The sequence below is a fragment of the Allobosea sp. AK1 genome (genome assembly GCF_006714945.1).
GTDB classification, from domain to species: Bacteria; Pseudomonadota; Alphaproteobacteria; order Rhizobiales; family Beijerinckiaceae; genus Allobosea; species Allobosea robiniae.
In genome coordinates this window covers 1,943,492-1,998,802 of record NZ_VFMG01000001.1, presented here as the reverse complement: position 1 = coordinate 1,998,802, position 55,311 = coordinate 1,943,492, and the positions used below count along the sequence as shown (strand labels likewise).

Sequence of the window (55,311 nt, the reverse complement as noted above, 5' to 3'; positions counted from 1 at the left end):
AGTTCCGGCGTCTGCTTGCCGGCGGTCGTGTCGTAGACGCTCTTCTGCACGCGGCGGAACAGCGCCGCCACTTCCAGGCCGGGCTGGTCGATCTCGCGCACCAAAGCGGCGGTGAAGGGGCTGTTGCGGCCGGCCCCGTCGGCGGCGACATCGTTCGCCTGCGTGGCATAGGCGATGACCATGCCCTGCGCGCGCTGGACCGGGGCGAGGCCTGAGCCGACGGAGAAGCCGCGGGTCGCCTGCCGCTTGGCGAGCAAGCCGACGAACGGGTTGTTGCGGCAGGCGTCGAGCACCATGATCTTGACGCCCTTGGCATAGTTCAGGGCGGTGACGACATCGTTGAGCCGCGTCGTCTCGTACTGGACGCCGACCTCGTCCTCGATCTTGGCCTCTACGGGCACGAGATAGTTCTCGCCGTTGAACTGGAAGCCGTGGCCGGCGAAATAGAACATCGCGGCGTCGGCATCCTGCGCCAGCCGGGCGAAGCGCGTCAGCGCCGCATCCATGCCGCGCTTGTCGAGATCGATGCCGTCGACCACCTCGAAGCCGACCTTGCGCAGGGCGGTGACCATGTCGCGCGCGTCGTTCACGGTGTTCGGCAGCGCCGGCGCATTGCGATAGCTGGAATTGCCGATGACGAGCGCCACGCGGCGATCGGGCGGCGTCTCGGCCAGGGCAAGGCCGGACCAGAGCATGAGGAGCAGGCCGCAGAGTCTGGCGACGAGGGTCATGGGTGCATCCTGGAGGCTGCTCGCAGCCTCTACGTCATGCTAATGCATGATCCCGGCCATCTCCAGAACAAAGCATAGTCCTCATCGAAAAGGGACGGCGTTTTGCTTGAAGGCTGCAATCGTCGCTGATAGCCTTCGGCCTATCTTCTCGCGAAAGGAAGACGCTGATGCTTCGCCTCGCGCCGGCGCTTCTGCTGTTGGGGTTGGCCGTGGCGCTCCCATTCGCGGGCGCATCGGCGCAGGATCGCGCCCGGCAGCGCAGCCCGGCCCCTGCAGCCGCCCGTCTCTCCTTCGTCGGTCTCGCCGACAAGGCGCAGGTTCCAGCCAAGCTCACGGTGCGGTTCGCGATCTCAGGCATGGAGGTCGTGCCGGCCGGGCAGGCGATGCGCAATGCCGGGCATCACCACCTGCTGATCGATACCGAATTGCCGCCGCTCGACCAGCCGATCCCCAGCGATTTCAACCATATCCATTTCGGGGGTGGCCAGACCGAGGCCGAGATTGCACTCACGCCTGGCAAGCACACGCTGCAACTGCTCTTCGCCGACCACAACCATGTGCCGCATGATCCGCCGGTGGTGTCGGAGCGCATCACGGTCGAGGTCTCGACGGCGCCTGAGAAACCACGCTCAGTCGCCGCGCCCGGCGCCCGTGTCTTCTTCATCGATCTGCAGGACGGGGCGACGATCCCCAGCCGCGCCAAGATCCGCTTCGGGGCGGAGGGCATATCGGTGACGCCGGCCGGAACCACCAGCGCGAACGGCGGGCACCATCATCTCCTCGTCGATACCGAACTGCCGGCGCTGGACCGCGAGATTCCCAGCGACTTCAACCATCTGCATTTCGGGCGCGGGCAAACCGAGGTCGAACTCTCGCTGCCGCCCGGCGATCACACGCTGCAATTGCTGATGGGCGATCACGAGCATGTGCCACATGATCCGCCGGTGGTGTCCCCGCGCATCCGGGTCCGCGTCGTCGGGGACGCGCAGGCTTCGGTCGCTGCGCCTCCACCGCCGCATGCCCATGGCCCCGACCGCGCCCGCACGGCGTCGCCCAACGATGCCGCGGTCTATTTCGTCTATCCGCGGGATGGCGACCGGATCTACCCGACGTCGACGATCCGCTTCGGCCTGCGCAACATGGGCGTGGCGCCGGCCGGCGTCGCCAAGCCGAATACCGGCCATCACCATCTGCTGGTCGATGCCGGGCCGCCCTCGTTCGACGAGCCGATCCCGGCCGATCTCAACCATATCCATCTCGGCGGCGGCCAGACCGAATACAAGCTGACGCTGCCGAACGGGCGGCACACGCTGCAGCTCCTGCTCGCCGACGAGAACCATCTGCCGCACGACCCGCCGGTGATCTCGGAGCGCATCACGGTGACCGTGGTACCGGGCGGCCCGAACGCGAGGAGGCGCAGGTGATGTCGGGAATCCGCATCGCAGCCGCCGGCCTTGTTGCGCTGATGGCCTGGCAGGGGCTCGTTTCAGAAGTCGCGGCGCAGACCGCCACGCGCCAGCCGGCTCCGCCGGGCGCGCAAGTCTATTTCCACTATCCGATCGATGGCTTGAGCGTTCCCGAGCGCTTCACCGTGCGGATCGGCCTGCGCGGCATGGGCGTCGCGCCGGCAGGCGTCAATCACGCCCGGACCGGGCATCATCATCTGCTGATCGATACCGATCCCGGCCCGCCGGACCAGCCGATCCCGTCCGACTACAACAACATCCATCTCGGCAACGGGCAGACGGAAGTGGTGGTGACGCTGCCCAAGGGCCGGCACACGCTGCAATTGCTGCTCGGCGACTACAATCATACGCCGCATAATCCGCCCGTGATGTCGCCGAAGATCACGGTCAGTGTCCGCTAGCTGAAGGATACCGTCTGCCGATGGCTTGGTTGCGCGTTCTGGTCACTGCGATCGTGCTGCAGGGATTGTCGGGTCTGCCCGGCTTTGCCCAGCAGCCGGGCGAGCCTGCGCGCGTCGCCCTCGTCATTGCCAACGAAGCCTATCCGGAGGCGCCGATCGCCGGCACCGCCCAACTGGGCCGCGCCGTCGCCGAGACCTTGAGCGCCGGCGGCTTCGATGTCGTCGCGGTCGAGAATGCCGACCGCAATGCCTTGCGGCAGGCGATCGCCGGCTTTGCCAGCAAGCTCCGGCGCGGGGCGCAGGTCGTCGTCTTCTACAGCGGCCACGCGATCCAGCAGCGGAACCGCAATTTCCTGGTCTCGACGCAGAACGGCGCTGAGGGGGCGGTCGATCTCGACGAGATCATCGATCCACTGATCGTCGCCCGGCCGGCGAGCGCCCTGGTGTTTCTGAATGCTGGCGGCGACAATCCCTGGCAGGGTAAGGCGAAGGGTCTGCTCCCGCTCGAGCCGATGGAAGGCATCGCCGTGCTGTTCCCGACGGCGCCGGGCAAGACGCTGCCGGGCGGCCCCGACCGCGCGGTCGCCGCCTGGCTGAAGGCGATCCGGACGCCGGGGCTGGACATGACGCAGGCGCTGAAGCAGGTGCGGGACACGGTTTCGCGCGAAACCCGGCGAAGCCAGCAGGTCTGGCTCTCGGCGGAGCCATCCAAAGGGCTCGTGGTCACGCCGGTCACCCGGCCGGTCGCCGTCGCGCAGGGCAGCCGTGCCGTCATTCCGCCGCCCCAGACACCGGGCGCGACCCAGGACTCGGCCTATGATCTCGCTTTCTGGGAATCGATCCGCAACAGCCGCAGCGCAGCCGAGTACCGTGCCTATCTCGATGCCTATCCGAACGGGCGGTTCGCCTCGCTCGCCCGCACGCGCGAGCAGGAATATCGGGCCGGCCCGACTGCGCCTGCTGCCCCTCCCGCCGTTGCTGCAGTGGCGACGCCGCCCGCCGCTTCCCAGCCGGTCGCCGGCGCACCGCAGCGCGATTGCGCGGGCTGTCCCGAACTGGTCGCGATCCCCGCAGGTAGCTTCCAGATGGGCTCGAACGATCTCTACGAATTCGAGAAGCCGGTGCATCCGGTGACTATCCGCGGCTTCCTGCTCGGGGTGCGGGAGGTGACGTTCGAGGAATGGGATCTCTGCATCGACCAGGGCGGCTGCAACTACCGGCCTGACGATCGCGGGCTCGGCCGCGGCAAGCGACCGGTCACCGATATCCACTGGAACGATGCCAATGCCTATCTCGCCTGGCTCTCGGCCCGGAGCGGAAAACCCTATCGCCTGCCGACCGAGAGCGAATGGGAATACGCCGCGCGCGCCGGTACCACGACGACCTATCCCTGGGGCCAGGCCCTGGTGAAGGACCGCGCGAACTGCCTCGGCTGCAACGACCAGAAGCGCGGCAGCGCCGTTGCGGCCGGCCAGTTCCCCGCCAATGCCTTCGGGCTCTACGACATGGCCGGCAATGCCGCCGAATGGGTCGCCGATTGCTGGAGCGAGAATTATCGCAGCGCGCCCCGCGACGGCAGCGCCTATACGGTCGGGGGTTGCCGCGAGCGGGTGTTGCGCGGCGGCTCGTTCAACAACGATCCGCGCTATCTGCGGTCCGCCGCGCGCTTCAAATACGAAGCCGACGTGCGCTTCTACACCAATGGTTTTCGCGTCGCGCGGGACCGATAGACCAATCATTCCTCCCTGAATTGCAGGGGCGGCATGCGTGCCGCCTGCCTTGAAGCGCGTGCCTTTCCGCCGGCAATACAGACCGGGAATCAATCAGGAAGGGGAGGCCCGCATGGCCAAGGAATTCACCGGCAAGCGCGTGATCGTGATGGGCGGCAGCCGCGGCATCGGCCGTTCGATCGCACTCGGCTTCGCCGCGGGCGGGGCGGCCGTCTCGATCTGCGCACGCAGTGCCGGGCCGCTTGAAGCGACGCGCCAGGAGATCGAGGCGCACGGCGTCACCGCCCATGCGGGAAGCGTCGATCTCGCCGATGCCGGCCAGATCGAGGCCTATGTGCCTGAGGCCGTGAAGGCGCTGGGCGGGCTCGACATCCTCGTCAACAATGCGTCGGGCTTCGGCCAGAGCGATGACGAGGACGGCTGGGCGGCCTCGCTCAGCGTCGACATGATGGCCGTGGTGCGCGGCAGCCATGCGGCCATCCCGCATCTCCAGCCGGGTTCGTCGATCGTGAACATCTCGTCGATCTCGGCCCTGCGCGCGTCCTCGCGCTCGGCGCCCTATGGCGCGATCAAGGCTGCGGTGATGCATTACACCGGCAGCCAGGCCAAGATGCTGGCGCGCAAGGGCATCCGCGTGAACTGCGTCGCGCCGGGCTCGATCGAGTTTCCCGGCGGCTCATGGGAAAACCGGAAGACCTCCAATCCCGAGCTCTACAATGCGACGCTGGTGAACATTCCCTTCGGGCGAATGGGCAGGCCTGAGGAGATCGCCGAGGTCGTGCTCTTCCTGGCTTCGGCCAAGGCGAGCTGGGTCACCGGTCAGAGCATCGTCGTCGATGGCGGGCAGCTCGTCGGCCCCTGAGTCCGGTCAGAGCCGCAAGCCGCCATCCACCGCGATTTCGGCGCCGTTGATATAGCTGCCTTCGGGCGAGCAGAGCAGCAGCGCGATGCCCGCACAATCCTCGGGGCTGCCGATCCGGCCCAAGGGGATGCGGGCGAGGACCTGCTGCTCCCGTCCGGGCTGGGCCAGCACGGCGCGGTTGCGCTCGGTCAGGATCGCGCCGGGCTTGACGATATTGAAGGTGACGTCCGGCGCCTGCGTGGTGCGGGCGAGGTTCAGGATCATGTTGGTCTGCGCGGCCTTGGTGGCGGCGTAATAGAGATGCGTCGGATTGGGGCGTGCTTCCTGCACGCTGCCGATCGCGATCACCCGGCCGAAGCCGCGCGACAGCATCCCCGGCAGGAAAGCCTGCAACAGCCTGACGGTGGCGTGGAGATTGATCTGCGTCTGGGCGGCCATCGCTGCTTCCGAGACCGCGTCCCAGGTTTCCAGCATCTCGACTGAGGCGCAGAGCACGAGGATATCGGGCTCGGTGCCCTTTGCCATGAGCTGCCCTGCCATCGTCGCGGGGGCGGCCGGCTCGGCGAGGTCGGCGATCAGGGCCGTGGCCGCGTGGTTTTGCGCCCGCAGGTCGGCGACCGCCGCGTCGGCGGCGGCGGCGTCCCGGTCATGGATGATGGCATGCGCGCCGGCATCCGCGAGGCGCGCCGCGATCGCCAGCCCAATGCCGCGCGCCGCGCCGGTGACGAGCGCGACGCGCCCCGAAAGCGGGCTTGTCATCAGCCGAGCAGTGGTTTCACGCGCGCCGTCGCATCGTCCATCGCCTGCTGCGCCGGCTTGCGGCCGAGCACGGCGGCCTGCGTTTCCTCGATGAAGATGTCATGGGCGCGGGCCTGCTCGTCGAAGGCCGGCAGATGGATGCGCGAAGCCTTGAGCGCGGCCGCCTCGTCGGCGGCATAGGGCATCGCCGCCTTCAGCTTCTCGTCGGCATAGGTCGAGATGCGCACCGGACCGTTGCCGTTCAGCGCCATGGCGGTCGTGCCGGCCTTCGAGGACAGCGCGCGGATGAACTCCCAGCTCAGCGGCTTCTGCCTGGCGTTCTTCGGGATCATCAGCGCCCAGAACTCGGTCGTCGGGGCGAAGGCGACCTTACCCACGAGATCGGCGGCCATCGGCGGCAGCAGCGATTTGAACCGCCCGCCATACTTGCCCTTGGACGGGTCGTTATAGGTGACGAGCCTGGCGAAGGGGTTGATCGTCATCGCCGCCCGGCCCTGCTGCATCCAGGTGGTAATCTCCTCGTTGTTCACCGTTGCGAAATTCCGCGGCAGCACGCCGGCCTTGTAGAAATCGGCGAGCAGGGCGAGCGTCTTCACCATCGGCGGCTCGGCCGCGACGATCTTGCCGTCGGTCGTCATGTAGTCGCCGCCGAGGCAGCGGGCGAGCGTCAGGAAGTTCGAGGCGAAGACGGCGGTGAAGGCGAGGCCGTAGACCTGCGTGCCGTCCTCGCGCTTGAAGGTAAGCTTGCGGGCGAGTTCCGCCAGCTCCTCGAACGTCGTCGGCAGCTTGGTGACGCCGCGCTCTTCCAGCAGGGCCTCGTTATAGATCAGGGCATTGGTCGCGTGGCGAACCGGGATACCGTGCAGGGCATCGCCGACCTTGAGCGGGGCGAGCAGGCCCGGCGCGAAATCGTCGAAGGCCTCGATCGGCGCCTGCTTCATCAGCGCGTCGAGCGGCTCGAAGAGCTGGAGATTGCGCGGCACCGCGCGGCCATTGACGAGATAGGCGACGTCGATCGAGGTCTCCGACAGCGAAGCCTCGCGCAGCAGCCGCTCATGAACCGCGTTGACATCGCCGAACGTGACCCAGTTCACATTGGCGTCGTTCGCCTTGCGGAAGGCTTCGGTGGCGTCGCCGCCGGGACCGGTCGTCGCGGCACTCTGGTGGACGCGGTGACCGAGCGCGGTCAGCGTCTTCGCCTGGGCGAAGGCGGCGCGCGGGAGAAGCGCCGCGGCGGCTGCGGTGCCGGCGAGCGCACCGAACCGGCGGCGCGAGATGCGGGATGTCATCGATTGTCCTCCGGTGCTCGTTTTCGGGCGTGGTGCGCCGCTTTCTCGATCGTCAGGCCGGCAGCAGCGGCTGTACGCGCTTGACCAGCGAGGCCATCGCCTCTTCCGGCGTCTTCATGCCGAGCACGGCGGCTTCGGCTTCTTCCTTGAACAGATCGCCGGCGCGGGCGGCCTCGTCGAAGGCCGGCATCGGGACGCGCGCGACCTTGAGCACCTTCAATTCCTCGGCGGCGTAAGGCACGGACCCGGCGAAGCCCTGATCGGCATAGGTCGAGACGCGGACCGGGCCGTTGCCGTTGAGGGCGGCCTTCAGCGTCGCCTCCTTGGAGGTCATCGCCTTGATGAAGCTCCAGGCGAGGTCCTTGCGCTTGGCATTCTTCGGGATGACCATGCCCCAGAACTCGACCTTGGCCGGGGCTGCAGCGTATTTGCCGGCGAGCGTCTTCGAGGCGGGCACCGCGATCGTCTTGATCTTGCCGGGGAATTTCGACTTCTGCGGGTCGTTGTAGATGCGGTTGCGGCCCATGCTCTGCAGGCTCATCGCGGCGCGGCCCTGCTGCATCCAGACATTGACGTCTTCGGGCGAGAGCGTCGCGAAGTTGCGCGGGAAGGCATTGGCCTGGAAAAGCTCGCGCAAGGTGCGGATCGCGTTCAGCATCGGCGGCTGGTCGGCGACGCATTTGAAGTCCGGCGTGATGAAATCGCCGTCCCAGGCGCGGGCGAGGTCGATCACGTTGGGATAGGTCGCGCCCGGCGTGCACAACCCGACGACCTGTGTGCCATCGGCGCGGCGATAGCTGCAGGCCTTGGCGATCTCGATCATCTCCTCGATCGTCGCGGGCGGCTTGGAGAAGCCCTTCTCGGCCAGAATCTCCTCGTTGTAGTGCAGGCCGGAGGAGGCGTGGCGGAACGGGATCGCGAGCTGCTTGCCACCGACCTTCATGCCCTCGATCAGGCCGGGGAAGATATCGGCGATGTCCTCGACCGGATCCTTCTTCAGATAGTCGTCGAGCGCCTCGAACAGGGTCGCGGCGCGCGGCACGACCTGCGTGTTGACGACGAAACCGACATCGACGGAGGTCTCGCCGAGGCTCGCCTCGCGGAACAGGCGCTCCTGCAGCGGCCCGGTGTCGAACGTCGTCCACTGGACGGTGACGCCGTTCTTCTGCGCCCAGTCCTTGGTGATGTCGCCGCCCTGCGCGCCGGTCGCGACCGTCTGCATGACGCGATGGGTGAAGACGTTGAAAGGCCCGCTCTGCGCCTGCGCCGTGTGGCCCAGCCCGGCGAAGCTCAGTCCGAGGATGCCGGCGCCGAACTGCCTACGGTCGAGTGTCGCCCCTTGACTCATGATGATCCTCCCTATGGCTCGCGAGTTCCGCGATGGCGGCTTCTGCCGCTTCGAAATGCTTGTTCATGGCGGCGGAAGCCGCGGCGGCATCGCCCGCGCGGATGGCGTCCACGACAAGGACATGGCGCTTGAACGTGCGCTGCCAGTCCTCGGGACCGCGCGCCTCGCGCGAGTTGAAAATCTCCATCACCTCGCGGATGACGGGGCGCAGGCCGCGGAGCTGGAAATCGAGCAGGCGGTTGCCAGAGGAGGCTGCGACCGCTTCGTGAAAATCGAGATCGGCCTCGATCCAGAGCGGCACATGACCCAGCGCATCCTCCATCCGGGCGAGGATGAGATCGAGCTTCTCGATATCCTCGTCCGTACGCCGTTCGGCGCTATGCGCCGCGATCGGCGGCTCCAGGATGCGGCGCAGTTCGACGGCTTCGGTCAGGCCGTTGGCACGGCCGCGCACGGCGAAACGATAGAACCGGTCGAGCGGCGCGGCATCGAGCGCCTGCACCCGCGTCGGCTTGCCCTGCTGGATATGGACGACGCCCATGGCCGCGAGCTGGCGGATGGCCTCGCGCGCGATCGGCTTGCTGACGCCGAAGGAGGCGGCGATGCGCGCTTCCGACGGCAGGAAATCGCCCGGCTTCAAACGCCCCTCATGGATCGCCTGCGTGATGCGCTGGATCACGGCATCGCCGAGGCGCATCGGCACGACATCGCCGCCCGCGAACGGGTCGTCGGCATCCAGCACGGAACGGGCGATATCGCTCATCAATTTCCTCCGGCGGGGATCATTGACAGATGCCGCGTTCCTTGGCAACTGTTCAACCTATCAGATAAGCAAGTGTCGTTCAGCCACGCGCCTCGGGAGGGCCATGCCGCATGTCGGCCAGCCGCATCGCCAAAATAGATGTTCATCCGCTGCGGGCGACGCTGCCCAAGGTCCAGCGGACCTCGCAGGGCGACTACCCGGCGATCGAGATCGTCGTCGTGGAGGTCGAGACCGAGGACGGCACGATCGGTTTCGGCGAGGGATTGTGCCGGCGCGGCGCGGCCGGCTATGCGCGCTTCATCGAGGAAGCGCTGGTGTCCCGGCTGATCGGGCGCGATGCCGCCGACCGGCGCGCGCTCTGGAAGGCGATGCGGGCGGCGCTCTCGGGCCGGCCCGGCGGGCAGGTCGTTGAAGCCATCGCGGCCGTCGACATCGCGCTCTGGGACATCGCGGGGAAACAGGCGGGGCAGCCGGTCCACAAGCTGCTCGGCGGCATGGGGCGCACGGAGGTCGCGGCCTATGCCTCCTCGATCAACTGGCTCGACGACGCCACGGTCGAGGCCGAGGTGGCGGCGGCGCTGAAGGCCGGCTTCCGCGAAATCAAGGTCAAGCTCGGCCATCCCCTGCGTGATGCCATCGCCCGCGCGAAGCTGATCCGCCGGCTCGCCGGTGACGAGATCGCGCTCTATGTCGATGCGAACTGGGCCTATGACGTCGACGACGCGATGATCGTCGGCCGCGCGCTGGCTGATCTCGGCTACGGCTTCTTCGAGGAGCCGATCGCGCCGCATGACCGTGAAGGCTATCGCCGTCTTGCGCAGCATCTGCCGATACGGCTTGCGGCCGGCGAGAGCGATTTCGTCGCGGGCGAGGCGCTGACCATGCTGCAGGACCGCTCGCTCGGGCTGATCCAGCCGGACGTGACACGCTCCGGCGGCATCACCGAGACCTGGCGCATCGCCGAGCTCGCTGCGGCCTTCAACACGGCCTATGCGCCGCATGTCGGCTGGTCGGGCGCGATCTGCGTTGCCGCGAGCCTGCAGCTCGCCGCAGCGGCGGAGAGCTTCCGTACCTTCGAATGCATGGTCTACGAGAACCCGCTGCGCGACGCCTTCACGCAGCCGCTCGTCGGCGAGGGCTCGCAGCTCGTCGACGGCAAGCTCGCGATCCCACAGGGGCCGGGCCTTGGCATCGAGATCGACCGCGAGGCGCTGAAGCGCTTCAGGATCGCCTGATGAGCGCCCGTACGCCTTTCTCGGCGATCGCGCTCGTCACCCCGGTTCAGCTCATGATCGGCGGCATCATCTTCGTGCCGGCGCTCTATGTCTTCTGGCTGAGCCTCAACCAGTCCTCCTTCGGACAGGCGGCGACGTTCGTCGGCCTCGCCAATTACGCGAAGGTGCTGAGCGATCCGTATTTCTGGAAGGCGCTGCTCAACACCGTCATCGTCGTCGCCGTCGTGGTGCATGTCGAACTGCTGATCGGGCTCGGCATGGCCCTGTTCTTCGCCTCCGGCGTGCCGTTGCGCGCGCTGCTGCTCGCGATCGTGCTCGCGCCCTATGCCGTCAGCGAAGTCTCGGCGGTGGTTATGTGGCGCTACCTGTTCGAGCCCGATGTCGGGATGATGAGCCGGCTGCTGATGACGCTGGGCCTGCCGCCGATCGAATGGGCGGTGAACCCCAGCCATGGCCTCGCCATGGTCAGCCTGCTCTCGATCTGGCTGCACCTGCCGTTCTCGTTCATCATCCTCTACGCGGCGCGGCTTTCGATCCCCAGCGATCTCTATGAGGCCGCCTCGATCGACGGTGCCTCGGCCTGGACTTCGTTCCGCCGGATCACGCTGCCGCTGCTGATGCCGGCGCTGCTGATCGCCGCCCTGTTCCGCTACATCTTCGCCTTCCGGCTGTTCTCGGAGGTCTGGCTGATGACTGGCGGCGGGCCGGCGCGCTCGACCGAGGTGATGGCGGTCTATCTCTATCTCGAGGCTTTCCGCTACAACGCCTTCGGCTCTGCCGCCGCTACCGGCTGGCTGCTGGTGCTCGCCTCGCTCCTGCTCGCGCTGTTCTACCTGCGCCGGCTCTACAAGGAGATGTTCGCGCGTGCCTAAGCTGCTCCGCCATCTTCTGAAGCTCGTCGGTGTGCTGGCGGTCGTCGCCTGGTCACTGGTGCCGATCGGGCTGATCGCGATGTCCTCCTTCAAGGCCGACCGCGACATCTTCTCGACCACCGGCACCTTCTCCTTCGCGCCAACGCTGGCGAACTACCAGGCGCTATGGAGCCGCTGGGGCGACTTCTTCTTCGGCCTGTGGAACAGCTTCCTCGTCACGGTCGGGGCGACGGTGCTGGCCGTCGGCGTCTCGCTGCTCGCCGGCTTCGCCTATTCGCGCTTCGCCTCGAAGGGCCTGCAGGCCTCGGCCTTCTTCCTGATCTTCATCCGCCTGATCCCGCCGATCGTGATCACGCTGCCGCTCTTCCCGGTGGTGAACTGGCTGGGCTTGAACGACACGCATTTCGTGCTGATCGTGCTCTACGCCACCTTCTTCGTCTCGCTGGGCACGGTGGTGATGCGAACCTTCATCGACCAGATCCCGCGCGAGCTCGACGAGGCCGCGATGATGGACGGTGCCTCGCAGTTCCAGATCATCATGCGCGTGATCCTGCCGATGGCGGCGCAGGGCATGCTCGCGGTCTCAGTCTTCGTCATCGTCTATGCCTGGAACGAGTTCCTCTTCGCCTTCATCTTCACCACGACCAAGGCCAAGACAGCGCCGCTGGTGATCTCCGAGATGATCGGCGCCGTCGAGGGCGTCGAATGGGGCGTGCTTTTCGCAGCCTCCACCGTGCAGCTCGTGCCGGTGCTCGCCTTCGTCATCCTCATGCAGAAGCATCTCGTGGCGGGCCTCACCGCCGGCGCGGTGAAGGGATAAGCCATGACCCAGCTCGACGACCTCAGGCGCGCGATCCGCGAGAGCGACCCTGCCTTAAGCCGCTTCGACCCGCTGCCGCGCATCATCTGCCTCGACGATTTCGACCGCGGCATGTGCGGCTGGACCCAGCTCGTCGGCAATTACGAGGATACGCTGGACGCGATGCTGCCGGGCTATGCCCAGCACAGCCATGCCATGCTCTCGACCCTGCCGAACTGGGATTTCGGCTCGCATGGCGGCGTCGACGGCTCCTATGCGCTGAAGATCGCGACCCGGCCGAAGAAAGGCGCGCAGAATGTCGCGATCAAGCGCCTGACCTTCCGCAAGGCCGGACCGATCCGGCTGGAGGCCTATTTCACCTTCAAGCCGGAGGCGACGGAGCTCGCGCTCTCGGAGACCGATATCCGCTCCTTCGGCTTCCTCTACGATCTCCAGATCGGCGATACCTCGGGGCCGGGCGACCGGGTGATGCCGCATCTGCGCTTCCTCAATGCGCAGGACGGCCAGCACATCCAGAAATGGCAGTTCAAGCGCAAGACGACGCCGATCAAGCCGATCGGCACCGCCGGCAAGACGATCACGCATTACCACCTCGCGCCCGATGACTGGGAGGATCTGCCGGGCGGCGAGCAAAGGCTCTGCTACAACGAGATCCCGACCAAGGTGAACTGGCACTATCTGCGCTTCGATTTCGACCTCGCCGCGATGCAGGCGACACGGTTTCAGGTCAATGACCGGGTCTTCGCCATGGATGGCTATGACTGCATCCGCATCCCCGCGATGAAGAATCTGTGGTGCATGCTGAACCTCGCCTTCTTCGCGGAGACGGATACCGACAAGCGCGCCTTCGCCTATCTCGACTCCGTCTGCCTGTCGGGGGATTTCTGATGCTGCCCGAGAACCTCACCGCCGTCGTTGCCCGCAACGAAAGCTGGACGGCTGAAAGCGCGACCGAGCCTTACGAGGCCGGCTGGGCGAAGGAGGCGATCGTCTTCGTGCGCGCGCTGAAGGCGCCGACAGGCCCGTTGCCGAAGGCGCGGATCGAGATCTCGGCCGATGGCCTGCACTGGTGCGCCGAGGGCTCGGAATTCGACCTGCCGGCCGCGAGGGACGCCGTCACGTTCCAACGGGTCAGCCATTTCGGCAATTTCCTGCGCGTCGCCGCGTCGCTGCCCGATGGCGCCGAGATCACCGTGCTGGTGACGCTTCACCTGAAGGCGTGATCCGCCGATAGGGCCATGGGCACAATCCGACCGGCGTCACGATGAGCCTGGCGCGGCGCAAGCGGCTGCGCGGCCCGTCTTCGGCCGAGCGCGGCGAGATCAACCGGCCGGTGACGATCGGGGTGCGATCGTCTCGCCCGACGATCTCCTGATCGGCGACGATGACGGGCTGGTTGCGCTGACGCCGGCATCGATCCGCGCCCGCATCGCCGATGCCGAAGCCCGGCTGGTGCTGGAGGCGAAATGGGAGGCGGCCCTGACGGCCGGAGAGACGGCGGAGGCCGTCTTCGGCCTGAAAGCGCCGTAGGGCCGGGCCGTCCGACAGGACGCGCGATGACCCAGTGCTTGCTTGATTTTCACGGAAGCGGGTCGTCATCCCGGACAAGTCCCGGGATGACGACGTGGTTCCATATAAAATCAGCAGCCTCTAGGCGACGGCCGCGACCGCTGTTTCATTGGCCTTGTCCTGCCCTTCGAAGCTTGCCATCGCCGCGGCGACGCCGCCGCTGCGATGCGGCACGCCGGCGGCCGACAGGCCGAGCTCGACGCCCGACAGCGCGCCGAGCAGGCTGAGTTCGTTGCATTCGCCGAGATGGCCGATGCGGAAGACCTTGCCGGCGACCTTGCCGAGGCCAGAGCCGAGCGAGATGTTGTATTTCTCCAGCGCGATCTTGCGGAAGCGGTCGGCGTCATGGCTCGGCGGCATGAGCACGGCGGTCAGGACCGGCGAATATTCGTCCGGGTTCTGGCAGAGCACTTCGAGCCCCCACGCCTTGACGGCGGCGCGGCAGGCCGCGGCCAGGCGCTGGTGGCGGGTGAAGACGTTGTCGAGCCCTTCCTCCTGCAGCATCGCGAGCGCTTCCTTCAGGCCGTAGAGCAGGTTCGTCGCGGGCGTGTAGGGGAAGAATCCGCTGGCGTTGATCTTCACCATCTCCTGCCAGTCCCAGTAGGAACGCGGCAGCTTGTTGGTCTTCGACGCCGCGAGGGCCTTTTCGGAGATCGCGTTAAAGCTCAGCCCGGGCGGCAGCATCAAACCCTTCTGCGAGCCGGAGACGGTGACGTCGACCCGCCATTCGTCGTGGCGGTAGTCGACCGAGGCAAGCGACGAGATCGTATCGACCATGAACAGGGCGGGGTGGCCGGCGGCGTCGATGGCCTTGCGGATCTCGGCGACACGACTGGTCGCGCCGGTCGAGGTCTCGTTATGGACGACCATCACCGCCTTGATCGCGTGGGCCTTGTCCTCGGCGAGCCTGGCCTCGATCGCGGCCGGATCGGCGCCATGACGCCAGTCGCCCGGGATGAACTCGACCGTGATGCCGAAGCGCGTGGCGATCTGCTTCCAGAGTGTCGCGAAATGCCCGGTCTCGGCCATCAGCACGGTATCGCCGGGGGAGAGGGTGTTGGTGATCGCCGCCTCCCAGGCACCTGTGCCGGAGGAGGGGTAGATCACAACCGGCTGGCTGGTCTTGAAGACGGCCTTGGAGCCTTCGAGGACCTCCTTGCCGAGCGCGCCGAACTCGGCGCTGCGATGGTCGATGATCGGCATCGCGATCGCACGCAGGATGCGGTCAGGGATCGGGCTCGGGCCGGGAATATGTAGGAAATGACGACCCTGCATGACGTTGTTATCCTCCCTTCGGCGCGCGGTGCGCCGTCACCTCACGTCATTTTGCATTCATTCTTTAGAAGATCAAGCTTGTCATGTAATTCATATGGGCAGATAGCAGGGCTCGACAGTGGGTCTGCGTCAGCTTAGCTGGAGATCATGAGCGAGACATCCATGAATGCAGATGAGGGCCGGAGTCGGGAGGCGGTGGAGGCTGCCAGATCGTCTGGGACGCTTCATGGCGAATTGCTGGCGGCGCTGCGCGATTTTATCGTCGAGGGGCATCTTGAGGATGGTGTGCGTATCCCCGAGCGCGCGCTGTGCGAGCGCTTCAGCATCTCGCGGACGCCATTGCGCGAGGCGCTGAAGGTTCTCGCTGCGGAGGGCTTGATCGAGCTTCTTCCCAACCGCGGCGCGCGCGTGCGCGAGCTGAGCGCCGCCGATCTGCGCGAGCTTTTCGATGTCATGGGCGGACTGGAATCGCTGGCCGGGCGCCTGGCCTGCGAGCGCATAACCGACGCTGAAATCGCCGAGATCGAGCGGGTTCATCATGAAATGTACCATTTCTACCTGCGTCGGGACGTGCACGGCTATTTCCGCTGCAACCAGGCCATCCACCAGATGATCGTGGCGGCCGCGGGCAACACGCTGCTGGCGTCGACCTATGCCGGCTTGGCCGGTCGCATCCGGCGCGTCCGGTACGCCGCCAACCTGGCGAAGGACCGCGACAGGCTGAGCGAGGCGATGCGCGAGCATGAGGCGATCCTGGATGCGCTGCGCCGCCGTGCGGGCAGCGAGTTGAGCGACATCCTGTTCCTGCATCTCAGGAACAAGCTGAAGGCGGCCCAGCCGGCGGCCTGAGCGCAGGCGGCCTCGGAATTGATGATGCCTGCGATCGCGAGGCTGAGGGCGGAGCAGGGAATGTTTCGTTCTCAATTCTACGGGTTCCATCTTTTAGATTGAATGCAAAATTTTTTGGTCTAGGGTCGCTCCCATGGCGCCGTCAGAGCGCGATGAAGGGAGAGAAAGACCATGAAGCAGCATTGGCTCGCCGCTACCCTGTCGCTCGGCGCCATCGCGCCCGCCTCCGCCTGGGAGCCGACGAAACCGGTCGAGATCGTCGTGCCGTTCTCGGCAGGCGGCGCCTCCGACCAGATGGCGCGGACGATCCAGGGCATCATCCAGAAGCATCAGCTCACCAAGCAGCCGATCATCGTTGTCAACAAGCCGGCCGCCGGCGGCGCCGAAGGCATGCTCGACATCCAGAAGTCGGCCGGCGACCCGCACAAGCTGATCACCACTTCGAGCGGCATCTTCATGACGCCGATGGCGACCAAGCTGGCGCTGAACTGGACCGACTACACTCCGGTCGCGATGCTGGCGCAGGATTCCTTCCTGCTCTGGGTCAATGCCAAATCGCCCTACAAGAACGCCGGCGACCTGATGGCGGCTGCCAAAGCGGCGAGCCCACCGATGAAGATCGGCGGTACCTCCTCCAAGCGTGAGGACAACCTTCTCGTCTTCGCCATGGAGAAGCAGGGCGGCACCAAGTTCGCCTATATCCCCTACACCTCCGGCGGCCAGGCCTCGACGCAGTTGTCGGGCGGGCATGTCGAGGCCACCACCAATAATCCGGCCGAGGACCTCGCCAACTGGCGCGGCGGTGCCACCCGCCCGCTCTGCGTCTTCGCCGAGCAGAAGATGGTCTATAGCGAGAAGGTCGCGGACGGGCAGTCCTGGGCCGACATCCCGACCTGCGCTTCGCAGGGGCTGAATGTCAGCTACCAGATGCTGCGCGGCATGTTCATGCCCGGCAAGGTCACGAAGGAACAGCAGGCCTTCTATGTCGACATGTTCAAGAAGGTCTCCGAGACGCCGGAATGGAAAGAGTACCTCGCCCGCAACGCGCTGGCGGCGGATTACCGCGATGGCGATGCCTTCGTCTCCTTCCTGAAGGCGGATGAGGCGAAGCACGAGAAGCTGATGACCGAAGCCGGCTTCATGGCGAAGTGAACGGGTGACCGTTGCCGGGGTGCCTCGTCATCCCGGGCGAGCAAAGGGAAGACCCGGGATCCATTCCGGAACGCTTCAGGAATGGATCCCGGATTGGCGCCGCAGAGCCTGTCCTTGGGCCGACCGAAGGTCGGACCCGAGGGCGGCTTGTCCGGGATGACGCGCGAGGAACGGTGAATGACGCAGCCAGTTGAAGCTGAAGCCCAAGAGCCCGGCATCTCGCGCCGGCCGGTCGAAATCGCCACGGCGCTGCTGCTGATCGGCCTCGCCGGCATCGTGCTCTACGACTCGCATGGCCGTGGCGCCGGCTGGGATGGCGGCCCGCAGAACGGCTTCTTCCCGGCCCGCGTCGGCTGGATCTTCCTCGCCGCCTCGCTCTTCATCCTCTGGCAGTCCTTCCGCCAGCCGGATGCGGTCTTCGTCACCTATGGGCAGCTGCGCCAGGTCGTCAGGGTGCTGGGACCGCTCGTTCTGTTCGTGGCGCTGATCCAGCCGCTTGGAATCTATGTCGCCTCGGCTGTCTTCATCGTCACTTTCATGGCGGTGGTCGGGACGTCGCGCTGGTGGTCGATCGGGCTGACGGCGCTGCTCGTACCGATCGCCTGCTTCTGGATTTTCGAACTGCAGTTCCGCGTGCCCCTGCCAAAGGGCCCGCTGGAAGCCATGCTCGGCTATTGAAGGGTCACCGATGGACGATCTCTCCTCGCTCATCGCCGGCTTCCAGGTCGCGCTCTCCTGGCACAATATCGGTTTCATGGCGGTCGGCGTCATCCTCGGCATCATCGTCGGGGTGCTGCCTGGCCTCGGTGGGCCGAACGGCGTGGCGATTCTCTTGCCGCTGACCTTCGGCATGGACCCGACCTCGGCAATCATCCTCTTGTCGTCGATCTACTGGGGCGCTCTGTTCGGTGGGGCGATCACCTCGATCCTGTTCAACATCCCGGGCGAGGCCTGGTCGGTCGCGACCACCTTCGACGGCTACCCGATGGCGGTGCAGGGCAAGGCTGCGGAAGCGCTGACGGCAGCCTTCACCGCCTCGTTCATCGGGGCGCTTTCCGGCGTGGTGCTGATCACCTTCGTCGCGCCGCTGGTCGCCCAGTTCGCGCTCAGATTCGGCCCGGCCGAGTTCTTCGCTGTCTTCCTTCTGACCTTCTGCTCGTTCATCGGCATGGGCCGGGAGAACCGCGCCAAGATCATCGCCTCGCTCTGCATCGGCTTCCTGCTGGCGGCGGTCGGCCTCGATTCGATCTCGGGCGACCTGCGCATGACCTTCGGCTCGACCGAGCTGATGCGTGGCTTCGACTTCCTGATCGTCGTGATCGGCCTGTTCGGCGTCAGCGAGATCCTGCTGACGGTCGAGGACGGGCTGGTGTTCAAGGGCAAGCAGGCCAAGATCGACCTGATGGTGGTGCTGCGGACCTGGGCCGGCCTGCCACGCTATTGGGCGACGCTGCTGCGCTCCGCGGTCGTCGGCATGTGGATGGGCGTGACGCCGGGCGGCGCCATCGCCGCCTCCTTCATGGGCTATGGCCTGGCCAAGCGCTTCTCGAAGCGCGGCAAGAATTTCGGCAAGGGCGAGATCGAGGGCGTGCTGGCCCCCGAGACCGCCGCGCATGCCGCCGGCACCAGCGCGCTGCTGCCGATGCTGGCGCTCGGCATTCCCGGCTCGGCGACGGCTGCCGTCCTGCTCGGGGGCCTGCTGGTCTGGGGGCTGCAGCCCGGGCCGATGCTGTTCGTCGAGCAGAAGGAATTCGTCTGGGGCCTGATCGCCTCGATGTATCTCGGCAATATCGCCGGACTCGTCATCGTGCTCGCCACGGTGCCGCTCTTCGCAGCGATCATGCGGATTCCGTTCTCCTTCGTCGCGCCGGTGATCCTGATCGTCTGTGCGATCGGCGCCTACACGATCTCGAACTCGATCTTCGACATCTGGCTGATGCTGATCTTCGGCGTCGTCGGCTATCTCTTCAAGAAGCTCGACTATCCGCTCGCTCCGATGATCCTGGCCCTGGTGCTGGGTGATCGCGCCGAGGACGCCTTCCGTCAGGCGCTGCTCGGCTCGGGTGGCTCGCTCGGTATCTTCTGGGCGAACGGGCTGGTCACGACGCTCGTCATCCTCGCCTTGCTGCTGCTCTGCTGGGGACCGGCCAGCGATGCCATCGCCGCACTGCGCGGCCGCGGCCGGACCGATCCCGAGACCGCCGAGGCCACACGATGACGCAGGCTGCGCTGCCGCGCCCGCATAGCCGCAATCTCGGCTTCGAACGCAAATTGTCGCAGGCACTGGAAGGGGAGGTCCGCTTCGACGCCTTCACCCGTGGGCGCTACGCCACCGATGCCTCGATCTACCAGATCGTGCCGCAGGGCGTGGCCTTCCCGAAGAGAGAGGCCGATATCGCGGCGGCGCTGACGATCGCGGCCGAGCACGGCGTGCCGGTGATCGCGCGCGGCGGCGGCACCTCGCAAAACGGCCAGCCGATCGGCGATGCGCTGATCCTCGACATGAGCCGGCACTTCAACGCGATCCGCGACTATGATCCGCAGCAGCGCACGATCTCGGTCGCGCCCGGCCTCGTGCTCGAGGCGCTGAATACGCGGCTGCGCAAGGACGGTCTGTTCTTCCCGGTCGAGCCCTCGACGGCGAGCCGCTGCACGATCGGCGGCATGGCCGGCAACAACTCGTCGGGCGCGCGCTCGCTGCGCTACGGCAAGATGGTCGACAACGTGATCGCGCTCAAGGCGATGTTCCATGACGGCGAGCCCTTCGCGCTCGGCGAGGGCGCTGTGCGCGACAACGCATCCCCGCGGGCCCGCGACCTGATGACGGGGATGCTGGCGCTGGCCGGGCAGCACCGCGAGGCGATCGAGGCGATTTTCCCGAAGGTGCAGCGTCGTGTCGGCGGCTATAATCTCGACGAGCTGATCGTGCCGCGGCCGAACCTGTCGCATCTGCTTGTGGGCTCGGAAGGCACGCTTGCGATCACCACGGAAGCGACGCTCAAACTCTCGCCGCTGCCGCAGCACCGGGTCATGGGCGTCTGCCATTTCCCGAATTTCCGCGCGGCGATGGAGACGACGCAGCATATCGTCGCGCTCGGTCCGGTCGCGGTCGAGCTCGTCGACAACAATGTGCTGGTGCTCGGCGCCGACATCCCGCTCTTCGTGCGCACGCTTGCCGACATCACCAGGGGCCGGCCGAACTGCCTGCTGCTGGTCGAGTTCGCCGGCGACGATCTCGCCGATCTCAAGCGGGACCTGAAGCGGCTCGACCAGTGCATGGCCGATTTCGGCTTCCCCGATGCGGTGGTGGAGGTGGTCGAGCCTGCCCGGCAGAAGCCGGTCTGGGACGTGCGCGAGGCCTGCCTCAACATCATGATGTCGATGAAGGGCGACGGGAAGCCGGTCTCCTTCATCGAGGATTGCGCGGTGCCCCTCGAGCATCTCGCCGATTATACCAATGCGGTGACGGCCCTGTTCGAGAAGCACGGCACGCGCGGCACCTGGTATGCGCATGCCTCGGTCGGCTGCCTGCATGTGCGCCCGATCCTGAACATGAAGACGGAAACGGGCGTGAAGGCGATGCGCGGCATCGCCGAGGAGGCCTGCGAGCTCGTCCGCCGCTTCAAGGGCTCGTTCTCCGGCGAGCATGGCGATGGCATCTCGCGCTCGGATTTCGTCGAGCCGATGTTCGGGGTGCCGCTGACCCGCGCCTTCGAGGCGGTGAAGGACGGGTTCGATCCCGACAACAAGCTGAACCCCGGCAAGATCGTCCGCCCCTATCATATGGACGACCGCAGCCTGATGCGCTTCGCGCCGGGCTATGCCACGCCGGTTTCCGCACAAACGGCGCTCGACTGGTCCGACTGGGGCGGGCTCGGCGGCGCGGTCGAGATGTGCAACAATAATGGCACCTGCCGGAAGATGACCGGTGGCACGATGTGCCCGTCCTGGCGCGCGACGCAGGACGAGCAGCATGTGACGCGCGGCCGGGCCAACACGCTCCGGCTCGCGATTTCCGGCCAGCTCGGCCCCGATGCCTTCACCTCGCCGGAGATGAAGGAGACGCTCGATCTCTGCGTCTCCTGCAAGGGCTGCAAGCGTGATTGCCCGACCGGTGTGGACATGGCCCGGATGAAGGTCGAGTTCCTGCATCACTACCACGCGAAGCACGGCCTGCCGCTGAAGGAGCGCCTGATCGCCTTCCTGCCGCGCTATGCGCCTGTCGCTGCCGCGCTGGCGCCCTTGATGAACCTGCGTGATCGCATCCCGCTCCTGGCGAAGCTGAGCGAACGCTGGCTCGGCTTCTCGGCGCGGCGCTCGCTCCCGGTCTGGCGCAAGCCCTGGCGCGAGGCGGCTGCCGCATCGGATGCCTCGGCGGTCAAAGGCGATGGCCGCGACATCGTGCTCTTCGGCGACACCTTCAACCGCTATTTCGAGCGCGAGAACCTGGAGGCGGCCGAGCGCGTGCTCAAGGTCGGCGGCTATCGGCTGCATCGCGTCGAAGCCGCCGGCGGAGGCCGGCCGCTTTGCTGCGGGCGCACCTTCCTGTCGGCCGGGCTGGTCGAGGAGGCACGGGCCGAGGCGCGCCGGACGCTCGATGCGCTTGCACCCTTCGTGGCGAAGGGCGCGCGCATCGTCGGCCTCGAACCCTCCTGCCTGATGAGCTTCCGCGACGAATTCGCGGCGCTGCTGCCCAAGGCCGAGGTCGAGCCCCTGGCGAAAGCCGCGCTGCTGATCGAGGAATTGCTGGCGGCCGACATGGCGGCGGGCAGGACGAAGCTCCCGCTCAGCGATCAGGGCGGGCGCGTCGCGCATCTGCACGGGCACTGCCACCAGAAGGCCTTCGACGCCATGGGAGCGGTCGAGAAGACCTTGCGGGCGGTGCCGGGGCTCGATGTGCGGCCGATCGAATCGAGCTGCTGCGGCATGTCCGGCGCCTTCGGCTATGGTGCGGCGACGATCGATGTCTCGCTGGCGATGGGCGAGCTTTCGCTCTTGCCGGCTGTGCGCAAGTCCGGCGCCGACGATCTCGTGGTCGCCGACGGCACGAGCTGCCGCCACCAGATCCATGACGGCGCGCAGCGCGAGGCCTTGCATGTCGTGCGGGTGCTGGCCTCGGCGCTTCAGTCATAGAGCACGATGTGGCCCGCCGATCAGCCTGAGCCGGCGGGCATCGCTCGTGCTGAGCTGCTTCAGGCGGCGTTCTGCTTGTGCCAGTCTTCGAGATAGGCCAGCACAGTCTTGAGATCGGAGATATCGACATAGCGGCGGCCGAGATCGCGGAGGTTGTCGCGATGGGGCTGTTCCTCGATATCGCCGACGCAATCCTCGGGAACGATGGTCCGGTAGCGATAGCTGAAGCTGTCAATCGAGGTGGCGCGGATGCAGCCCGAGGTGTTGCAGCCGGTGACGATCACCGTATCGACCCGCTCCTTGTTGAAGTAGTCGCTGACGCCGGTGTTGAAGAAGATCGAGGGTGCCTTCTTGCAGACCGTGAGATCGTAGGCGGGATCGTGGATGCGGGGGTCGAAGGCGGCGCTCGGATGGTCGTGCCGGAAGGTCTCGCGCACGGCGGTGATCTTCCAGTAGGGCATCTCGCGCTCGTTCATATAGGCCGTGTTGCAGTTCGCGACCGGCACGTTGTAGCGGCGCGCCACCTCCAGCAGCCTGGCCGTGTTCTCCACGGCGCGCATGACGAGCGGGGCGCCGCCGAGCGGATATTGGGCGTCGGTGAAGCCTGTCTGGAAATCGACGACAACGATGCCCGGCTTCTTGCCAAAGCCGACCGGAATCTCGCCGTAGCTCCGGTTCTGATAGTCGTCACTCGTCATGGCTTCTTCCCTCCCTGCGCGCATTCGTGTCGCGATCCGGGCACGGTATCCCCTTGAAAAAATCAGGCAAGATTGTTTTTTATGGCATCGACGCGCCGGCCGGGCGAGGCAGCACAGAGGGGAGCGGACAGGTGGGCGCAGAGATGAAGCAGGCTTCGCGTTCCGAGCGCCAGCAGCAGGCGCGCAGCGTCGCGACTTATGAGCGACTGATCGGGGCGACGCTCGATGTGATCCACGATGTCGGCTACCACGCGGCGACGACGCAGGAGATCGCCGAGCGGGCGCAAGTGTCCCGCGGGGCGCTGCTCTACCATTTCCCGGCGCGGGCCGACATCATCCTGGCGGCGATGGAACGACTGCTCGACGACGGCACCGCGGAGATCCGCGCCGTCGCCCGGCGTGTCCAGAACGGCGAATTGTCGCTCGAAGGTTTCGTCGGCTTTCTCTGGGAGCTGTTTTCCGGCCGCTTCTTCTATCTCTCGCTGGAGATGATCACCGAGGCGCGCAACGATGCCGATCTGCGCGAGCGGATGATCCCCGTCGTCAAGCGCTTCCACGAGGCGCTCGATTCGACCTGGGTGGAGTTCTGCAATCCGGAGAAGCGCACGGCCCGGGAGGCTCGCATCATCCTCAACCTGACGGTCTGCCTGGTGCGCGGCATGGGCGTGCAGACCGTGCTGCGCCAGGACCCCAGCTATTTCGCCGATATGATCGAGGCCTGGAAAGCGCTGCTGCCGCAGATCGTCGAGGGCGGAGCGGGGGATGCGATGTTCGGCGGCCCGGCGTTTCGGAGACGCTGAAATCGGCCTGCGCGGCGAACGGAAGCGCGGGCTTAGGACATCTCCGCCAGCAGCCCGTGCCCGCCGGAGGAGCGCAGGAAATGCAGCAGGTCCGACAGCCCTTCGCCCAGCAGGGTCACATGCGAGCGCATCATCTGCGCAGCCTGGACGCCGTCGCCCCGCAGGATCGCATCCATCACGCGCTCGTGCTCGGGGATCGAGGAATACATCCGTCCAGGCTGATAGGTGATGGTGCGGCGATAGGGTGAGATCTTCAGCGTTAGCCGCCGCAACTCGTCCTGCAGGATGCGGTTGTGGCTGGCGGCGGCGATCAGCTCGTGGAAAACGAGATTGGCCGCATAGAAGGCCTCCGCATCCTCGGCCGCCGCGGCTTCGGCACAGGAGCGGTGCGCCGCCTGGAGAAGTGCCCGCTGCTCCGGCTGGATGCGGCGCGCGGCCTGGGAGGAGGCGAAGGCCTCCAGTTCGGCGACGACCCCGAACGCGTCCAGGAGGTCGGCGAGCGACATCTGCGCGACCTGCAGCCCCTGACGGCCGCGCGACACGACGAGACCGCTGGCGGCGAGGCGCTGCAACGCCTCGCGCACGGGCGTGCGCGACATGCCGAACTGCTCGGCGAGCTGGCGCTCGTCCAGTTTGTCGCCCGGCCTCCGGATGCCCTTGAGGATTTCCTCCTCGAGGCGGTTGACCACTCCGGCCGACAGCGATTCAGGCTCTTCTGGCGTCATCGATCCGTTCATTCGCGCCATCAGGTCAGCGCCTCACCGGCTGTCTGCCGAATAAAATCTGTTCGCGACCATCTCCGCGAGCGCCACAAGCCCATAGAGGAGCAGGCCGCAGATGCAAAGCACCACGATGGCCGCCATCGACACCTCGGTATCGGCGCGTGCCGTCGCGAAGATGATGAGATAGCCGAGGCCGGCCTGTGCCGTGATGAACTCACCGATGATCACGCCGATGATCGCCAGCGTGATCGCGATCTTCATGCCGCTGAAGATATGCGGCAGCGCGGTCGGAAAGCGCACGCTGGTGAAGATCTGCCATTCCGTGGCCGTCAGCGAGCGGCACAGCCTCAGGATGCCGCGGTCGACGCTCAGGAAGCCGGCGGTGGTCGCGATGACCATCGGGAAGAAGGCGATGAATATCGAGAACGCGATGCGCGATTGCGAGCCGACTCCGAGCCAGATGATGAAGAGCGGGGCAAGCGCGATCTTCGGGATGAGCTGGAAGAAGATCAGGTTGGGGTAAAGCGCCTCGCGCGCCATGTCCGAATAGGTGATGAGGACGGCGATCGCGACGCCGAGCAGGACCGCAAGCAGAAAGCCGACGGCGGATTCCAAAGTGGTCGGCACCGCATGCATCAGCAGGATGTCGTAGCGGTCGACGATATAGCGCGCGATCGAGATCGGCGAGGGCAGGATGACCGAGGGGACCTGGAAGATCGTGACGTAGAGCTGCCAGGCCGCCAGCACGAAAAAGGCCAGGCCGAGCGGCAGGACGACGCTGCTGATGCCGGCGGAACCCCGGAAGCGGCCGGTATCGGACGCCGGAAGGACGGCGCCGGTCTCGGTGCCGATGGTGAGCTTTGCCATGCTGGACCTCACTCGATGACGCTGACGGCGGCCGGGATCGAAGCGGGCCTGGGCGCATCCTGCTCATGCCCTTCCTGCCCATGCCCATGCGCGGCTTCGATGGTCAGGCGCAGCTCCCGGCAGACCTGGGCAAATTCCTGCGTTTCCTCGATCTCGAAGCGGCGCGGCCGGGGGAACGGCATCTTCTTGTCCAGGATGATCGTCGAGGGCCGCCCGCCCATCACCACCACCCGATCGGACAGGAAGGCGGCTTCGCGGATCGAATGCGTCACGAAGATCACGGTCTTGCGGTAGGTCTCGAGGATCTCCGAGAGGGCGACATTCATCTGGTCGCGGGTGATCGCGTCGAGCGCGCTGAATGGCTCGTCCATCAGCAGGATTTCCGGATCGTGGATCAGCGCCCGGCAGATCGCGACGCGCTGGCGCATGCCGCCCGAGAGCTCGCCCGGCTTCTTGTGCTCGAAGCCGGCGAGGCCGACCATCTTGAGCAGGCCATGGGCCCTGTCGCGATAGGTCTCCATCGGCAATTTCAGGATGCGGATCGGGAAGAGCACGTTCTCGAGCGTGCTCTTCCACGGCAGCAGCGTCGCATCCTGGAAGATGATGCCGATGTCGCGGCGTGGCGATGCGACGGGCTCGCCCGCCAACGTGATCGTGCCCGATGTCGGCCGTTCCAGCCCGGCGATCATCATCAGCAGCGTCGACTTTCCGCAGCCCGACGGGCCGAGCAGCGACACGAATTCGCCCCTGGCGACGTCGAGCGACGCGGAGGCGACCGCATGGATCGGCGACTGCCGCGTGAAATAGGTCTTCTGGACATCCGTGGCCGAGACGAGAGGTGCCTCGGCCGCGGGACGCTCCACCTTGGGTGCCAAACTCAGCATCAGGTTGTCGCCTCGTGCGATGGGCCGGTCAGGAGCCGACATATTTGCGGAACGGCGCAGCGCTCTTTTCGGCTGCGGCGAGCTCTTCCGGCGTCAGCTTGAGCTTGCCGATGAAGTCATTGGTGAACAGCGTGCCGACATCCGGTTTCACTGCTCCCTCGCCGGCTGCATATTTCATCACGAGATCGGCCATCATGGCGACCTTGGCCGGATCGGCCCAGCCAAAGCCGTTCTGCTTCACCTCAGGCACGAGATTGGTGAGGTTCGTCAGCCCGAGCCCGATCCGGGCGTATTCCTTGCCGGTCGAGGAAATGGCGACCTCGCTATTGGCCTTCAGGAAGATGTCCACGGACTCGTCGAAATTCGTCATCGTGAACTTGATCGCGTCCATGGCCCCCTGGACGAAAGCCTCGCACAGCGCCTTGTCCTGCTTTAGTCGGGCCGGTTGGGTCGTCAGGGACTGGCCGTAGAACTCGATGCCGGCCGCGGAAAACAGCATGAACCGGACATCGGTGCCGAGCGGCGCCAGAGACGGAACCGTGCTGGTGGCGAAGGCCGAGACCGCATCGACCTGTTTCTCGACCAGCGTGCGCTCGCGCACCTTGCCGTCGATCTGCAGGATCTGGAGCTTCGAGAGGTCGAGGCCCACCTTCTCGGCATAGAGCGGCAGGAACGGGTATTCGCCGGAGGTCACGCTGGCGCCGAGCTTCTTGCCTTCGAGGTCCTTGGGGCCCTTGATCGGCGAACCCGACAGGACGCCGATGCCCATCAGCGCGTCGTAGTTGATCTGGCCGATGCAGGTGATCGGCAGCTTCTTCGCCGCCTGCACGATCACCGTCGGGGTGGCCGCCATGCCGAAATCGAAGGTGCCGGCGCTGACCGCTTGCGCCGCCGCTCCCGAGCCTGAACCGCGCGCCACCGAGACGTCGAGCCCATGGCGCTTCCAGAAACCCTTGTCGCGCGCGACATAGGCGAAAAGGTTCGGTCCTTCGGGAATCCAGGAGGTCGTGAACGAGACCTTCTTCAGCCCCTGCGCGAGCGCGGGCATGGCGATGGCACTCGTCATGGCTGCCGCTGCAGCGGCACCGAAGCCCTTGAGAGCAGTGCGACGTGAAACACGCATCCGATATCTCCCCTTTTATTGTCGCCTGCCTGCCTGTGGCGACGCTGACACCAGCATCACCGTGATCTCCGCCGCGCGCAAGTGTCATTATGCACAAAATCAATTCCTGCATAATTTTTTGCCGGCGAGCTGCGTTTTTAGGTTGTTTGGTATGCGGGTTCTGTGCAAACACTCGCCACGAAAGAGCTTTAGGTCGCTTTCATTATACCAAAATGGCGATACGCCGCGGAGATGTCATGAAAACCTTCGAGGTTCGCAATGCCCATTTCGACCGGCTGGTGAACACGGCCGGCCTGCGCTGGATGGGGCAGAACACCAATCACGCGACGCCGCATTCTGCCGTGCTGGCGGCGATGGAGAAATGCATCCGCGACGAGGAGTTCCACATCTACGCGCCGCCGGCAGGGCTCGAGGAGCTGCGCCACGGCATCGTCGCCGATCTCGGCCTGGAGGGGCAGGCGGCGCTGGTTTCCGACGGGGCTGTCGCCTCGCTCTACCATGTCTGCCACAGCCTGCTCGGGCCGGGCGACGAGTTCATCACCACCGATCCGACCTGGAACTGGCCGATGGCCTTCGCGCGCGCCGTCGGCGCGAAAGTCACGCAAATTCCGATCTATGGCGAGGAATACGGCTATCGCCTTGCGCCGGAGCGGCTGAAAGCGGCGATCACGCCGAAGACAAAGGTCATCTACATCGTCGATCCGAACAATCCGCTGGGCTCGGCCTGCACGGCGGCCGAGATCGACGGCATCGTGGCAGCCGCGCGCGAGGTCGGTGCCTACCTGATCCACGACTGCACCTATCGCCATTTCGCGCATGAGCACACGCTGGCGGCGACGCGCTATCCCGAGCGGACGCTGACCATCTACAGCTTCTCGAAATGGCTCGGCCTGGCCGGCATGCGGGTGGGCGCGGTCGTCGCCCATCCCGATATCATCGAGAAGCTCTCGGCGGCGCCACCGAACAATCTCGGCTCGAACATCCTGTCCCAGCGTGCGGCGCTCGCCGGCCTCGGCATCAAGGCCGAGTGGTTTCCCGGCGTCCTGTCGCAGCAGCGCGCCAACCAGAAACTGATCAAGGACGCTGCCGACAGGATTCCAGGCCTGTCCCTGCCGGTCTTCCCGTCGAACGGCAATTTCGTCGTGCTCGAATGCGAGCGCGCCGGGGTGAAGCCGGAGGCGCTCGTCGCAGCCTTTCAGAAGCACGACATCATGATCCGCCAGGGCGCCTATCACACGCCCAATTTCGGCGACCGGTTCGTCAAGATCAGCACCACGGTCCCGACCGCCTGGGTCGAGGAGTTCGTCGAGCTGCTGCCGACCATGGTCGAGCAGGTTCGTGGCCAAAACGAAGACGTCAAACTGTTCTGAGCCGGTCTGCCGCACCGCAGCGCTCATCAAAGGGAGAAAGCGACAATGGATCTTAAGCTGAAGGGCAAGACGGTCCTGATCACCGGTGCGTCCCAGGGCATCGGCGAGGGGCTGGCGCGCTCATTCGCCGAGGAGGGCTGCAATCTTCATGTCGTGGCGCGCTCCGGCGACAGGCTCGAGGCGCTCAAGCGCGAGCTGGAGGCCGGCCATGGCGTGACGGTGACGGCGCATGCGGTCGACCTGACGATTGCGGGCGCGGTGGAACGCCTCGTCGCGGCCGTCGGCGATATCGATATTCTCGTCAACAATGCCGGCGTCATCCCCAGCGGTACATTGTGGGACGTCGACGAGGCGAAATGGCGTGCCGGCTGGGAGCTCAAGGTTTTCGGCTATATCAACCTCACGCGTGCGCTCTATCCGCTGATGAAGGCGCGCGGCGGCGGCGTCATCATCAACAATATCGGCAATGGCGGCGAGGTTTTCGACCCCGCCTATGTCGCGGGCACGACCGGCAATGCCAGCCTCATGGCCTTCACCCGCGCCATCGGCGGCCACTCGCTCGACGACAATATCCGGGTGGTGGGCGTCAACCCGGGGCCGGTCGATACGGACCGCATCTACAACATGCTGAAGAAGCGCGCGGCCGACTGGCTCGGCGATGCCGGCCGCTACGAGGAGTTGCAGCAGCGCTATCCGCTGAAGCGCCCGGCCCATATCCACGAGGTCACCGACCTGATCGTGTTCCTCGCCTCCTACCGGTCCGGCTACACGTCCGGCGCGATCTTCACCGTCGATGGCGGCATCGCCTCGCGCCGTTCCGTGATCTGAGGGGAGCCGCGACATGGCTTTTGCCACGGCCAGCGACGGCGTGAAGCTGTTCTACGAGGAGGCCGGCACCGGCACGCCGATCATCTTCGTGCACGAGTTCGGCGGCAGCCACTGGAGCTGGGAGCCGCAGCTCAATTTCTTCGCACGCCGGCACCGCTGCATCACCTTCGCGGCGCGCGGCTACCGGCCCTCCGACGTGCCGGAGAGCGCGGAAAGCTATTCCCAGGCGCGCGCGGCCGACGACATCGTCGACGTGCTGAGCGCGGCCGGCATCGAGAAGGCCCATGTCGTCGGGCTCTCGATGGGCGGCTTTGCGGCACTGCATGCGGGGCTGCGCCATCCCGGCCGCGTGCTGTCGATCGTTGCGGCTGGCGCCGGCTACGGCGCCGAGAAGGCCCATGAGGACTATTTCAAGGGCATTTCCGAGCAGGTGGCCCGGAATTTTCAGGAGCGCGGAGCCAAAGACTTCGCGCCGACCTATGCCGAGGGCGCCTCGCGCGTGCAGTTCCAGGACAAGGACCCGCGCGGCTGGGCGCTGTTCGCGGAGCGGCTCGGCCAGCACGATTCGCTTGGCGCGGCGAACACCATGCGCGGCGTGCAGATGCGCCGGCCCTCGCTCTATGATCTCGAGGCCGGGTTCCGCGCCATGCAGGCGCCTCTGCTGGTCATGACCGGCGACGAGGATGATCATTGCATCGAACCGGGGCTCTATCTGAAGCGGGTGGTGCCGCGCTGCGGCCTCGCCGTCTTTCCGAAATCCGGCCATACGCTGAATCTCGAGGAGCCCGAGCTGTTCAATCGCCTGCTCGCCGAGTTCATCGCACAGGTCGAGGCCGGGCGCTGGGGCGAGCGCGACCCCCGCGCCAACCCGGCGCAGATCATGCGGGTCGATTGAGCATGGCGGCCCCGCAGCGCCTCTCCGATTTCGTCGATGGCGAGCGTCTCTGGGCCCGCCACATGGCGCTGGCCGCGTTCGGCGCTCGCGCCGATGGCGGCGTCGATCGCCCGACCCTGTCGCCGCAGGAGGCGCAGGCCCGCGCGCAGGTGATCGCCTGGGGGCGTGCGATCGGCCTGGAGCCCTTCACCGACAAGGCGGCGAACCTGTTCCTGCGCCTCGAGGGGCGCGATCCTTCGCTCGCGCCGGTCGTGGCGGGATCGCATATCGACTCGCAGCCGACCGGTGGCAAGTTCGATGGGGTTTTCGGTGTGCTCGCGGCCCTGGAAACCGCGACGGCCATCGTGGCGCGCGGCGAGCGGCCGCTTCGCCCATTCGAAATCGTGGCCTGGACCAACGAGGAAGGCTCGCGTTTCGCGCCGGGCATGACGGGCTCCGACCTCTTCACCGGAACCAAGGCTCTCGAGGCCGTGCTGCCCATCCGCGACGCGGACGGCATCAGCATCGGCGAAGCGGTGGCGTCGATCCTGGCGGCCGACGACAAGGTGCCGCTTCGGGCGTTCGGCCTGCCGATCGCCGCCTATGTCGAGCCCCATATCGAGCAGGCCTCCGTGCTCGAAGAGGCGGGCATCCCGATCGGCGTCGTGACGGGTATTCAGGGGACGCGGCGTTATCGGGTCCGCGTGATGGGCGAGGCCGCCCATGCCGGAACTGCCTTGCGCAAGGATCGGCGCGATGCGCTGATGGCGGCTGTCCGCATGATCCGCGCCATCGACGAAGCGGCGATGGAGCCGGCCGATACGCTGCTGACGGTCGGCATGTTGCAGGTGACGCCGAACGCTCCGTCCGTCGTGCCGGCGGAGGTCTTCTTCTCCATCGATCTCCGGCACCCGGACAATGCCGTGGTCGACCGGGTCGATGCCGCGATCCGCCGCATTGTCGAGGAGATGAAGGGGAATTGCAGCGTCGAGCTGAAGCAGATCCAGCATTCGCCCTCGCTGAACTTCGCGCCCGCGATTCGCAGCGCCATTGCCGAAGCGGCTGCGGCGCGCGGCATTCCCGCCATGGACGTCTATTCGGCAGCCGGCCATGACGCGCGCCAACTGCACTATATCTGCCCTGCCGGGATGATCTTCGTGCCATGCCGGGGCGGGGTGTCCCACAACCCCGACGAATGGGCTGAACCGGAGCACCTGACCGCGGGCGCGCAGGTCCTTGCAGACGTCGTCTGGCACCTCGCCAATTCAGCCTGATCAGCGCTGCACGCTCCAGATCTCGCCGGCCTGTGCGACACGTCCCTCCGCATGCAGTTTCTCAAGATGGGCTATCACATTGCGTTCAGCCGCCCGCCGAAGCCAGGGATCGGTCTTGGAGTAGAGCCGATCCATCAGGTCCCAGGCGTTGGATGGCCCGGAGCGCAACGCTTCGAAAATCGCCTCCTCCCGCTCGACCCGCCGATTGAGCAGGTCTGCGACATAGGGTGTGGGATTGGGTAGCGGAGGGCCGTGGCCCGGCAGGTAAAGACTGTCGTTGCGTGACAGCATCAGGCGGAGGCTCGCGCAGTAAGCGGCCATGTTGCCATCGGGCGGGGAGACGATGCTGCTCGACCACGACATCACGTGATCGGCGCTAAAGACGACCCCGTCCCGGGCTGCGAAGCAGAGATGGTCGCTGGCGTGCCCCGGCGTGTGGATCGCGAGCATGCCGGCCACCATGTCGCGGTCGTGGACGAGGACATCCGGCTCGAAGGATGGATCGGCCACCCGATGAAAGGCGAAGGTCGGCGCTCCCGTCCTGGCCTTGAGGGAAGAGGTGGCGCCCAGATGATCCGAATGGGTGTGGCTGAGAAGGATGGCGCAGACCTTGCCTCCCGTTGCCGCGATGATGTCGTCGAGGTGGCCGGCATCCTCCGGGCCAGGATCGAGCACGATGAACCCTTGATCCGACTCGATGAGGTACGTGTTCGTGCCGTGGTAGGTCATCAGGCTCGGATTATTCGCGACGATGCGTCTGACGCCTGGCAGAACGGGCAGGGCGACGCCCCGCTGAGGCTCAGGTTCCTCGAGAAAAGCCAATCTTCAGTCCTTCCGGGGCAAGTTCAGGGCTCTCGCCCCGACGCAACGCGCGGGACGGTCTTGTCGATCACGCTGATGATGTCGAGCCGACAGATCGGTCAAGAGCCGCTGTCAGCACGCAGCCGGGGCGAATGCCGGGATATAGCGAGGACGGTACCTGCCTATCCATGGGCCCGGAAGCCCTGTTCGCGGATGAGCGCGAACTCCGAACCGGTGAACAGTTCCAGTTGGGCTTCCATCTCCCGGCCCAACGCCTGGCGGAGGAGGACAGGCGCTGCCGCGTCGATCAGCTCCGATTGCTTCCGGAGCGCTGCCGGCGGCCGGCGCGCCAATCTGGCAGCTTTCTCGAACGCAGCGTCGGCGAGCTCCGTGGTTTCGACGACCCATTCGACGAGATGCCAATCCGCGGCCTGCCGCGCGTCCATGATTTCGCCGCTTGCCAGGAGCCATTTCGCGCGGGCGGGGCCCAGGAGCCGCGTCAGCAGCGCGGATGATCCGGTGTCGGAGACGACGCCGAAGCCGACTTCGGGAAAGCTGTATTTCAGGTCGGCACCGGCGATGCGGAAGTCGCATCCCAGCGCCAGCTCCGCCCCGGCGCCGATCGCGTGGCCGTGCAGCGCGCAGATCGAGGGCTTTCCCAACTCGCATTGCAGCAGCCGCAATTCCTGTGCCGCGAGGATGAGCTCGCGATGCGAGGCATGCTTCCCGGTTTCGAGAAAGCCATTGCGGTCCCGTCCGGAACAGAAGGAACGCCCGGCGCCCTGCAGCAGCACGGCGCGCACTGCGTCGTCATCCCGCGCCCAGATCAGCGCTTCCTTCAGCGCAGCGCGTGCGGCGTCGTTGAGCGCGTTGTGCAGGCGGGGACGGTTCAGGGTGATGATGCCGACGCCATCCTGGAGATCATGCAGGACCGGATGAGCTTCATCTGCGGGTATCGCGACCTTCTCTGACATGCCGGAACTCCTCCCGCCTTTCACCGCACCCGGAATTTCGGATCGAACCAATCCCGCAGGCTGTCGCCGACGAGGCTGAAGGCGAGCACGGTGACCGTGATTGAAAGCCCCGGGAAAACGATCATCCAGGGCGCCTCGCGATAGAAGTCCGAGGTATTCCCGGACAGCATCAGCCCCCACGAGGGCTGGGGTTCCGTTACGCCCAGTCCCAGAAAGGAGAGGGCCGCCTCGAGCAGGATCGACTGCGCGATATAGGCGCTGACGAGGATCAGGAAGGGTGCGGCGACGTTGGGCGCGATATGGCGAAGGATGATCCGGGCACTGCGCAGCCCGGAGGCGCGCGCAGCCTCGACATAGGGCATCGTCACGATGGTGAGCGCCGAGGAGCGGATCACGCGCGCGGCGTTCGGGATGATCGCGATGGCGATCGCGAAGATGACGTTCAGATCGATGCCTTCGCTGGTGCTGCGACCGAAAATTGCGACGATGACGATCGCCAGCACGATGATGGGCAGGGCCAGCATGAGGTCGGTCAGGCGCTGGATGATCAGATCGACCAGCCCGCCGTAATAGGCGGATGCGATGCCGATCAGCGCGCCGATCGAGCAGCCGACCAGCGAGGCGGAAACGCCGATCGTCAACGCCGTCCGGGCGCCGAAGATCACGCGGGAGAAGATGTCTCGCCCCAGCGAATCCGTGCCGAAGAGATGCTCGATGGACGGCGGCTGAAGCGCTGTGTCGAACCCCAGGGCGAGCGGATCGTAAGGCGCCAGCCAATCCGCGAAGGCAGCCGCGGCAGCCATCAGGACGACCACGCACAGGCCGATCGTGCCGACCGGCTGCGAGGCCAGGAAGCGCCGCACCGCGCCCCGGCGCTGCGGCGGGATCGAAAGCTCGTCGCCCCCGCTCATCGCGACCACTCGATGCGCGGGTCGAGCCAGACATAGAGAATATCGAGCACCAGATTGGTCAGCACGAAGACCAAGGCGAGCACCATCACGATGCCCTGGATCATGACGTAGTCGTAATGGGCGACGGATTGCACCAGAAGCTTGCCGATGCCGTTGAGGTTGAAGACCTGCTCGGTCACGACGAGGCCGCCCACCAGGAACGCGAATTCGAGCCCGACGATGGTGATGGTCGGCAGCAAGCCATTGCGGATGGCGTGGCGCCAGATCAGGTCGCGCTCCGGCGTGCCCTTCGCCCGCGCGGTGCGGATATAGTCCTCCTGCAGGACTTCGAGCAGCGAGGAGCGGACCATGCGGGCCGCGACCGCCGCATAGCGGTAGCCCACCGCCAGAGCTGGCCAGATCAGCTGGTTGAGGTTGGCGAGCGGGTCCTGCCAGAACGGCGTGTAGGTGATCGGTGGCGCCCAGTTGAACAGATAGAGCAGCATGAGGATAAGCATCATGCCGAACCAGAAGGACGGGACGGCCATGCCCGAGGCCGCGACGAGACGGATCACGTAATCCAGCGGCGTTCCCGGATAGATCGCGGAGAGCGTGCCGAGCGGCAGCGCGATCAGCGTGGCGATCAGCGCCGCCATCACCGCCACCTGCAGCGACAGCCCGATCCTCAGGCCGATCTCGCTGGTCACCGGCTGCCCGGTCCACATCGAGACGCCGAGATCGCCCCTTGCCGCGCGGGAGACCCATTCGACGAACTGGATCGGGAGGGAGCGGTCGAGCCCGAGCCGTGCGCGCTCGGTGGCGATGAGTTCCGCGCTCACCGCCGCGCCGTCGCCGCGCAGCTTCGCCTCGACGATGTCCCCCGGCAGGACGCGCAGCATCAGAAAGATCAGGACGGCAACGCCCAGCAAGGTGGGGATCATCAGGGCGATCCGCCGCAAAAGAAAACCCGTCATCGCGCGTCTCTCGTCCCGATCTCCATCCGGCCCCTATTTGTCGAGCCAGATGTCGGCCAGATCCAGGTTCAGGAACTGGCTGGGCGCGAGCTTCCAGTTCTTGAGCTTGGCGTTGCTGACGATGATGCGGTTCGCCCAGAAGAGCGGCGCGTAATAAGCCTGATCCAGGACGCGGCGGGAGATCTGGGCGAGGATTTCCTTGCGCTTCGCCGGGTCGAGCTCGGCGCGCTGCTTCTCGTAGAGCGCGTCGATCTCGCGATCCTCGTATTTCGCCGTATTGAACGGCGTCTTGTCGCGTGACTGATATTTGGAGAAGATCACCGTCGGTTCGTCGGTCGCCTCGGCGATCGCGTCCATCAGCACGTCGAACTGGCCGTTGGCCCGCGAAGCGACCCAGACCGGATTCTCGAGCATGTCCTGGCGCGCATTGACGCCGATGCGCCGCCACTGGTCGATGACCCAGGTGCCGATGGTCACATAGGGTTCGCCGACATTGCGGTTGCCGAAGGCGAAGGAGAGATTGGCCACGCCGGCTTCCTTCAGGAGCCGCCGCGCCTCGGCCCGCCGCGCTTCGATATCGCCGCCGTAGCCAGGGAGCTTCGCCAGTTCGGCGGGGGTCTCGGCCAGATCGTAGCCGGGGCGCTGCAGGGCGCCGACGCCGCCCATGAAGGTGACGCGCGAAATCACCTCGGAGCCGCCGGTCCGGTCGATCGCGAGGTTGAGCGCGCGGCGCACCCGCACATCGTCGAACGGCTTGCGCTGCGTGTTGAAGGCGATCTTGATCATGGTCGTCATCGTGCCGCTCTGCACGGAGACGGTATCCTTGCGGGCGGCCACCAGCCGATCGCGCTGCTGCGGCGTCAGGGAGCGGAACTCGGTGTCGACCTGGTCCGATTGCAGGGCGTTGAGGATCGCCGGGCCGCTCATGAAGAACAGCTTGAAGCCGTCGAGATAGGGCTGCCCCTTGCGATGGAAATCCGCGTAGCGCTCCCCTTCCCAGGTCGAGCCGGAGACGCGCTCCTTGAACTTGAAGGGGCCCGAGCCGAGAACCTGCTTCTCGGGAAAGTGCGGGTCCGTCTCCAGCTTGGCGGCGCTGTAGACGCAGTTCAGCGGGTTGGCCAGGAGCTCGAGCAGCGCCACTTCCGGCTGCGAGAGGCGCAGGACCACCGTCAGGTCGTCGACCGCCTCGATCGAGGCGATGCGCTGGAAGAGCGGTCCCCGTGCCGAGACGATGCCCTTCGGCGGCTTGCGGATTCGCTCCAGCGAAACCGCGACGTCCCGTGCCGTGAGCGGCGAGCCGTCGTGGAATTTCACGCCCGGGACCAGCTTGAAGGTATAGGTCAGGCCGTCTTCCGAGACGGTCCAGTTCTCGGCCAGGTCGCCGATCACCTTCGGGTAATTCTGCGGGTCGTAGCGCACCAGAGTGGAATAGTGCGGCGCGAGCGCGCTGGTCACATAGACCGTCGTCGCGGCATGGCAATCGAGCGTATAGGGCTCGGCAAGGACGGCCTGGCGCAGCGTGCCGCCCCGGACCGGTTCCTGCGCGGTGGCGGATTGGCTGAATAGCGCCAGCACAATGGCTGCCGCTGCTGTAAGTCCACGCATTGTTTCCTCCCTGTGCGTAAGACCCCGGGCATCTTTGATGCTTCTCGGGGGGACGGTCCCTAAGGCTGCTGGTTCGACATGATCACCGTTCCACTGGCCGCGAACATGCCGCCGACGCCGTGGCAGACCGAGACCTTCGCGCCCTCGACCTGTGCAGGGGCGATGCCGCGCATCTGCCGGACGCTCTCCTGCAGCGCGTACATGCCGTACATGCCGGAATGCATGTAGCTGAGGCCGCCGCCATTGGTGTTGACGGGCAGCTTGCCGCCGGGCGCCGTGTTCCGCTCCCAGATGAAGCGCGCTGCCTCGCCGCGGGGCACGAAGCCGAGATCTTCCAGGCCGAAGATCGGAAGATGCGCGAAGGCGTCGTAGAACATGGCATGGTCGACATCCGCATGGGTGATGCCGGCCTCGGCGAAGGCGGTGGCGCCGGCGACACGGAAGGCGCGCGACGAGGTGAAGTCGGCCATCTGGCTGATCATCGGCGTTTCCGTGCTTTCGCCGGTTCCGAGGATGTAGACGGGCTTCTGCGGGAAGTCCTTCGCGCGATCGGCCGAAGTCAGGATCAGGGCGCCGCCGCCATCGGTGACCAGGCAGCACTGCAGGATCCGGAACGGGTAGGCGATCATCTTCGAGTTCAGGACGTCGTCGACGGTGATCGGGTCCCTGAAGCTGGCGCGCGGGTTGCGGGCTGCCCATTCGCGCTGCACGACCGCGACCATGGCCAGCTGCTCATGCGTCAGGCCGTATTTCTTCATGTAGCGCAGTACGGGAATGGTGAAGAGCGTCGGCGGCCCGCTGGGGCCATAGGGCAGTTCGAACTGCCCGGCATAGCCCTCGGGCTGCGTCGTCGGCCGCACCAATCCGATCCGGGAACGCCCGCTTTCGCCATGGGTGATCAGCACCGTCGAGCACAGCCCGGCCGTGATCGCCGCCGCGGCATGGCGCACATGCAGCATGAAGGAGCAGCCGCCGACATAGGTGCCGTCCACCCATTTGGGCGTCAGGCCGAGATAATGCGCCACATTGGTCGGGATTTCCCCGGCACAGGCATAGCCGTCGATGTCGGAGGGCTTCAGCCCGGCATCGCGTATGGCGTTGCGCGCGGCATCGGCATGGAGCTGGATTTGCGAGGCGTTGGGGATATGTCCCATCCGCGTCGTCTCGGCGGCGCCGACGATGGCGATCGATCCGGGTCTCATCCGCGCCCCCCCACCGGGCGGAAGAGCGGCAGCGTGATCTCGTCGTCCAGCTTCTGGAAAACGACCTCCACGGCCATGTCGAGCTGCAGCGCCTCAGGCGTCTGCGGGCAGTCGATGATGTTGGACATCAGCCGCGGCCCTTCCTGCGTTTCTACCACGGCGATCGCATAGGGCGGCGTGAAGCCGGGCGCCGGGCGGTGGCTGATGACGTAGCTGTAGAGCGTGCCCCGGCCGGAGGCCGCATAGACCGTGACGTCATCGGCGTTGCAATGCGGACAGAACGGGCGTGGCGGAAAATAGGAGCGCTCGCAGGCGTTGCAGCGCTGCAGTCGGAGCTCTCCTTCACGCGTCCCCTCCCAGAAGTGCCGGGTCTCGGGGGTCGGCTTCGGCCGCGGTCGTTCGGATGGTGTCGCCATGTCGGGATGCTCATTCGTGCGAATTTATGATCGATGACATTTATTCGAATGAATGTCCAGCCGCGCAGGCCGGATCAGGCACGCCTCTCCCATCGCGACAGAATGGTCGAGACGTCGTCCAGCACGACGGGCGGTAGCGGGGCCGCTGGGCGGGTCCGGCTGAAGCGCGGCGCTGGCGCCGGCTGCGTGATGCCGTCGACGGCGACAAAGGCACCGCGGGCCTGCATGTGAGGGTGGTGCGGGGCTTCGGCGAGCGACAGCACCGGCGCGAAGCAGGCGTCGGTGCCTTCGAGAAGCGCGCACCATTCGGCCTGGGTCTTTTCGGCGAAGCGCGCCGCCAGGATCGCGCGCCCTTCCGGCCAGCGCGCCTTGTCATGCTGGGGCGGTAGCGTCTCGGCCTCGATCTCCAGCGCATCGATCAGGAGCGCGTAGAATTTCGGTTCGAGCGCGGCGACGCTGACCCATTTGCCGTCGCTGCATTCGTAGCAATCGTAGAAGAAGGCGCCGGAATCGAGAATGTTGGCACCGCGATCGAGCTCCCAGCGTCCGGCGGCGTAAAGGCCGTGGAACACGGCCATCATCGAACTCGCGCCTTCGGTCATGGCCGCATCGACGACCTGCCCTGCGCCGGAACGCTGCGCCTCGAGAAGCGCGCAGGCCAGACCGAATGCCAGATAGAGCGCGCCACCGCCGAAATCGCCGACGAGATTGAGCGGCGGTGTCGGCGGCTGGCCCTGCCGGCCCATCGCATGGAGGGCACCCGTGATCGCGATGTAGTTGAGGTCATGGCCCGCAGCCTGGGCGAGCGGCCCGTCCTGGCCCCAGCCCGTCATCCGGCCGTAGACCAGGCGAGGATTGGCGGCCAGGCAGGCTTCAGGCCCGAGGCCGAGGCGTTCCATGACGCCGGGGCGCGAGCCCTCGATCAGGGCGTCGGCGCGGGCGACGAGCGTCCGGGCGGCCATAAGGCCGGCTTCAGTCTTGAGGTCCAGCGTCACGCATTGCCGATTGCGGCGCAGCACGTCATGGGCCGGTGATTTCGGTACGCCGAGTTCGCTGCCCTGCCGCTCGATGCGGACGACATCTGCCCCCAGATCGGCAAGCAGCATGGCACACATGGGCCCTGGCCCGATCCCGGCGAATTCTACGACTTTAATCCCCGACAGCGGTCCCAATCGTGCCTCCCGTCACCTGTCGACGCACGGGGCGTGGCATCGCCGCGCCGGCGACTTGTCTATTAATACGAACAAATATTGTCCATCCTAAAAATCTGTGTTTTGAAGGGGCGGAGCGCGCGGCCTCGATGCCGCCGCCGACGCATAAGACCGGAGGAAATGCGCGATGACCGCAAAGGGGCCCCTTTCGGGCATAACCGTCGTTGACCTGACCCGCGTGCTGGCCGGGCCATACTGCACGATGATGCTCGCCGACATGGGCGCTCGGGTGATCAAGGTCGAACCGCCGGGGCTCGGGGACGATTCACGCCAGTTCGGGCCCTTCATCCAGGGCCGGCCCTGCTATTTCGGCTCGGTCAACCGCGGCAAGGAATCGATCGCGCTCGATCTCAAGTCCGAGGCGGACCGGGCGGTGTTCGAGAAGCTGCTGGAGCGCGCCGATATCCTGACCGAGAATTTCCGGCCCGGCGTGCTCGAAAGGCTGGGCTACGGCTGGGAGCATCTTCACGAGCGCTATCCGCGCCTGATCTATGCGTCCACATCCGGGTTCGGCCATGCCGGCCCGGCGCGCGACCGCCCATCCTACGACATGGTCATCCAGGGCATGTCCGGGATGATGAGCGTGACCGGCCCGAGCGAGGGCGAACCCTGCCGCGTCGGTATCTCGATCGCGGATGTCGGCTCGGGCATCTTCACCGCTGCCGCCGTCAACGCCGCGCTGCTGCATCGCGAGCGCACCGGCGAGGCCTCGCGCGTCGATATCGCGATGTATGACTGCCTGCTGGCGATGCTGGAAAGCACGATCTCGCGCTACACCATGGCTGGCGAGGTCGGCGGACGCATGGGCTCCCGCCATCCAGCGATCATGCCGTTCGAGGCCTTCGCAACGGCGGATGGGCACATCGTGCTGGCCTGCGGGAATGACAAGATGTTCGGGCTGCTCGCCCGGGCGCTCGGCCTGCCGGAGCTGATCGAGGACGGGCGCTTCCGCCGCAACGAGCTGCGCGTCGCGAACCGGGAAATCCTCCACGAGCTGATCGAGGAGCGCCTACGGGGAGACCGCACGGCGAACTGGCTCGCGCATTTCGACGCTGCTGGCGTTCCCGCCGGGCCGATCAATTCCATCGACGAGGCGCTGAGCCACCCCCAGGTGGCAGCACGCAACATGCTGATCTCGGTCACCGACCCGGTTCTCGGCCCGGTCCGGATCGCGGGGACGCCGCTCAAATTCTCGACTTTCGAGGATCCGCCGACGCGCCGCGTCGCGCCGGATCTCGATCAGGACCGCACGGCAATCCTGGCGGAGCTGGGCCTCGCCTGACGCCATCTGAACAATAGGGAGAGACGCATGTCGAAACGATCGATCTTTCAGGAAGAACACGACCAGTTCCGGCGGACCGTGCGCCGCTTCGTCGAGGCCGAGATCCTGCCCCACCGGGTCGCGTGGGAGAAGGCGGGGACGGTGCCGCCGGAGGTGTGGCGCAAGGCGGGCGAGGCCGGCCTGCTCTGCTGCGACCAGCCCATCGAGCATGGCGGTGGCGGCGGTGACTTCCTCCACAACGTCATCGTCAACGAGGAGATGACCGCTGCGGGCGGATCCGGCCCGGCCTTCAGCGGCCATTCCGATATCGTCGTGCCCTATCTCAGCGTGTACGGGACGCCCGAGCAGAAGGAGCGCTGGCTGCCTGCGATGGCGCGCGGCGAGGTGATCACCGCGATCGGCATGACAGAGCCGTCGGCCGGGAGCGACCTGCAGGCGATGCGGACGAGCGCGGTCCGCGATGGCGACGATTACGTCATCAACGGCCAGAAGGTCTTCATCAGCAACGGCCATCAGGCGCATCTGCTGCTGCTGGCCTGCAAGACCGACCCGACCGCACGCGGCAAGGGCATCAGCATGGTCCTGGTCGAGACGGACCGGCCCGGCTTCACGCGCGGCCGGATGCTCGAAAAGATCGGCCGCAAGGCGCAGGATACCTCGGAATTGTTCTTCGCGGATCTGCGGGTCCCGGTCTCCAACCTGCTTGGCCAGGAAGGCGCCGGATTCGGGATGATGATGAACCTGCTGGCGCAGGAGCGGCTGAGTTCGGCCGTGCGGGCGATGGCCGCGACGGAGCGTGCTCTGCAATCGACCGTGGACTATGTCAGCGAGCGCGAGGCGTTCGGCCGCAAGATCGCCGATTTCCAGAACACCCAGTTCCTGCTGGCGGATCTCTGGTCGGAAACCATGGTGCACCGGGTCTTCGTCGACGACTGCATCGCGCGGCATTTGCGCGGCGAATTGTCGGCGGTCGATGCCGCAGCGGCCAAGCTGAGGGCCAGCGAGCTGGAAGGCCGGGTGATCGACCAGTGCCTGCAGCTCTTCGGCGGCTGGGGCTATATGTGGGAATACCCGATCGCGCGGGCCTATGCGGATGCCCGCGTCGACCGGATCTCGGCAGGAAGCAACCATATCCTGAAGCTGATCATCGGCCGCGACTTGCTGCGGCCCGCCCGGGCGTAAACGCCACTATCGGCCGCGGGCAGCGCCCGCGGCCGGCATATGGCCCGTCTCAGATCGGGTCCCAGGAGAAGACGTCCGCCGAGCGCTCGAGCGGATAGAAGGACGATTTGAAGGCCGGCAGCATGTGCTCGGCGATCGTCTGCGGCGTCCAGCCGTCGCTCCGCTGCGCCGCCCTGATCGGGCGTGGCTGGCTGAACAGGAACAGCTCGTTCTTGCGCGAGCCGAAGATCTGCCCGTTGACGTCCTTGGCGAGATCGCTGGCGAGAAACACGGTGAGCGGCGCGATCTTGGCCGCGGTCATCGCCTTGATCCGCTCGACGCGCAGCTTCTCGGCCTCCGTTTCGGTCGGGATCGTGCCGACGAGCCGGCTCCAGGCGAAAGGCGAGACGCAGTTGGAGCGGACATTGAAGCGCTGCATGTCCAGGGCGATCGCCTTGGAGAGGCCGATGACGCCGAGCTTGGCGGCCATGTAGTTCGCTTGGCCGAGATTGCCGACGAGGCCCGATGTCGAGGTGAAGTGCACGAAGGCGCCGCTCTGCTGCTCCTTGAAGAAGGGGCAGGCCGCCTTCGAGACGTTGAAATAGCCGTTGAGATGCACGTTGATCACTGACGACCAGTCGTCATGCGACATGCGGTGGAAGATGCGGTCGCGCAGGATGCCGGCATTGTTGATCACGGCATCGATCCTGCCGAAGCTGTCGACCGCCTGCTGAACCATGCGTTCCGCTGCGGCCGGATCGGTGATGCTGTCCCCGTTCGCGACGGCACGCCCGCCGGCCGCCTTGATCTCGGCGACGACGTCCTCTGCGGGGCCGGCACTGCGTCCTCCGCCTTCCGCGTCCCCGCCGAGATCGTTGACCACGACCGCGGCCCCTTCCGCTGCCGCCAGAAGGGCGATTTCGCGGCCGATCCCGCGGCCGGCGCCCGTGACCAGGACGACCTTACCCTGCAAAGAATCACTCATTGTCCATCCCCGTCGCTGTCCTCTCGCGCCTCTCGCGCGGACGCACGAAGGCGCTAGCCTTCTCCCACCCGGCCGGCGCGCGCGCAAGAAAAAATTCGACTTTAATAGGAAGGGGCGTTGTCATTTCAGTCGAATGAATATTGAATGATAAGGCAGGAGCGCGCTCCCCACTCACGATAATCCGGATGACGCTGATGCCGATCGACTACGATGCCATCAAATCCTGGCGGATCGAGCCGAAGGACCACAGCTTCACCGCGCGCGACACCATGCTTTACGCGCTCGGCCTCGGCCTGGGCGGCGACGAGAGCCGGCCCGAGGATCTGAGCTTCGTCTACGAGCGCGGCTTGCAGGCCTTGCCCAGCTTCGCGGGCGTTCTCGGTTACCCCGGCTTCTGGTTGCAGGACCCTGCGACCGGGATCGACTGGAAGCGCATCCTGAACGGCGAGCAGGGACTGATCCTGCACCGGCCGCTTCCTCCGGAGGGACATGTCATCGGGCGCACGCGGGTCGAGGAGGTCGTCGACAAGGGCGCCGACAAGGGGGCTGTCATCTATACCGTGCGCGACGTGGTCGATGCCGTGACGGGCGACCTCATCGCGACGGTCACGAACTCCATCTTCGCGCGGGGAGATGGCGGCTTCGGCGGCCCTGCCACGTCCGGCATCCGGGTTCTTCCGCCGCCGCCGGAGACGCAGCCCGATCACGTCGTCGACCATCCGACCGTTCCGCAGGCGGCGCTGATCTACCGGCTGTCGGGCGACTACAACCCGCTTCATGCCGATCCCGCGGTGGCTCGCACTGCGGGCTTCCCGCGCCCGATCCTGCATGGAGCGGCGACCTGGGGCATCGCAGCCTATGCGTTGCTGCGCGCCCTGTGCGGGGGATCGCCAGCGCGGTTCCAGCGTTTCGACTGTCGCTTCTCCGCCCCTGTCTATCCCGGCGAGACGATCAGGACCGAGATCTGGTCCTTGAAGCCGGGTTCGGCCGCTTTCCGCTGCCGCGCGGTCGAGCGGGACATTGTGATCCTCAACAACGGGATATTCGAATTCGCTGCCGGATGAGCCGGCAGGACGTTTCCAACAACAAGGCGGGGAGGGTGAACCTCTCCGAACAGGGGAGTGATGAACATGCGTTGGACGCTTGCTCTGATCGTCGGGCTGTTGATGGGGGCACATCCCTGCCAGCGCGCTGCAGCCCAGGCCACTATTTCCGATGATGTCGTCCGGATTGGCCTCCTCCTCGACATGTCGGGGCCGTATTCGGACTATTCCGGCGAAGGCGCCGCGACAGCGGCACGGATGGCGGTCTCTGATTTCGGCGGCACCGTCCTCGGCAAGGCGATCGAGGTGCTGGCAGCGGATCATCTGAACAAACCCGACATCGCGTCGAGCCGCGCGCGCGAATGGTTCGACAATGGGAAGGTCGATGCGATCCTCGAGACCGTCGCGACCGGCCCGGCGCTGGCGGTGCTGGAAATCGCCAAGCAGAAGAACAAGATCGTCGCCTTCAGCGGGCCGGGCGCGGTGCGGCTCACCAACGAGAGCTGCTCGCCGATCTCGATCCACTACGCGCTGGACAGCTATGCCCTGACCCGTGCGACCGTGAAGGCGCTGACGGAACGGGGCCTCGACAGCTGGCATATCCTCGCCCTCGACAGCGTCTTCGGCGCGGACCTGATCCAGGATGCCGGGGCGGCTCTCGCGGATACCGGCGGAAAGCTCGTGGGCACGACGCGTCACCCGTTGGCGACGACCGATTTCTCGTCTTTCCTGGTCGCTGCGCAAAGCTCAGGCGCGAAGGTCATCGCGCTCGCCAATGCCGGAAATGACACGGCCAACGCGCTGAAGACGGCACGCGAGTTCGGCATCGGTGTTGGCGGCAAGCAGCGGATGGCGTCGCTCTACACGCTGATCAACGACATCAACGCGATCGGTGTCGAGGGCGCGCAGGGGCTGATCTTCACTGAGGCCTTCTACTGGAACCGCAACGAGCAGACCCGCGCCTGGTCGCGGCGATTCTACGAGACGATGAAGCGGATGCCGAATGCCGAGCAGGCGGCGGTGTATTCGACCACATTGCACTACCTTGGCGCGGTCAGGCAGGCGGGCACCGACGAAACAGGTGCTGTGATGAAGCAGATGCGCGAGCGGCCGATCAACGACATCTTCGCCACCAACGGCAGGATCCGCGAGGACGGCCGGATGGTCCACGACATGTATCTGGTCGAGGTCAAGAAGCCGTCCGAGGTGAAGGAGCCATGGGACCTCTACAACGTCCTGGCTACGATTCCCGGTGACGAAGCCTTCCAGCCGCTGTCCCGCTCGCGCTGCCCGCTGGTCAAGAAGTAACCTCGCGATGGCGGTGGAGCGGAAGGGCATACGCCCGGTGACGCTGGGTGGCTGGATCGACAATCTGGCGCTACAGCATGGCGAAGCGCCGGCGCTGTTCGACGAGGACCGTCCGGTTTCCTACGCGCAGCTCGCGCGGCGCAGCCGGCGCCTCGCCGCCGGTCTTGCCCGGCTCGGCATCGGGCAGGGAGACCGTGTCGCGGTCTGGCTGCCGAACTGCTCGGCCTGGATCGAGACCCTGCTCGGCTGTGGTCGCCTGGGGGCGATCGTGGTGTCGCTCAACACCCGCTTCCGCGCGGCGGAGATCGGCGACATCCTCGGCCGCTCGGGCGCGCGTGCTCTCGTCATGTCTCCCGACTTCACGCCGATCGCCTATCGCGAGATCCTGGCGAACGTCCCGCCCGCAGAATTGGCCGCGGTGACGACGATCGTGACCTTGACGAAAGAGGCGATGCCCGTTCTGGAGGGCCGCCGCCAGGCTAGCTATGCCTCGCTGCTGGAATGCGGCGAATGGGACGGGCCGGCGGTATCGCCAGCGACAGGGTGCCTGATCCTCACCACGTCAGGCACCACGAAGAAACCGAAATTCGTGCTGCACTCCCAGCAAGGCCTGGTCACGCACGCCTTCGACGTTGCCGCCGCGCCGGGATTCTATGGTGAAGCAGGCAGCGCCGGCATGTCGATCATGCCGCTATGCGGCGCATTCGGCCTCACCCAGACGATCGGCGCGCTGGCCGGCGGCGCTCCCACGGTTCTGATGCGCAGCTTCGATCCGGAGGTCGCCGCGGCCGCGATCCGTCAGCGCGGCGTCACCAATATGGCCGGCGTCGACGACGTCTTCTATCGCCTGCTCCAGACGAGCGACGACGCCGTGCCCTTTCCGGAATTGCGCTTCGTCGTATTCGGTTCCTTCAACAATTCGCCCGACGACTTCGTCCGAGCGGCCGATCAGCGCGGGCTGCTTGCGGTGGGCGCCTACGGGATGTCCGAATTTCAGGGGCTGTTCTCTCTCCAGCCCAGGGAGGCGGGGCCGGAGCGCCGTGCGCGCGGCGGCGGCCATCCGGTCTCCGCTGCGGCGATCGTCCGCGTCCGCGATCCGGACACCGGCCGCCTTCTCGCAGTCGACGAGAGCGGGGAGCTCGAGGTCGCGGCTCCGAGCATGATGCTCGGCTATTTCGGCGACCCGGAGGCGACCGCGGCCGCATTCACCGACGATGGTTTCCTGCGGACGGGCGATGCCGGCTGCCTGCGCGCGGATGGGAGCTTCGAGTTTCATGCGCGCATGAACGATGCCCTGCGCCTGGGAGGGTTCCTCGTCAGTCCGGCGGAGATCGCCGAGATGGTTGCGTCCCATCCGATGGTGAGCGAGTGCCAGGTCGTCGGAGCCCATGGTCCGGACGGATACAGGGCAGTCGCCTTCGTCATTGCGGCGGAAGGCGGCTTTGCCGAAGCCGCGGTGCAGGAGCATTGCCGGGGACGACTCGCCAAGTTCAAGCAACCCACACGCATCCTGGCCATCGACACGTTTCCGGCGACGGACGGGCCGAACGGGCCGAAGGTCCAGCGCAACGTGCTGCGCACGATGGCGGAGGCAGCCCTGAAGGGGTGAAGCGGCGCGGGACTTATTCATCCGAATTTTATATCGAAATCTCAGCGCGGGCAGTTGCCTCGCCTGCGGGCGCGCTATATCAATCGAATGAATAAAAATGGAAAGCGGGAATGCTTGGAGCAATTCTGTCGGGGCTGAAGGTCGTCGACCTCACGCAAAATGTGGCCGGGCCGTTCTGCACCCAGGTGCTCGGCGACATGGGCGCGACGGTGATCAAGGTGGAGCGTCCCGGACGCGGCGACGACACGCGTGACTGGCCGCCGCGACATGGGGACCAGTCGGCGACGTTCCTGGCCCTCAACCGGAACAAGAGCAGCATCTGCCTGGACCTGGACCATCCCGAGGGGTTGGCCGTGCTCAAGCGCCTCGCCGCCGATGCCGATGTCATCATCCACTCGATGAAGCCCGGCAGCGCCGAAAGCCGCGGATTGGGCCACGCCGATCTCGCTGCAGGCAATCCGCGCCTGATCTACTGTGCCATCAGTGCCTTCGGGCAAGCCGGGCCGCTGGCTGCTCTGCCGGGTTACGATCCGCTGATGCAGGCCTTCACGGGCATCATGAGCACGACCGGCAACGAGGGCGACGCGCCGGTGCGCGTGGCCGTCTCGCTGATCGATCTCGGCACCGGGATGTGGGCCGCGCTGGGTGTTCTGGCCGGCGTCATCGAGCGCGGCCGGAGCGGGCGCGGGATGCTCGTGGAAGCGAGCCTGCTCGACACCGGCATCGGCTGGATGAGCGTATTCGTCGCGACCTATCTCGCGACCGGAACGCTGCCGCAAAAGCTCGGCTCCGGCATGGCGATGGCCGCTCCCTATCAGCTCTTCCCGGCGCGCGACGGCCATGTGTTCATCGCGGCGGGAAACGACGGGCTGTTCGAGCGCGTCTGCGGCGGGCTGGATTGCCGCGAACTCGTGGCGGATAGGCGTTTCGCCACCAACACCGCGCGTGTCGCAAACCGCGAAGCGCTCGTCGCCGCGATCAGCGCGGTCACGCAGCAATTGCCGGCGGCCGATATCGTCTCGCGGCTGCGCGCGGCGGGGGCTCCATGCAGCGAACTCAATTCGGTGGCGCAGATGCTCGCGCATCCGCAGGTCGAGGCGGCGGGGATCATCGCCGATCTGCCGGCGGCTGAGCGCGAGAGCCATCGCATCGTCGCCTTGCCCCTCAAGCTGGCAGGAAGCCGTTCGGCCAGGCTCGAGCCGCCGCCCGCGCTTGGCGCCGACACGGCGTCCCTGCTCTCGGGCCTTGGCTACGCATCCGACGAAATCGACCGCCTTCGCCTCGCCGGGGCGGTTGGGTAAAGCAGCCTCTTCCAGGACAGAGCACCATGGATTTCGACTATACGGAAACCCAGCAACAGATCCGGGCGGCGGTCCGCAAGCTCTGCGCCGAGTTCGGCGTCGACTATTGGCGCAAATGCGACGAGGCCGGCGAATACCCCGAGGACTTCGTTCAGGCGATGACCAGAGCAGGCTGGCTCTCGGCCCTGATCCCGGAGGAGTATGGCGGCTCCGGGCTCGGCCTGATGGAAGGCTGCATCATCCTCGAGGAAATCAATCGCTCGGGGGGCAACGGTGCCGCCTGCCACGCGCAGATGTACACGATGGCCTCGGTGCTGAATCATGGCAGCGAGGAGCAGAAGCGCCGCTATCTCCCGCGCATTGCCGACGGTTCATTGCGGCTGCAGGCCTTCGGCGTCACCGAGCCGGATGCCGGTTCCAATACGCTCAGGATCAAGACCTTCGCGAAGCGCCGCCCGGGCGGCGGCTATGTGATCAACGGCCAGAAAATCTGGACCTCGCGCTACATGCAGTCGCACATGTATCTGCTGATCGTCCGGACGACGCCGTTCGAGGAGGTGAGCCGCAAGACGGACGGCCTCTCGCTCTTCCTCATCGACATCGAGAAGGCGGGCAAGGCCCTGCACGCCCGGCCGATCCGGACCATGCTGAACCACCACACCAACGAGGTCTTCATCGACAATCTCGAGGTGGGGGAGGAGGATCGGATCGGCGAGGAAGGCCGCGGCTTCCATTATCTCGTGGACTCGCTGAACTCCGAACGCCTCCTGGTCGCGAGCGAGTCGATCGGGGACGGCCGCTGGTTCACCGCCGAGGCCTCGCGATACGCCAGCGACCGGCAGGTCTTCGATCGGCCGATCGGCCAGAACCAGGGCATCCAGTTCCCGATCTCGCGGGCGCATATGAATATCGAGGCGGCCGAGCTGATGCGCAACCGGGCCGCCGCCCTGTTCGACCGCAAGCTGCCTTGCGCGAACGAGACGAGCATGGCCAAGTTCCTCGCCAGCGAAGCCGCCTGGGAGGCGGCTGAGGCGTGCATGACGACGTTCGGCGGCTATGGCGTCGCGAGCGAATATCACGTCGAGCGCAAATGGAAGGAGGCGCGGCTGTTCCGCACGGCGCCGCTCTCCAACAATTTGATCCTTGCCCAGGTTGCCCAGCACGCGCTCGGCATGCCCCGTTCCTACTGAGCCGAAACGAGGACAGGATGACAGCCTTGCAGCCTCTGAAAAGCCTTTCGCCGGCTCCGGGTCCCACGGAACGCCTCGCGGCGTTCATCGTCGAGGCCCGGGTGCCGGACGAGGTCCTGAGCCTGGCCACGCGCGTGGTCGTCGATACGCTCGCCGTGACCGTGGCGGGTGGTGCCGAGGAACCGGTGCGGCGGCTGGCCGCTTCTCTCGAGCCCTGGCCGGGTGCGGTACCCAGCTTCTGGGGGCCGGAAGCCTTCCGCAGCGACGATGCCGCGCTTCTGACCGGCATGGCGAGCCATGTACTCGATTATGACGACGTCTCGATGCTGAGCGTCTGCCATCCGACGGCGCCCGTGCTGTCGGCCTTGCTGCCCCTGCTCGACAAGCGCAAGGTCACAGGGGCGGAACTGCTCGGCGCAGTGGCGATCGGCACCGAGGTGCTGATCCGTCTCGGGCAGAGCATGGGCTTTCGGCATTATGCGCTCGGCTTCCACGCAACGGGCACGCTGGGAGCGGTCGGTGCCGCCGCCGCGGTCGCGCGACTCCTGCATCTCGATCTCGACACCACCCGGCGGGCGCTCGCCATCGCGGCCAGCATGGCCTGTGGCTTGCGAAAGAATTTCGGCTCGATGGTGAAGTCGCTTCATGTCGGGCTGGCGGCCTCGAATGGGCTCAAGGCCGTACGGCTCGCGCAGGGCGGTATCGATGCGGCTTCCGAGGTCTTCGAGGTCGACGGCTATCTCAAGGCCTTCTCCGGCGGCGAGACCGATCGCTGGCCGCCGGGTGTCGTGCTTGGCGCGCCGTTCGCACTGAGTGAGCCCGGCTTCGAACAGAAGCGCTATCCATGCTGCTACATGCTGCACCGGATGATCGAGGGCACTCTCAGTCTACGCAGCGACACAGGCATCGATCTCGCGGCGGTGAAGCATGTTCGCGTCGATATGCCGGCAGGCGGCACCAAACCCCTGATCCACCCGTTCCCCCGCACCGGGCTGAACGCTCTCTTCAGCGGCCCCTATGCGGTTGCCGCCAGCCTGGCCGACGGCCGGATCGATCTGGCGAGCTTCACCGACGAGGCTGTTCTTCGGCCGGACCTGCAGGCACGGCTCGCCGATATCCAGCTGGTCGAGGCGTCGGGCGAATCGAGCCGGGGCAGCGAGGTCGGCAGCACGCCCGTCACAGTGACTGTGACCCTGAAGGATGGCGGTTCCGTCGCGAGGACGGTGACGCGCGCGCCGGGTTCGCCGGAGGACCCGATGACGGAGCAGCAACTCGCGGCCAAATGGACGGATTGCTTGCGACGCGTGCAGCCGGGGCTCGGCGCCGATACGACGCTCAACTTGTTCGGGGAGGGGCTGGCTATCGGCACGTCGCCGGATGTCGGCGCCTGGATCACGCGGTTGCGCCTGGCGCTCGGCAGGAGCGCGGCATGAACGCCTCCGTCGCGCCTCCAGCCTTTGAGACGCTCCGGATTTCCGCGCCGGCCGAGCATATCGCCCTGGTGACGCTTGCGCGTCCGCAGGCCATGAATGCGCTGAATACGCAGATGGGTCGCGATCTGGTGACCTTCTTCGAGGCGGTCGCGCTGGATGCCGCGGGGTTGCGCTGCATCGTGCTGACCGGCGAGGGGGAGCGCGCCTTCTGTGCCGGCGGTGACCTGAAGGAACGGCGCGGTATGAGCGATGAGGCGTGGCAGCGCCAGCATGTCGTGTTCGAGCGGATGGTGCGTGCCCTGCTCGATTGCCCGGTCCCCGTGATCGGCGCGGTCAACGGGGCGGCCTATGGCGGCGGCTGCGAGATCGCCGCCTGCTGCGACTTTCTCTACGCCGCCGAACACGCCCGTTTCGCCCAGAGCGAGGTGACGCTCGGCATCATGCCCGGCGGCGGAGGAACCCAGACGATTGCCCGCGCAGTCGGCGAGCGGCGGGCGAAGGAACTCATCCTGACGGGCCAGCCCTTCTCGGCGAGCGAAGCGGCGCAATGGGGCCTGGTCAATGCAGTCCTGCCCCAGGGCGAGCTCCTTCCGGCGGCGCTCGCGACCGCGACCACCATCGCCAATAACGCGCCGATCTCCGTGCGGCAGGCGAAGCAGTCGATCCACCGGGGCCTGCAGATGGCCCTGCGCGACGGCCTCACCTTCGAGATCGAAGCCTATGCCCGGATGGTCCCGACGCAGGACCGCCACGAGGGCGTGACGGCGTTCAACGAGAAGCGGCCGCCGCGCTTCATCGGGAAATAGGTGGATGATGGCGGAACGCGTGCTGTTGAGGGAGGTCGGGCTGCGCGACGGGCTGCAACTCGTCTCGACCGTTCTCGACACGGAGAAGAAGCTCGACTGGTGCGGCAGTGCAGCCGCGGCCGGTCTTGCCGAGATCGAGGCCACGTCCTTCGTGCCGGCGCATGTCATCCCGCAATTCGCGGATGCCGATGCCGTCGCAGCGGGGATTGCCGGGATCCGGGGCGCGCAGGTCTCCGCCCTCGTCGTGAACCTGAAGGGAGCAAGGCGCGCCTTCGCCGCCGGGCTGACCAAGGTCAACTATGTGGTTTCCGCCAGCGAGGCCCACAGCCTTGCCAATGCGCGCCGCTCGACCGATGCGGCGCTGGATGAGTTCGATCTCATCGTCGCCGAGCGCGCGGCTCAAGGGTTGTCCGATCGGGTCGCATTGGGCTGCGGCGTGGCGACCAGTTTCGGCTGCACGCTGCAAGGCGAAGTCGCCGAGGCGCGCGTGCTCGCGATCGTCGGGCGACTGGCGCGCGCCGGAGCGGACGAGATCATGCTGGCGGATACCGTCGGCTATGGCGATCCGGCGCGCGTCAGCCGCCTGTTCGAGGCGGCCACGGGTCTTGTCGGGTCGCTGCCGCTCGCCGCGCATTTCCATGACACGCGCGGCTTCGGGCTGGCCAATGTCGGCGCCGCGCTTTCGGCCGGGGTCCGCCGCTTCGATGCTTCGCTCGGGGGGCTGGGCGGCTGCCCCTTCGCCCCCGGCGCGACCGGCAACATCAACACGGAAGACTGCGCCTTCATGCTCGAGGCGATGGGCTTCGCCACCGGCATCGACCTGGCTGCGTTGCTGCGCTTGCGGGAACGCGTCGAAACCTGGCTTCCGGAAGAACGCTTCACCGGCGCGCTCGCCCGCGCCGGCCTGCCGAAAGGCTTTTCTCCCGCAGCCTGACATTGGCGGAGCGCAATCAGGCGCTCCACGTGGCGATGGCGCCCCCCGCATCGAAGGGGCTTGGGATGCCCCTCGTCAGCCTGCGGCGCTCGCAGCCTTGTCGTTGCGATCACGGCCCCGGATACGGTCGCGCGCCTGCTGCCATTGCGCGTCGGTCCAGGGCAGGTAGTTCGTGAAATAGGCGCCGTTCGCGAGGCCATGCGCACCATCGACGGCAATCGTCTCGCCGCTGAGCCATTCGCAGCCCGGCGCCATCAGGAAGGTGGCCAGCGTGGTGAGCTCGGGCTTCTGTCCAAGGCGGCCCATCGGATTGATTGACCGTTCATAGTCATGCGGGTTGTCGGTTGGACGCAGGCGGGCCGAGGCGCCCTCCGTCGGAAAGATACCCGGCGAGATGGCATTGAGCCTGATGCCGTAGCGCCCCCATTCGATGGCGAGCGACCGCGTCATCGCCTCGATGCCGGCCTTCGACATGGCCGAGGGCACGACGAAGGGCGCGCCGGTCCGCGTGAACGTCGCCAGGATCGAGAGCACCGAGCCCTTTCGCTGTTCGGCTATCCAGCGCTGCCCGATCGCATTGGTGACGTAGAAGGTGCCGCGCAGGACGATATCGGAGATCGCGTTGAAGCCGTTCGCCGTCAGGTCCTCCGTGCGGCTGATGAAGTTGCCGGCCGCGTTGTTGACCAGCCCGGTCAGCGGACCGTGGTCGAGCCAGGCCCGGTCGACCATCCCCCGCACGGATTCAGGCGAGCGGATATCGCACTCATAGGCATCGACCGCAGCGCCGGTTTCGCGGGCGATCGCCTCGGCCGTCTCCCGGACGACCGCCTCCCTGCGCCCGCAGATCGCCACGCGCGCGCCGTAGCCGGCGAAGCGATGCGCCATTTCCCGGCCGAGTCCGGTGCCGCCTCCCGTCACGAGGATGTGCTGGCCCTTCAAGACGTCGTCCCTGAACATTCGCCTCTCCCATCTCGATTCGAGCACATCGTCGCGCGGCCTCTAGCCGGGGGCGATCTCACTCGCTATTAAATTCGAACTTATTATCAAAAGGAAGAGGCTGATGTTGGAAACTGCCCGCGACGGCACGACCATGGTCCTGACCCTGAACAACCCCGCAAAGCGAAACGCCCTCTCCGCACCGCTGCGGGAAGGACTGCTGGAAGCTTTTCTCAGGCTCGAGAGGGATCGCGATCTGCGTGCGGCGGTCATCATCGGCGCCGGCGGGAATTTCTGCTCGGGCGGAGACATCGACTCGATGAATCAATCGACGGACCTGGCCGCCGGTCGCGAGCGCTTTCGCGGCGTGCACGAGCTGACGCGGCTGATGATCCGGGGCTCGAAGCCGGTGATTGCAGCGGTGGAGGGCTGGGCGGTCGGGGCCGGGCTGGGTCTCGCGCTCGCGGCGGACACGGTGATCGCCACGCCGGGCGCACGCTTCCGGGCGGGGTTTCCGCAGATCGGACTGATCGCGGATTTCGGCCTGCTGCATACCCTGCCGGCCCGCATCGGGCCCGCAAGGGCGCGCCAGTTCTTGCTGTATGACGAGGTGGTCGATGCCGAGCGCGCCGGCCGCATCGGATTGACCGACGAAACGGTGGCTTCGGGCGAGCTGCTCGAACGGGCGTTGGCGCTTGCCGGCCGTTTCAGCCAACTGGCTCCCCTGGCGACAGCGCAGACCCGGGCTGCCCTGGCCCGGGGGCTCGACCAGGTGCTGGACTGGGAGCGCGACACCCAGGCGGCCTTGCTGCAAACGGCCGACCACGCGGAAGGGCGAACCGCTTTCCTCGAAAGACGAAAACCGAATTTTACCGGTCGATGAGACCGCGCCGAACCGCCTTCAGATCCGCTGGCGGATGACGCTCCTGACCGAGTAGCGCGTCGCCGGATAGAGATTGTAGGACAATTCGAATGTCTGCCCGTTATTGGCGACGTAGCGCCGCTTCACGGCCAGAGCTGCGGTTTCGGTACCGGCGTGCAACAGATCGGCCATCGCCGCCGGCATGGTCGTCGCCGATACCTCCTGCTCGACATAGTCGAGCTTGAGGCCCTGCTCATCCATGATGACTTCGTAGATCGCCCTGTCTCCCTGCTGGATGGCTTCGAGGGCCGGGGCCAGCTTCTCGGGCACGAAAACCTCCGACCAGCATAGGGGCTGCTGGTCGTTGCGTGTCGATCGCACGCCCGCAACCCGCAACCATCTGCCTTCCCGAAGTCCGGAGAAGGATTCGAACGATTTCGCCACGCTGGAGGCGAAGCCGTAATGGCGCACGTCGAGCTGGGTGCTCTGGGCGAAATCGAACAGCCCTTTGAGGTCGCGCAGCGAATGCACATAGGGCGCGACCGGTCGCTGGGCCAGCACCGTCGTGCCCGTCTTGCGCCGGCGCCCGAGGATGCCCTGCTCCGCGAGCAGCTTCAGAGCTTCACGGATGGTGTGGCGACCCACGCCGAACCGCTCCTGCAGTTCGGGCTCCGTCGGGAAGCGGCTGCCTACA

The 55,311-nt window shown here is 66.3% G+C and carries 52 protein-coding genes and 1 pseudogene (2 of these 53 only partly in view); 30 read left to right on the top strand and 23 right to left on the bottom strand.

Annotation, left to right across the window (positions count from 1 at the left end):
- Positions 1-731, bottom strand: the 5' portion of a protein-coding gene (locus FHT98_RS09995) for a caspase family protein (RefSeq protein ID WP_142113920.1). It extends 715 nt beyond the left edge of the window; the window shows 731 of its 1,446 coding nt (coding positions 1-731); the start codon lies at positions 729-731; its stop codon lies off the left edge, out of view.
- Positions 732-898: 167 nt separating this feature from the next.
- Here FHT98_RS09995 and FHT98_RS26355 point away from each other — a divergent pair, with 167 nt between their 5' ends.
- The 4 genes from FHT98_RS26355 (at position 899) to FHT98_RS09975 (ending at position 5,190) form a co-directional block, all read left to right on the top strand.
- Complete coding sequence (locus FHT98_RS26355) at positions 899-2,155, top strand: DUF4399 domain-containing protein (protein ID WP_210244353.1); 1,257 nt, start codon at positions 899-901, stop codon at positions 2,153-2,155.
- A complete protein-coding gene (locus FHT98_RS09985) occupies positions 2,155-2,598 on the top strand; it encodes a DUF4399 domain-containing protein (protein WP_142115725.1) in 444 nt (147 codons plus the stop codon). The genes FHT98_RS26355 and FHT98_RS09985 overlap by 1 nt, the downstream gene beginning before the upstream one ends.
- A 20-nt stretch (positions 2,599-2,618) precedes the next feature.
- Entirely contained in the window at positions 2,619-4,328 is a 1,710-nt protein-coding gene (locus FHT98_RS09980) for an SUMF1/EgtB/PvdO family nonheme iron enzyme (RefSeq protein ID WP_142113919.1), read from the top strand.
- 112 nt (positions 4,329-4,440) lie between these two features.
- A complete protein-coding gene (locus FHT98_RS09975) occupies positions 4,441-5,190 on the top strand; it encodes an SDR family NAD(P)-dependent oxidoreductase (RefSeq protein ID WP_142113918.1) in 750 nt (249 codons plus the stop codon).
- Positions 5,191-5,196: 6 nt separating this feature from the next.
- Here FHT98_RS09975 and FHT98_RS09970 read toward each other — a convergent pair whose 3' ends face one another.
- The 4 genes from FHT98_RS09970 to FHT98_RS09955 are packed head-to-tail and all read right to left on the bottom strand — an operon-like array spanning position 5,197 to position 9,349.
- Positions 5,197-5,949 (bottom strand): SDR family NAD(P)-dependent oxidoreductase, encoded by a 753-nt coding sequence (locus tag FHT98_RS09970; protein WP_142113917.1) that lies wholly within the window; start codon positions 5,947-5,949, stop codon positions 5,197-5,199.
- Positions 5,949-7,238, bottom strand: coding sequence for an ABC transporter substrate-binding protein (locus FHT98_RS09965; protein WP_142113916.1), 1,290 nt, complete (start codon positions 7,236-7,238; stop codon positions 5,949-5,951). The genes FHT98_RS09970 and FHT98_RS09965 overlap by 1 nt, the downstream gene beginning before the upstream one ends.
- 52 nt (positions 7,239-7,290) lie before the next feature.
- The gene (locus FHT98_RS09960) at positions 7,291-8,586 is read right to left on the bottom strand and encodes an ABC transporter substrate-binding protein (protein ID WP_142113915.1); all 1,296 of its coding nucleotides are present in this window, start codon (positions 8,584-8,586) and stop codon (positions 7,291-7,293) included.
- Positions 8,558-9,349 (bottom strand): FadR/GntR family transcriptional regulator, encoded by a 792-nt coding sequence (locus tag FHT98_RS09955; protein ID WP_142113914.1) that lies wholly within the window; start codon positions 9,347-9,349, stop codon positions 8,558-8,560. The genes FHT98_RS09960 and FHT98_RS09955 overlap by 29 nt, the downstream gene beginning before the upstream one ends.
- Before the next feature lie 110 nt (positions 9,350-9,459).
- On the opposite strand from FHT98_RS09955, the gene FHT98_RS09950 reads away from it, so the two are divergent.
- The 5 genes from FHT98_RS09950 to FHT98_RS09930 are packed head-to-tail and all read left to right on the top strand — an operon-like array spanning position 9,460 to position 13,499.
- The gene (locus FHT98_RS09950; RefSeq protein ID WP_142113913.1) at positions 9,460-10,584 is read left to right on the top strand and encodes a mandelate racemase/muconate lactonizing enzyme family protein; all 1,125 of its coding nucleotides are present in this window, start codon (positions 9,460-9,462) and stop codon (positions 10,582-10,584) included.
- Positions 10,584-11,456, top strand: a complete 873-nt coding sequence (locus tag FHT98_RS09945) for a carbohydrate ABC transporter permease (protein WP_061966186.1) — start codon at positions 10,584-10,586, stop codon at positions 11,454-11,456. The genes FHT98_RS09950 and FHT98_RS09945 overlap by 1 nt, the downstream gene beginning before the upstream one ends.
- Positions 11,449-12,276, top strand: coding sequence for a carbohydrate ABC transporter permease (locus tag FHT98_RS09940; protein ID WP_061966184.1), 828 nt, complete (start codon positions 11,449-11,451; stop codon positions 12,274-12,276). Before FHT98_RS09945 ends, FHT98_RS09940 begins: the two co-directional genes overlap by 8 nt.
- Before the next feature lie 3 nt (positions 12,277-12,279).
- Complete coding sequence (locus FHT98_RS09935) at positions 12,280-13,164, top strand: DUF6772 family protein (RefSeq protein ID WP_061966183.1); 885 nt, start codon at positions 12,280-12,282, stop codon at positions 13,162-13,164.
- The gene (locus tag FHT98_RS09930; RefSeq protein ID WP_142113912.1) at positions 13,164-13,499 is read left to right on the top strand and encodes a hypothetical protein; all 336 of its coding nucleotides are present in this window, start codon (positions 13,164-13,166) and stop codon (positions 13,497-13,499) included. Before FHT98_RS09935 ends, FHT98_RS09930 begins: the two co-directional genes overlap by 1 nt.
- Here FHT98_RS09930 and FHT98_RS09925 read toward each other — a convergent pair.
- Positions 13,465-13,875, bottom strand: coding sequence for a hypothetical protein (locus FHT98_RS09925; RefSeq protein WP_142113911.1), 411 nt, complete (start codon positions 13,873-13,875; stop codon positions 13,465-13,467). The genes FHT98_RS09930 and FHT98_RS09925 overlap by 35 nt on opposite strands.
- Positions 13,876-13,926: 51 nt before the next feature.
- Positions 13,927-15,120 (bottom strand): pyridoxal-phosphate-dependent aminotransferase family protein, encoded by a 1,194-nt coding sequence (locus FHT98_RS09920; RefSeq protein ID WP_142113910.1) that lies wholly within the window; start codon positions 15,118-15,120, stop codon positions 13,927-13,929.
- A gap of 219 nt (positions 15,121-15,339) precedes the next feature.
- Here FHT98_RS09920 and FHT98_RS09915 point away from each other — a divergent pair.
- From FHT98_RS09915 to FHT98_RS09895, 5 genes and pseudogenes are all read left to right on the top strand, one after another.
- Positions 15,340-15,969 (top strand): annotated as a pseudogene (locus tag FHT98_RS09915) (GntR family transcriptional regulator); the annotation flags it as partial.
- Between the two features lie 171 nt (positions 15,970-16,140).
- Positions 16,141-17,121, top strand: a complete 981-nt coding sequence (locus tag FHT98_RS09910) for a Bug family tripartite tricarboxylate transporter substrate binding protein (protein WP_113584372.1) — start codon at positions 16,141-16,143, stop codon at positions 17,119-17,121.
- Between the two features lie 177 nt (positions 17,122-17,298).
- On the top strand, positions 17,299-17,799 hold the full coding sequence (locus FHT98_RS09905; protein ID WP_142113909.1) for a tripartite tricarboxylate transporter TctB family protein: 501 nt from the start codon (positions 17,299-17,301) through the stop codon (positions 17,797-17,799).
- 10 nt (positions 17,800-17,809) lie between these two features.
- On the top strand, positions 17,810-19,339 hold the full coding sequence (locus tag FHT98_RS09900; RefSeq protein WP_091860498.1) for a tripartite tricarboxylate transporter permease: 1,530 nt from the start codon (positions 17,810-17,812) through the stop codon (positions 19,337-19,339).
- Positions 19,336-22,254 carry an FAD-binding and (Fe-S)-binding domain-containing protein gene (locus FHT98_RS09895; protein ID WP_142113908.1) on the top strand — a complete coding sequence of 973 codons (2,919 nt, stop codon included), beginning with the start codon at positions 19,336-19,338 and terminating at the stop codon, positions 22,252-22,254. The genes FHT98_RS09900 and FHT98_RS09895 overlap by 4 nt, the downstream gene beginning before the upstream one ends.
- A gap of 59 nt (positions 22,255-22,313) precedes the next feature.
- On the opposite strand, the gene FHT98_RS09890 is transcribed toward FHT98_RS09895, so the two are convergent.
- The gene (locus FHT98_RS09890) at positions 22,314-22,952 is read right to left on the bottom strand and encodes an isochorismatase family protein (protein ID WP_061966166.1); all 639 of its coding nucleotides are present in this window, start codon (positions 22,950-22,952) and stop codon (positions 22,314-22,316) included.
- A gap of 143 nt (positions 22,953-23,095) precedes the next feature.
- Here FHT98_RS09890 and FHT98_RS09885 point away from each other — a divergent pair, with 143 nt between their 5' ends.
- Complete coding sequence (locus FHT98_RS09885; protein ID WP_142113907.1) at positions 23,096-23,752, top strand: TetR/AcrR family transcriptional regulator; 657 nt, start codon at positions 23,096-23,098, stop codon at positions 23,750-23,752.
- A gap of 32 nt (positions 23,753-23,784) precedes the next feature.
- On the opposite strand, the gene FHT98_RS09880 is transcribed toward FHT98_RS09885, so the two are convergent.
- The 4 genes from FHT98_RS09880 to FHT98_RS09865 are packed head-to-tail and all read right to left on the bottom strand — an operon-like array spanning position 23,785 to position 27,348.
- Positions 23,785-24,477 (bottom strand): GntR family transcriptional regulator, encoded by a 693-nt coding sequence (locus tag FHT98_RS09880; protein ID WP_162260078.1) that lies wholly within the window; start codon positions 24,475-24,477, stop codon positions 23,785-23,787.
- A gap of 33 nt (positions 24,478-24,510) precedes the next feature.
- Entirely contained in the window at positions 24,511-25,341 is an 831-nt protein-coding gene (locus tag FHT98_RS09875) for an ABC transporter permease (protein WP_061966159.1), read from the bottom strand.
- A gap of 8 nt (positions 25,342-25,349) precedes the next feature.
- A complete protein-coding gene (locus FHT98_RS09870; protein ID WP_082617283.1) occupies positions 25,350-26,225 on the bottom strand; it encodes an ABC transporter ATP-binding protein in 876 nt (291 codons plus the stop codon).
- Positions 26,226-26,253: 28 nt separating this feature from the next.
- Positions 26,254-27,348, bottom strand: a complete 1,095-nt coding sequence (locus tag FHT98_RS09865) for an ABC transporter substrate-binding protein (protein ID WP_091860481.1) — start codon at positions 27,346-27,348, stop codon at positions 26,254-26,256.
- Between the two features lie 236 nt (positions 27,349-27,584).
- Between FHT98_RS09865 and FHT98_RS09860 the strand changes: the two genes are divergently transcribed.
- From FHT98_RS09860 to FHT98_RS09845, 4 genes are read left to right on the top strand one after another with little or no spacing between them, the layout of a single operon-like run.
- Positions 27,585-28,718, top strand: a complete 1,134-nt coding sequence (locus FHT98_RS09860) for a pyridoxal phosphate-dependent aminotransferase (RefSeq protein WP_091860478.1) — start codon at positions 27,585-27,587, stop codon at positions 28,716-28,718.
- Positions 28,719-28,763: 45 nt separating this feature from the next.
- On the top strand, positions 28,764-29,546 hold the full coding sequence (locus FHT98_RS09855; protein WP_091860474.1) for an SDR family oxidoreductase: 783 nt from the start codon (positions 28,764-28,766) through the stop codon (positions 29,544-29,546).
- Positions 29,547-29,559: 13 nt separating this feature from the next.
- The gene (locus tag FHT98_RS09850) at positions 29,560-30,441 is read left to right on the top strand and encodes an alpha/beta fold hydrolase (RefSeq protein WP_142113905.1); all 882 of its coding nucleotides are present in this window, start codon (positions 29,560-29,562) and stop codon (positions 30,439-30,441) included.
- A gap of 2 nt (positions 30,442-30,443) precedes the next feature.
- Positions 30,444-31,694 carry a M20 family metallo-hydrolase gene (locus FHT98_RS09845; protein WP_142113904.1) on the top strand — a complete coding sequence of 417 codons (1,251 nt, stop codon included), beginning with the start codon at positions 30,444-30,446 and terminating at the stop codon, positions 31,692-31,694.
- On the opposite strand, the gene FHT98_RS09840 is transcribed toward FHT98_RS09845, so the two are convergent.
- The 8 genes from FHT98_RS09840 to FHT98_RS09805 all read right to left on the bottom strand — a co-directional run bounded on the left by FHT98_RS09840 (position 31,695) and on the right by FHT98_RS09805 (position 39,728).
- Positions 31,695-32,516, bottom strand: a complete 822-nt coding sequence (locus FHT98_RS09840) for an MBL fold metallo-hydrolase (protein ID WP_091860464.1) — start codon at positions 32,514-32,516, stop codon at positions 31,695-31,697.
- A gap of 161 nt (positions 32,517-32,677) precedes the next feature.
- Entirely contained in the window at positions 32,678-33,469 is a 792-nt protein-coding gene (locus FHT98_RS26165; protein WP_210244351.1) for an enoyl-CoA hydratase/isomerase family protein, read from the bottom strand.
- Between the two features lie 20 nt (positions 33,470-33,489).
- Positions 33,490-34,380, bottom strand: coding sequence for an ABC transporter permease (locus tag FHT98_RS09830; RefSeq protein ID WP_142113902.1), 891 nt, complete (start codon positions 34,378-34,380; stop codon positions 33,490-33,492).
- Positions 34,377-35,333: an ABC transporter permease gene (locus FHT98_RS09825; protein WP_091860458.1), complete on the bottom strand. Its 957-nt coding sequence runs from the start codon at positions 35,331-35,333 to the stop codon at positions 34,377-34,379. The genes FHT98_RS09830 and FHT98_RS09825 overlap by 4 nt, the downstream gene beginning before the upstream one ends.
- A gap of 33 nt (positions 35,334-35,366) precedes the next feature.
- Positions 35,367-36,938 (bottom strand): ABC transporter substrate-binding protein, encoded by a 1,572-nt coding sequence (locus FHT98_RS09820; RefSeq protein ID WP_142113901.1) that lies wholly within the window; start codon positions 36,936-36,938, stop codon positions 35,367-35,369.
- A 59-nt stretch (positions 36,939-36,997) separates the two neighbouring features.
- Positions 36,998-38,140: a thiolase C-terminal domain-containing protein gene (locus tag FHT98_RS09815; RefSeq protein ID WP_142113900.1), complete on the bottom strand. Its 1,143-nt coding sequence runs from the start codon at positions 38,138-38,140 to the stop codon at positions 36,998-37,000.
- Complete coding sequence (locus FHT98_RS09810; protein ID WP_142113899.1) at positions 38,137-38,556, bottom strand: Zn-ribbon domain-containing OB-fold protein; 420 nt, start codon at positions 38,554-38,556, stop codon at positions 38,137-38,139. The genes FHT98_RS09815 and FHT98_RS09810 overlap by 4 nt, the downstream gene beginning before the upstream one ends.
- A gap of 74 nt (positions 38,557-38,630) precedes the next feature.
- Positions 38,631-39,728 carry a CaiB/BaiF CoA transferase family protein gene (locus FHT98_RS09805; RefSeq protein ID WP_142113898.1) on the bottom strand — a complete coding sequence of 366 codons (1,098 nt, stop codon included), beginning with the start codon at positions 39,726-39,728 and terminating at the stop codon, positions 38,631-38,633.
- 166 nt (positions 39,729-39,894) lie between these two features.
- Here FHT98_RS09805 and FHT98_RS09800 point away from each other — a divergent pair, with 166 nt between their 5' ends.
- Positions 39,895-41,049, top strand: coding sequence for a CaiB/BaiF CoA transferase family protein (locus FHT98_RS09800; RefSeq protein WP_142113897.1), 1,155 nt, complete (start codon positions 39,895-39,897; stop codon positions 41,047-41,049).
- Between the two features lie 27 nt (positions 41,050-41,076).
- On the top strand, positions 41,077-42,231 hold the full coding sequence (locus FHT98_RS09795) for an acyl-CoA dehydrogenase family protein (RefSeq protein WP_142113896.1): 1,155 nt from the start codon (positions 41,077-41,079) through the stop codon (positions 42,229-42,231).
- Between the two features lie 49 nt (positions 42,232-42,280).
- Here FHT98_RS09795 and FHT98_RS09790 read toward each other — a convergent pair whose 3' ends face one another.
- Entirely contained in the window at positions 42,281-43,195 is a 915-nt protein-coding gene (locus FHT98_RS09790) for an SDR family NAD(P)-dependent oxidoreductase (RefSeq protein ID WP_142113895.1), read from the bottom strand.
- 185 nt (positions 43,196-43,380) lie between these two features.
- Between FHT98_RS09790 and FHT98_RS09785 the strand changes: the two genes are divergently transcribed.
- The 8 genes from FHT98_RS09785 to FHT98_RS09750 all read left to right on the top strand — a co-directional run bounded on the left by FHT98_RS09785 (position 43,381) and on the right by FHT98_RS09750 (position 52,819).
- Positions 43,381-44,259: a MaoC family dehydratase gene (locus FHT98_RS09785; protein ID WP_248309190.1), complete on the top strand. Its 879-nt coding sequence runs from the start codon at positions 43,381-43,383 to the stop codon at positions 44,257-44,259.
- Between the two features lie 66 nt (positions 44,260-44,325).
- Positions 44,326-45,546 (top strand): ABC transporter substrate-binding protein, encoded by a 1,221-nt coding sequence (locus FHT98_RS09780; RefSeq protein WP_465246905.1) that lies wholly within the window; start codon positions 44,326-44,328, stop codon positions 45,544-45,546.
- Between the two features lie 7 nt (positions 45,547-45,553).
- Complete coding sequence (locus tag FHT98_RS09775; protein ID WP_142113893.1) at positions 45,554-47,155, top strand: AMP-binding protein; 1,602 nt, start codon at positions 45,554-45,556, stop codon at positions 47,153-47,155.
- 110 nt (positions 47,156-47,265) lie between these two features.
- The gene (locus FHT98_RS09770; RefSeq protein ID WP_061966124.1) at positions 47,266-48,456 is read left to right on the top strand and encodes a CaiB/BaiF CoA transferase family protein; all 1,191 of its coding nucleotides are present in this window, start codon (positions 47,266-47,268) and stop codon (positions 48,454-48,456) included.
- A gap of 26 nt (positions 48,457-48,482) precedes the next feature.
- Complete coding sequence (locus FHT98_RS09765) at positions 48,483-49,646, top strand: acyl-CoA dehydrogenase family protein (RefSeq protein WP_061966122.1); 1,164 nt, start codon at positions 48,483-48,485, stop codon at positions 49,644-49,646.
- A gap of 26 nt (positions 49,647-49,672) precedes the next feature.
- The gene (locus tag FHT98_RS09760; RefSeq protein ID WP_185745122.1) at positions 49,673-51,079 is read left to right on the top strand and encodes an MmgE/PrpD family protein; all 1,407 of its coding nucleotides are present in this window, start codon (positions 49,673-49,675) and stop codon (positions 51,077-51,079) included.
- The gene (locus FHT98_RS09755) at positions 51,076-51,885 is read left to right on the top strand and encodes an enoyl-CoA hydratase/isomerase family protein (protein ID WP_142113891.1); all 810 of its coding nucleotides are present in this window, start codon (positions 51,076-51,078) and stop codon (positions 51,883-51,885) included. Before FHT98_RS09760 ends, FHT98_RS09755 begins: the two co-directional genes overlap by 4 nt.
- A gap of 4 nt (positions 51,886-51,889) precedes the next feature.
- Positions 51,890-52,819, top strand: coding sequence for a hydroxymethylglutaryl-CoA lyase (locus tag FHT98_RS09750; protein WP_248309189.1), 930 nt, complete (start codon positions 51,890-51,892; stop codon positions 52,817-52,819).
- Between the two features lie 75 nt (positions 52,820-52,894).
- On the opposite strand, the gene FHT98_RS09745 is transcribed toward FHT98_RS09750, so the two are convergent.
- The gene (locus tag FHT98_RS09745) at positions 52,895-53,776 is read right to left on the bottom strand and encodes an SDR family oxidoreductase (protein ID WP_142113890.1); all 882 of its coding nucleotides are present in this window, start codon (positions 53,774-53,776) and stop codon (positions 52,895-52,897) included.
- 103 nt (positions 53,777-53,879) lie between these two features.
- Here FHT98_RS09745 and FHT98_RS09740 point away from each other — a divergent pair, with 103 nt between their 5' ends.
- The gene (locus tag FHT98_RS09740) at positions 53,880-54,638 is read left to right on the top strand and encodes an enoyl-CoA hydratase/isomerase family protein (RefSeq protein WP_142113889.1); all 759 of its coding nucleotides are present in this window, start codon (positions 53,880-53,882) and stop codon (positions 54,636-54,638) included.
- A gap of 18 nt (positions 54,639-54,656) precedes the next feature.
- Here FHT98_RS09740 and FHT98_RS09735 read toward each other — a convergent pair whose 3' ends face one another.
- Positions 54,657-55,311: the 3' portion of a GntR family transcriptional regulator gene (locus tag FHT98_RS09735; protein ID WP_185745121.1), read on the bottom strand. It continues 83 nt past the right edge of the window; the window shows 655 of its 738 coding nt (coding positions 84-738); its start codon lies off the right edge, out of view; it ends in the stop codon at positions 54,657-54,659.

Excerpts from the sequence above, each read along its gene's own strand:
- FHT98_RS26355 (WP_210244353.1), top strand. The coding sequence starts at position 899 with ATGCTTCGCCTCGCGCCGGCGCTTCTGCTGTTGGGGTTGGCCGTGGCG.
- FHT98_RS09985 (WP_142115725.1), top strand. The coding sequence starts at position 2,155 with ATGTCGGGAATCCGCATCGCAGCCGCCGGCCTTGTTGCGCTGATGGCC.
- FHT98_RS09980 (WP_142113919.1), top strand. The coding sequence starts at position 2,619 with ATGGCTTGGTTGCGCGTTCTGGTCACTGCGATCGTGCTGCAGGGATTG.
- FHT98_RS09975 (WP_142113918.1), top strand. The coding sequence starts at position 4,441 with ATGGCCAAGGAATTCACCGGCAAGCGCGTGATCGTGATGGGCGGCAGC.
- FHT98_RS09970 (WP_142113917.1), bottom strand. The coding sequence starts at position 5,949 with ATGACAAGCCCGCTTTCGGGGCGCGTCGCGCTCGTCACCGGCGCGGCG.
- FHT98_RS09965 (WP_142113916.1), bottom strand. The coding sequence starts at position 7,238 with ATGACATCCCGCATCTCGCGCCGCCGGTTCGGTGCGCTCGCCGGCACC.
- FHT98_RS09960 (WP_142113915.1), bottom strand. The coding sequence starts at position 8,586 with ATGAGTCAAGGGGCGACACTCGACCGTAGGCAGTTCGGCGCCGGCATC.
- FHT98_RS09955 (WP_142113914.1), bottom strand. The coding sequence starts at position 9,349 with ATGAGCGATATCGCCCGTTCCGTGCTGGATGCCGACGACCCGTTCGCG.
- FHT98_RS09950 (WP_142113913.1), top strand. The coding sequence starts at position 9,460 with ATGTCGGCCAGCCGCATCGCCAAAATAGATGTTCATCCGCTGCGGGCG.
- FHT98_RS09945 (WP_061966186.1), top strand. The coding sequence starts at position 10,584 with ATGAGCGCCCGTACGCCTTTCTCGGCGATCGCGCTCGTCACCCCGGTT.
- FHT98_RS09935 (WP_061966183.1), top strand. The coding sequence starts at position 12,280 with ATGACCCAGCTCGACGACCTCAGGCGCGCGATCCGCGAGAGCGACCCT.
- FHT98_RS09930 (WP_142113912.1), top strand. The coding sequence starts at position 13,164 with ATGCTGCCCGAGAACCTCACCGCCGTCGTTGCCCGCAACGAAAGCTGG.
- FHT98_RS09925 (WP_142113911.1), bottom strand. The coding sequence starts at position 13,875 with ATGACGACCCGCTTCCGTGAAAATCAAGCAAGCACTGGGTCATCGCGC.
- FHT98_RS09920 (WP_142113910.1), bottom strand. The coding sequence starts at position 15,120 with ATGCAGGGTCGTCATTTCCTACATATTCCCGGCCCGAGCCCGATCCCT.
- FHT98_RS09910 (WP_113584372.1), top strand. The coding sequence starts at position 16,141 with ATGAAGCAGCATTGGCTCGCCGCTACCCTGTCGCTCGGCGCCATCGCG.
- FHT98_RS09905 (WP_142113909.1), top strand. The coding sequence starts at position 17,299 with ATGACGCAGCCAGTTGAAGCTGAAGCCCAAGAGCCCGGCATCTCGCGC.
- FHT98_RS09900 (WP_091860498.1), top strand. The coding sequence starts at position 17,810 with ATGGACGATCTCTCCTCGCTCATCGCCGGCTTCCAGGTCGCGCTCTCC.
- FHT98_RS09895 (WP_142113908.1), top strand. The coding sequence starts at position 19,336 with ATGACGCAGGCTGCGCTGCCGCGCCCGCATAGCCGCAATCTCGGCTTC.
- FHT98_RS09890 (WP_061966166.1), bottom strand. The coding sequence starts at position 22,952 with ATGACGAGTGACGACTATCAGAACCGGAGCTACGGCGAGATTCCGGTC.
- FHT98_RS09885 (WP_142113907.1), top strand. The coding sequence starts at position 23,096 with ATGAAGCAGGCTTCGCGTTCCGAGCGCCAGCAGCAGGCGCGCAGCGTC.
- FHT98_RS09880 (WP_162260078.1), bottom strand. The coding sequence starts at position 24,477 with ATGACGCCAGAAGAGCCTGAATCGCTGTCGGCCGGAGTGGTCAACCGC.
- FHT98_RS09875 (WP_061966159.1), bottom strand. The coding sequence starts at position 25,341 with ATGGCAAAGCTCACCATCGGCACCGAGACCGGCGCCGTCCTTCCGGCG.
- FHT98_RS09870 (WP_082617283.1), bottom strand. The coding sequence starts at position 26,225 with ATGCTGAGTTTGGCACCCAAGGTGGAGCGTCCCGCGGCCGAGGCACCT.
- FHT98_RS09865 (WP_091860481.1), bottom strand. The coding sequence starts at position 27,348 with ATGCGTGTTTCACGTCGCACTGCTCTCAAGGGCTTCGGTGCCGCTGCA.
- FHT98_RS09860 (WP_091860478.1), top strand. The coding sequence starts at position 27,585 with ATGAAAACCTTCGAGGTTCGCAATGCCCATTTCGACCGGCTGGTGAAC.
- FHT98_RS09855 (WP_091860474.1), top strand. The coding sequence starts at position 28,764 with ATGGATCTTAAGCTGAAGGGCAAGACGGTCCTGATCACCGGTGCGTCC.
- FHT98_RS09850 (WP_142113905.1), top strand. The coding sequence starts at position 29,560 with ATGGCTTTTGCCACGGCCAGCGACGGCGTGAAGCTGTTCTACGAGGAG.
- FHT98_RS09845 (WP_142113904.1), top strand. The coding sequence starts at position 30,444 with ATGGCGGCCCCGCAGCGCCTCTCCGATTTCGTCGATGGCGAGCGTCTC.
- FHT98_RS26165 (WP_210244351.1), bottom strand. The coding sequence starts at position 33,469 with ATGTCAGAGAAGGTCGCGATACCCGCAGATGAAGCTCATCCGGTCCTG.
- FHT98_RS09830 (WP_142113902.1), bottom strand. The coding sequence starts at position 34,380 with ATGAGCGGGGGCGACGAGCTTTCGATCCCGCCGCAGCGCCGGGGCGCG.
- FHT98_RS09825 (WP_091860458.1), bottom strand. The coding sequence starts at position 35,333 with ATGACGGGTTTTCTTTTGCGGCGGATCGCCCTGATGATCCCCACCTTG.
- FHT98_RS09820 (WP_142113901.1), bottom strand. The coding sequence starts at position 36,938 with ATGCGTGGACTTACAGCAGCGGCAGCCATTGTGCTGGCGCTATTCAGC.
- FHT98_RS09815 (WP_142113900.1), bottom strand. The coding sequence starts at position 38,140 with ATGAGACCCGGATCGATCGCCATCGTCGGCGCCGCCGAGACGACGCGG.
- FHT98_RS09810 (WP_142113899.1), bottom strand. The coding sequence starts at position 38,556 with ATGGCGACACCATCCGAACGACCGCGGCCGAAGCCGACCCCCGAGACC.
- FHT98_RS09800 (WP_142113897.1), top strand. The coding sequence starts at position 39,895 with ATGACCGCAAAGGGGCCCCTTTCGGGCATAACCGTCGTTGACCTGACC.
- FHT98_RS09795 (WP_142113896.1), top strand. The coding sequence starts at position 41,077 with ATGTCGAAACGATCGATCTTTCAGGAAGAACACGACCAGTTCCGGCGG.
- FHT98_RS09790 (WP_142113895.1), bottom strand. The coding sequence starts at position 43,195 with ATGAGTGATTCTTTGCAGGGTAAGGTCGTCCTGGTCACGGGCGCCGGC.
- FHT98_RS09785 (WP_248309190.1), top strand. The coding sequence starts at position 43,381 with ATGACGCTGATGCCGATCGACTACGATGCCATCAAATCCTGGCGGATC.
- FHT98_RS09780 (WP_465246905.1), top strand. The coding sequence starts at position 44,326 with ATGCGTTGGACGCTTGCTCTGATCGTCGGGCTGTTGATGGGGGCACAT.
- FHT98_RS09775 (WP_142113893.1), top strand. The coding sequence starts at position 45,554 with ATGGCGGTGGAGCGGAAGGGCATACGCCCGGTGACGCTGGGTGGCTGG.
- FHT98_RS09770 (WP_061966124.1), top strand. The coding sequence starts at position 47,266 with ATGCTTGGAGCAATTCTGTCGGGGCTGAAGGTCGTCGACCTCACGCAA.
- FHT98_RS09765 (WP_061966122.1), top strand. The coding sequence starts at position 48,483 with ATGGATTTCGACTATACGGAAACCCAGCAACAGATCCGGGCGGCGGTC.
- FHT98_RS09755 (WP_142113891.1), top strand. The coding sequence starts at position 51,076 with ATGAACGCCTCCGTCGCGCCTCCAGCCTTTGAGACGCTCCGGATTTCC.
- FHT98_RS09750 (WP_248309189.1), top strand. The coding sequence starts at position 51,890 with ATGATGGCGGAACGCGTGCTGTTGAGGGAGGTCGGGCTGCGCGACGGG.
- FHT98_RS09745 (WP_142113890.1), bottom strand. The coding sequence starts at position 53,776 with ATGTTCAGGGACGACGTCTTGAAGGGCCAGCACATCCTCGTGACGGGA.
- FHT98_RS09740 (WP_142113889.1), top strand. The coding sequence starts at position 53,880 with ATGTTGGAAACTGCCCGCGACGGCACGACCATGGTCCTGACCCTGAAC.